Below are 56,129 nucleotides of genomic sequence, written 5' to 3' on the forward strand. Positions count from 1 at the left end.
TGGAAGTCCCGGCATTCCGACGTCGTTCCTGCCCTGCATCCGGCCGACGTGCTGGTGGACGGGATGCGCGGCTCCAGTTCGCTGTGGTACCGGGTAAGGGTGAACCTGCAGCACGTCCCGGAGTCAGAGCGGCCGCCGCAGGAGGAACTCGTTGCCAATTACGATCCCTGGGCAGGCAAGGAATGGTCAGGCCAGCCACCGCAATGAGCGGAGCCTCAGGGAGGGCGCTATCGCCGCTGCCGTGATGCTTCGGAAGCATGCGCGATGCAAAACGGCGTCCAGGGACGGGCTTCGAGGCGGCCCTCGCCGATAGGGCTCCGGCACACCACGCAGAGGCCATAGCTTCCCTCGTCGATCCGGGCGAGTGCGCTTTCGATTTGCTCCAGCCCCGACCGGCTTTGCTCCAGCAGGGCGCCTGCCTGGGACAGTTCAAAAGCGATGGTGCTGCCTTCCGGGTCATGCTCGTCGTCAACGTTCGAGTTCTCCCGGGCAGCACTGACGGAGCTGATGTCCCGGCGCAGCGCCTTCAAAAGGGCATGCTTGCGGTCCCGTTCCTCCTCCAGAAGGATGCGGAATTTCGACTTGTCGTCCATGGCAGGAAGGCTACAGCGAATTCAGCCCTTATTGACAGCGCTTCATGCCGAGAGCAACCTGAGAATACAGTCGCACCTTCGGTGCAGCCCTTCGCGGCACGCCGTCCCGGGCACCGCCGGACCTGCATTCCCGGAGCACAAAAACGCGCCTCCGGAAGAACAGTTGGACCCGCTCCCTGTTGAGGAGAACTGAAAATGCCTGCAGTAACTGTCACAAATCTGGAAACAAAGTCTTTCAGCGAACCGGACGAAAAGCGCCGCCCCCCGAAAACAGAGGTCGACGTCGTCAACATTGGCGGCACCACGCTGGGAAGATTCACCTTCGAGCCGGGCTGGCGTTGGTCCGAGACCGTCAAGACGGTAGTCCACACGGACAGCTGCCAAAACAACCATCTGGGCTTCTGCACCGCCGGCACACTCACAGTCCAGTTGGAAGACGGGACTACCACCACGATCCACCCCGGTGACGCCTACGCGATCCCGCCGGGCCACGATGCGTGGGTTGAAAACGACGAGACCTTCGTGGGGTATGAAATTATGAGCGCGGCCTCCTACGCCAAGCCCGCGTAATGCGCAGTCGCGTTTGTCTTCTTGTAGTGATGCCAGCGCACGTTGCGTTGGTGGCCTTGGCGCCAACTGGAGCGTGAGCAGTCAGGACCTCTGCCGGCTTGGGTCTGCACGCTGAGAAGAGACCTAAGGCGCGCAGAACCTGGCCACCCGAATTGTGCCTCGTACGATCCTGTCATGAGCTGGGCCGGTCACCGGGGGGAGCTGGTTGCCATTCGCGTTCAGTGCGCTCGCACTGAGCCCACGGGCCACCGGGTCAAAGCCGGCGCATCCGGCGTCGGAGAGACGCCACGGCAAGCTCTGTACACACGTTAAAGCAAAAGCCCCCTCTGACGAGGGGGTATGCCGTGCCCGAGGTGGGACTCGAACCCACACACCTTTCGATACCGCATTTTGAGTGCGGCGCGTCTGCCAATTCCGCCACTCGGGCTTTGCACCACCAGCATAACCGTCCGCTCACAGCTTATTGTGGCCGACGCGATCTGCTCCAGTGCGCGGAATTACTCTACATGCAGATAGGCTGAATTCCAGAATCGCGTCAGTGCCGCCGCAATTGACCATCCGATCAAGCAAAGCCGCGGGCACAACTAAGATAGTGATGTTCCCGCCGTACCTTCCAAGGAGATCCCGTGACCGAATCGACGGAGTCCACGTCCACGTCCCAGCCGGCGCGCCGCGTTGTTGTGGCGGAAGATGAAACCCTGATCCGCCTGGACATTATCGAAATCCTCCGGGGCGAGGGCTACGACGTTGTCGGCGAGGCCGACAACGGCGAGAAGGCAGTGCAGTTGGCCGAAGAGCTCAAGCCGGACCTGGTCCTCATGGACGTTAAGATGCCCGTCATGGATGGCATCACCGCGGCCGAAAAAATCGTCAAAGCACGCATTGCCCCCGTGGTCCTGCTGACGGCGTTCAGCCAGAAGGAACTCGTTGAACGCGCCCGGGATGCCGGCGCCATGGCGTATGTGGTCAAGCCGTTCACCCCGGCAGACCTGATTCCGGCGCTGGAGATCGCGCTGTCCCGCCACGAGGAGATCAAGGCACTCGAATCCGAGGTTTCGGATCTTCAGGAACAGTTCGCCACCCGCAAGCTCGTAGAGCGTGCCAAGAGCCTGCTCACCACCAAGATGGGCCTGACCGAGCCGGAAGCGTTCCGTTGGATTCAGAAGACCTCCATGGACCGGCGCCTCAGCATGCGTGAAGTCGCCGAGACGATCATCAACCAGGTCAACTAGGTCTCGACAGGCTCGACCACCGGGTTTCGGCAAGCTCAACCACCGGATTCCGGGTTTCGGCAAGCTGAACCACCAAACACAAGAGAAAGCCCTCCGCGGATATCCCGCGGAGGGCTTTCTCTTGGTGCGCGTCCGGACTAGGAAACCGGTCCGGCAGTTACCTTGCTCTTCTTTTCCGGCCAGGGGCCGAGCTTCTCCCGGTTCACCACGGCTTCGCCCGTGCGGGAGGTGTCAGCGAGATCGCCTACCTTGTGGACCTTCAGCGAGTTGGTGGAACCGGCCTTTCCGGGAGGGGAACCGGCAGCGATAACAACGAGGTCGTTGTCCTCCACCAGGTCCATCTCCAACAGGCTGCGGTCGACCTGAGCCGTCATTTCGTCGGTGTGGCCAACCATCGGGACCAGCACCGGCTGGATGCCCCAGGTAAGAGCCAGCTGGTTCCAGACCTGCTCCACCGGGGTGAAGGCGAACACCGGCTTGATCGGCCGCAGACGGGACAGCCGGCGGGCAGAATCACCGGACTGGGTGAAGGTACAGATGTACTTTGCGTCCAGCTGATCGGCGATCTCGACGGCGGCCCGGGTGATGGCGCCGCCACGGGTCTTGGGCTTGGTGCCCAGCGGAGGGACGCGCTCAAGGCCGTGCTTCTCCGTGGACTCGATGATCCGGCCCATGACCTTGACGGTCTCGATCGGGTATTTGCCGACGCTGGTCTCGCCGGACAGCATAACCGCATCCGCACCGTCGAGCACCGCGTTTGCGCAGTCCGAGGCCTCGGCACGCGTGGGACGCGGGTTATCGATCATGGACTCCAGCACCTGGGTGGCCACGATGACCGGCTTGGCCCAGCGGCGGGCCAGTTCGATGGCGCGCTTCTGGACGATCGGCACCTCTTCGAGCGGGAGCTCAACACCGAGGTCACCACGCGCCACCATGATGGCGTCAAAGGCGTCGATGATTTCGTGCAGCTGCTCAACGGCCTGCGGCTTCTCGATCTTGGCGATCACCGGAACACGGCGGCCTTCTTCGTCCATGATCTCGTGCACGCGGACAATGTCCGATGCATCACGAACGAAGGAAAGTGCCACGAGGTCAACGCCGCGGCGCATGGCCCAGCGGAGATCGTCCTCGTCCTTTTCACTCAGTGCCGGCACGTTGACGGCTACGCCGGGAAGGTTGATGCCTTTGTTGTTGGACACCATGCCGCCAACGGTTACCTCGGCAACCACCTTGACGTCGTCGACCTCGATGGCACGCATGGCCACCTTGCCGTCGTCGATCAGCAGGGCATCTCCCACGTTGACGTCCTGGGTGAGGCTCTTCAGCGTGGTGGAGCAGATCTCCTGCGTGCCGGGAACGTCTTCGGTGGTGATCGTGAAGATGTCGCCAACGCTCAGGGCGTGCGGGCCATCCACGAAGCGGCCCAGCCGGATCTTGGGGCCCTGCAGGTCTGCCATGAGCGCGACGGGGCGGCCCAGCTCGCCGGCGGCACGCCGGACGTTTTCATACGTTGAATCATGGACGGTGTAATCACCGTGGCTCATGTTCATGCGGGCAACGTCTACCCCCGCCTCAAGAACTGCAAGCGTGTTCTCATAGCTGGCAATGGCTGGCCCGAAGGTGGCCACAATCTTTGCGCGTCTCATATACCTACCCTAATGGTCTGGTGCTTTTGTTGAGTTGACTTTGAAGTGAACTTCCGGTCAGCGATCGATGCCTAAAGAACGGCGATCGCACGGTCGGACGGGGCAACCGGTGCGGGCAGAATGGTGCTGCCCATCAGGAACTTATCGACGGCGGAGGCACACGCCCGGCCCTCGGCGATGGCCCACACAATGAGGGACTGTCCGCGTCCGGCATCACCGGCAACGAAGACAGCTTCGGTGTTGGTCATGTAGGAGCGGTCCCGCCACACGTTGCCGCGGCCATCGAATTCTGCGTTGACCTGCTCGGTGATGCCCGAAGGCTCAGCACCGGTGAAGCCCAGCGACAGGAAGACGAGGTCCGCGGGAATGATGCGTTCCGTTCCTGCCTTGGGGAGCCGTTTGCCGTCCACGAACTCCGTCTCGGCCACCTTGACGCCGGTCAGCTTGCCGTTCTCGCCTACGAACTCGACCGTAGACGCCAGGTAGGTGCGTTCGCCGCCTTCCTCGTGTGCGCTGGCCATTTCGAACAGCGTGGGGAACGTCGGCCACGGCTGGTGGGCGGCACGCTCGGCCGGAGGCTGCTGGCCGATAGCCAGCGTGGTGACCGAGGCAGCCTGCTGCCGGTGTGCTGTTCCCAGGCAGTCAGCACCGGTATCGCCGCCGCCGAGGATCACCACGTGCTTGCCGCGGGCATCAATCAGGTCCGGCACGGCCTCCCCGGCAACCATGCGGTTGGCAGGAACCAGGTAATCCATTGCAAAGTGCACACCGTCCAGTTCGCGGCCGGGGATAGGCAAGTCACGCGGAATGGTTGCTCCGGTGGCTACCACCACTGCATCGTAGCGCCGGCGCAGCTGTTCCCAGGTGACGTCGGTGCCTACCGCGACACCCGTACGGAAACGGGTGCCTTCGGCCTTCATCTGCTCGACACGCCGGTCCACCAACTCCTTTTCCATCTTGAAATCGGGAATGCCGTAACGGAGCAGGCCACCGATTTTGTCGTCCCGTTCGTACACGGCGACGGTGTGTCCAACCCGGGTGAGCTGCTGTGCCACTGCCAGCCCTGCCGGGCCGGAGCCGACCACGGCGACGGTCTTGCCGGTAAGCCGCGCGGGCGGCAACGGGTACACCCAGCCGTTGTCGTAAGCCTCGTCAATGATCGAGTTCTCCACCTGCTTGATGGTTACTGCGGGCTGGTTGATCCCCAGCACGCAGGACGCCTCGCAGGGTGCCGGGCAAAGCCGGCCGGTGAACTCAGGGAAGTTGTTGGTGGCATGCAGCCGCTCAATTGCTTCCTGGCCCTTGTCCCGCCACATCAGGTCATTCCACTCGGGAATGAGGTTACCCAGCGGGCACCCCTGGTGGCAGAAGGGAACGCCGCAGTCCATGCAGCGGCCGGCCTGGCTCCTCAGGACACCCTTCTCCTGCGCTTCATACACTTCCTTCCAGTCCATGATGCGGACGGGAACAGGACGCCGCGGCTGGGTTTCGCGCTGACGTACTTTGAGAAATCCGCGTGGATCAGCCACCGGTTACCTCCAGGATTCGAGACCAGACTTCTTCGCCATCGGGGTCCAGGCCCTCTGCGATGGCGTCAAGCCGTGTTTGAAGCACGGCCGCGTAGTCCCGCGGCAATACCTTGGTAAGACGGGCAGCAGTGTCGTCGAAGTTCTCCAACAGCTGCGCCGCCAGGGCGGACTCGGTTTCCTCAACGTGCTTGACCAGCAGGCCGTGCACGATGTCACGGTCCTCGGCGTCAAGTTCGCGGAGCTGTAGTTCGCCGGACTGCAGCGCGTCCTTGTTGACCTTCGTTTCCTGCAGGTCCAGGACATAGGCTGTTCCGCCGGACATACCGGCACCGAAGTTGCGGCCCGTCCGTCCAATGATCAGGGTCTGCCCGCCGGTCATGTATTCGCAACCATGGTCACCAATGCCTTCGACGACGGCAGTGGCGCCGGAGTTGCGCACCAGGAAGCGTTCGCCCACCTGGCCGCGGAGGAACAACTCACCGCTGGTGGCACCGTAGCCGATGACGTTGCCGGCAATAACGTTACGCTCAGCGGCGAAGACGTTGCTACGGTCCGGGCGGACGATAATCCGTCCGCCGGACAAGCCCTTGCCCACGTAATCGTTCGAATCGCCGAAGAGCCGCAGCGTGATGCCTGCGGGCAGGAAGGCGCCCAGCGACTGGCCGGCCGTGCCGTTGAGGGTGATATCGATGGTGTCGGTTGCCAGTACGTCTGTGCCGAACGTCTTGGTCACCACGTGGCCCAGCATGGTACCCACCGAGCGGTCCGTGTTGATCACGTCAACCTGGATCCGCACAGGACTGCGGTCCGTGAGGGCCTCGGTGGACATGCTGATGAGTCGCTGGTCAAAGTGCTTGTCCAGCTCGTGGTTCTGGGTGGTCAGGTTCCGCAAGGGGGCGTCATCATCGAATTCGAGCCCGTGCAGGATCGGATCCAGGTCCAGCCCTTCGGCCTTCCAGTGGTTGATCGCTTCACGGGTATCCAGCACCTCGGCGTGGCCGATTGCCTCTTCGATGCTCCGGAACCCGAGTTCGGCGAGGATCTCGCGGACCTCTTCGGCCAGGAATTCAAAGAAGTTGACCACGAATTCGGGCTTGCCATTGAACCTGGAGCGCAGCTCCGGGTTCTGAGTGGCTACGCCAACAGGGCACGTGTCCAGGTGGCAGACGCGCATCATGATGCAGCCGGAAACCACCAGCGGCGCAGTAGCGAAGCCGAATTCCTCGCCACCCAGGAGGGCAGCGATAACGACATCACGGCCGGTCTTGAGCTGGCCGTCCACCTGCACCACCACGCGGTCGCGCAGGCCGTTGAGCATCAGGGTCTGCTGGGTCTCGGCCAGGCCGAGTTCCCACGGGACGCCGGCGTGCTTGAGCGAGTTCAGCGGTGACGCACCGGTACCGCCGTCGTGGCCGGACACCAGTACGACGTCGGCCTTGGCCTTGGTCACACCGGAGGCCACCGTGCCGATCCCCACTTCGGAGACCAGTTTGACGTGTACCCGGGCCGAGGGGTTGGCGCGCTTGGCATCATAAATGAGCTGCGCGAGGTCCTCGATCGAGTAGATGTCGTGGTGCGGGGGTGGGGAAATCAGACCGACGCCGGGGGTTGAGTGGCGTGTCCGGGCCACCCAGGGGTAGACCTTTTGGGCCATCAGCTGACCGCCCTCGCCGGGCTTGGCACCCTGCGCCATCTTGATCTGGATGTCGTCGGCGTTGCTCAAGTAAAGGCTGGTGACGCCGAAACGCCCGGAAGCGATCTGCTTGACCGCGGAGCGGCGCTCGGGATCGAGAAGCCTGTCCACATCCTCGCCGCCTTCGCCGGTGTTGGACTTACCGCCCAGCCGGTTCATGGCAATCGCCAGGGTTTCGTGCGCTTCCTTGGAGATGGAGCCGTAACTCATGGCACCGGTGGAGAAGCGTTTGACAATGCTGGAGACGGGTTCCACTTCCTCAAGCGGGACTGCCGGACGCTGCCCGGTCTTGAACTTGAGCAGGCCGCGAAGGGTCATCAGGTTCTCGGACTGGTCGTCCACTCCCCTGGTGTACGACTTGAAGATGTCATAGCGGCGTTCGCGGGTGGCATGCTGCAACCGGAAAACCGTCTCCGGGTTGAACAGGTGCGGTTCGCCGTCACGACGCCACTGGTACTCCCCGCCGCTGTTCAGCGGCTGGTGAGGAAGCTCGATGCCGTCTTCCGGGTAAGCCGTCCGGTGCCGGGCAAGCACCTCGGCAGCGATGACATCGAGGCCGACGCCGCCCAGCTGGGAGTGGGTGCCGGAGAAGAACTCGTCCACCAGTTCCTGGCCGAGACCGAGGGCTTCGAAGGTCTGCGCGCCGGTGTAGGAGGCCACGGTGGAGATGCCCATCTTGGACATGATCTTCAGGACGCCCTTGCCGAGGCCCTTGATGAGGTTGTAGACGCCATCCTGCGGCGTGACACCAGTGACGTCACCGCACGCGATCAGCTGTTCCACGGATTCCATGGCCAGGTACGGGTTCACTGCCGAGGCGCCGTAACCGATCAGGACCGCGACATGGTGCGTCTCGCGGACGTCGCCCGCCTCCACGACCAGGGCCGTCTTGGTGCGGTTGGCGCTGCGCAGAAGGTGGTGGTGCACCGCGCTGACCAGCAGCAGCGAAGGGATAGGTGCCCACTGGGCGCTGGAGTCACGGTCCGACAGGACGATGTACTGGACACCGCGGTTGATCGCTCCGGACACCTGCTCGCAGATTTCCGTGAGCCGGGCCCGCAGGGCTGCCTCGCCGCCTTCGGGACGGTAGAGGCCGCGGACCTTCATGGCGACGCGGTCGCCGTCGGCGTTTTCGATATTGGCGATCTTCGCCAGCTGATCGTTATTGATCACCGGGAAGGGCAGCGAAACCTGCGGCTGCCTAACCTGGTTGGTGTCCAGCAGGTTGCCGTTAGGTCCGATGGCACACGTCAGGGACGTGACCAGTTCCTCCCGGATGGCGTCCAGCGGTGGATTGGTGACCTGTGCAAACGACTGCACAAAGTAGTCAAAGAGCAACCGCGGGCGCTTGGAGAGGACGGCAACGGGAGTGTCCGAACCCATGGCGCCCAACGGCTCGGCACCGGTGCGGGCCATCGGACCCAGGAGGATCCGCAGTTCTTCCGTGGTGTAGCCGAAGGTGCGCTGGCGGATGTTGACCGAGGCCGCGGTGTGCACAACGTGCTCGCGTTCCGGCAGGTCCTTGAGGTCAATGAGGTTTTCCGCGACCCACTCGGCCCACGGGTTCGCAGCTGCAACCTCGGCCTTAACCTCGGCGTCGCTGATGATGCGGCCGGCATCGGTGTCGACCAGGAACATCCTGCCCGGCGAAACCCGGCCCTTTTTGACTACCTTGGAGGGTTCGACGTCGATGACGCCAACTTCCGAGGCGAAGACAATCAGGCCGTCTTCGGTGATCCAGTACCGGCCCGGACGGAGCCCGTTGCGGTCCAGTGTGGCGCCCACGAGGTTGCCGTCGGTGAAGGAAACAGCAGCAGGCCCGTCCCACGGCTCCATCAGGAGGGAGTGGTATTCGTAGAAGGCGCGGCGTGCAGGATCCATCGTGGCGTGGTTTTCCCAGGCCTCGGGGATCATCATCATGATGGCGTGCGTGATGGGACGGCCGGACAGCCAGAGCAATTCGGCAACTTCATCGAAGGACGCAGAGTCAGAGGCACCAGGCGTGCAGATCGGGAAGAGCTCCTCGGGAGCGTCCCCCAGCAACGGACTGGCCAGCTGGGACTGGCGGGCGCGCATCCAGTTGCGGTTGCCCTTAACCGTGTTGATCTCGCCATTGTGGGCGATAGTCCGGAACGGCTGCGCCAGCGGCCACGACGGGAAGGTATTGGTGGAGAAGCGGGAGTGCACAATCGCCAGTTTGGTCTTGAACCGCTTGTCCGAAAGGTCCGGGTAAAACGGCTCCAGCTGCGCGGTGGTCAGCATTCCCTTGTAGACGATGGTTCGGGAGGACAGCGACGGGAAGTACACGCCAAACTTATTCTGCGCGCGCTTGCGGATCCGCCAGGCCTTGGCGTCCAGGTCGTTGCGTTCCAGGTGTTCGCCGGTTGCCGAGGCAAGGAACAGCTGGGAAAAATAGGGCATGCAGGCGCGGGCCATGGCGCCCACCAGGTCGGCCACGATCGGTACCTCGCGCCAGCCCAGGACGGTCAGCCCTTCATCTGCGGCAAGGCTTTCGATTCCAGCCTTGGCAGCTTCAGCCTCACGGGCCTCGGCCGGCAGGAATGCTGTGCCCGCGGCGTACTGCCCGGGAGCAGGGAGCTCAAATTCGGTGACAGCGCGGAAAAATTCGTCCGGAATCTGCATCAGGAGGCCGGCGCCGTCGCCCGTGCCCTCGTCGGCGCCAACGGCACCGCGGTGTTCGAGGTTACGGAGGGCCGTCAGGGCGGCATCAACGATGTCGTAGCCGGGTTCACCGCGAAGGGTGGCGATGATGGCCAGGCCGCAGGCGTCCTTCTCATTGTCCGGGTTGTAGAGCCCCGAAGCCTCAGGAAGTGCCGCGAAGCGTTTGAACGGCGACAGGGCAGCCTCAGGCCGGTCTGGTTCAGACCAACTGGGGCTGTGAAGAGTTTGGGTCATGGGAGACGTCCTTCCTCCTGATCGTGCTTATGGAAGGGACAACACTGGCCCCACTCAGAGCGCCTATAGGGGGCACAACAAGTGTTAGTTACTCGAATTGTAGGCCAGGAGGCCCTGCGCAACGAAGAGTTACGTTGGTCTCCTGCCCCAAGGCCCCGCCGTCGACTCCTCTAAGCTTCCGGGTGCGGGCCCTGCTGCCACAACGCTGTGGATCGGGTGCTGGCGAGTGATAACTCCGCTGCCCTTGTGACGGTGCTGGCCTATTTGGTCCGGCCAGCGCCCGGCGTGGTCCCGGCGGCGTCATCACGGGCATCCCCCGGTGCCGGTGCTGCAGGCTTCAGTTCACCTTCCGTTGGTTCGGAAGACACGCCTGTGCCGCTTTGGTTATCTGGGAGGTTATCACGCGGGCCGGTGTCGGAGACACCACCATCCGTATCCCGGACCGGTTCGTCGGTTGTGACCGGTTCATGACCTGGGAGGTAGACCGTATCGGGGTCAGGGCGCTTGCGGTAGCGGAGCACCACGAAAATGACGAGCGCCACCAGGAAAACAACGATGCTGGTCCAGACGTTGAGCCTGGCGGTGATCCCGAAGAGGGCGACCTGTTCAGCGTCGTCTATCCGCATGGCTTCGATCCAGACCCGGCCCAGGGTGTAGTACACCGCATAGAGCCAGAAGAGCCGGCCATGCCGGAAGGCAAAGCGCCGGTCGAGGGCAAGGAGGATGACAACGCCCGCGATGTTCCACAGCGACTCATAGAGGAACGTGGGGTGGAACAGGGTATCCGCCGGCACTCCCGGCGGGAAGTTGGCGTTGTCCGCATCAATCTGCAGGCCCCACGGCAAAGTGGTGGGACCGCCAAAGAGCTCCTGGTTGAAATAATTACCCCAGCGGCCAAGCGCTTGGGCCAGCAGCAGTCCGGGCGCCGCGGCGTCCAGGAAGGCAGGCAGCTTGACGCCTGAGCGCCGGCAGCCGATCCATGCTCCGACAACGCCAAGCACCACCGCGCCCCAGATACCCAGGCCACCCCTCCAGAGCTGCGGAATCAGGGAGAGGTCTCCGGTGCCGTCAAAACCAGGCCCGAAGTAGGCGTCCGGGGAGGACACCACGTGATAAAGCCGGCCGCCGATGATCCCGAACGGGATCGCCCAGATCACGATGTCCCAGATGCTGCCTTCAGGACCGCCACGGCGTGACCAGCGGCGGGAAGTCAACCACAGCCCGGCCACGATCCCGGCCAGGATGCACAAGGCATAGGCATGGATGCGCAGGGTCCCCCACGGCAGCGGAATGTCGAAGCCGGACCAGCCCGGGCTGGGAATGCTTGCCGGCACCATGGCCGCTGCGAGCTGGAGGGTCTCCATGGTGTTAAGCCTCTTCCCGGCTGAGTCCTGTGCTGAGTTCCTTGGTCAGTGTAGCCACCGCGTCCACGCCGCCATCACGGATGGCTGCAACAAGCGCAGTTCCAACGATCACCCCGTCAGCGTACGCTCCGATTTCGCGCACGTGGGCTGCGTTGGAGACTCCCAGGCCGACGCAGACCCGCTCGGCGCCGGCAGCGTGGGTATCCGCCACGAGCTGTTCCGCGCTGCTGCTGACGTCCTGGCGGGTTCCGGTGACCCCCATGATGGAGACCGCATAGACAAAGCCGCGACTGGCTTCCACAGTCTTGGTGAGGCGTTCCGGTGTGGAGGATGGAGCCACCAGGAAGACCCTGTCCAGTCCGTACTTGTCGGAAGCCGCGAACCACTCGGAAGCCTCGTCCGGGATGAGGTCCGGCGTGATGAGCCCGGCACCGCCGGCCTCGGCCAACTGGCGGGAAAACTCTTCGACACCCATCCGCACCACAGGGTTCCAGTAGGTCATGACCAGGACGGCGACGTCGGTGGCAGAAGTGATTCCGCGCACGACGTCGAAGACGCTGGCCACGCGAAAACCGTTCGCAATTGCCTCGGTGGTGGCGGCCTGGATGACCGGGCCGTCCATGACCGGATCCGAATACGGAATACCGATCTCAATGATGTCGGCGCCGTTGTTGGCCATGGCGATCCCGGCGTCGATGGTTGCCTGTACATCCGGGTAGCCGGCGGGCAGGTAGCACACCAGTGCCGAGCGCCCGGCCGTGCGTGCACGGTCGATGGCAGCGGCGGACTTGCTCACAGGCTGTTCGGTCATCAGTTGCGGTCCTTGCTGCTGGTGTTGGCCGGGGTGGTCGCCGGTACGGCTTCGGTTTCGGCGCGGTCGGTGGGGCCCTTGGGCTTGCGGGTGGAAAGGTTGGTGCCCTTCACCTTGCCTTCATCATCGAGCATGTCGAACCACTCGGCTGCGGTCTCCACATCCTTGTCACCACGGCCGGAGAGGTTGACGATGATCACGACCTCGGACGGGTCCGCCTTGCCCTCGGTCAGGCGCTGCCCCACCTTGATGGCGCCCGCCAGGGCATGGGAGGACTCGATGGCGGGGATGATTCCCTCCGTCTGGCACAGCAGTTTGAAAGCGTCCATGGCTTCTGCATCGGTGATGGGCTCGTAACTGACCCGCCCGATGTCGGCGAGATAGGCATGTTCCGGACCAACGCCCGGGTAGTCCAGGCCTGCCGAAATGGAGTGCGATTCGATGGTCTGCCCGTCGTCGTCCTGCATCAGATAGGAGCGCGCGCCATGCAGGACGCCGGGCTTGCCCAGCGTGATGGTGGCCGCGTGCCGGCCGGTGTCCACGCCGTCGCCTCCTGCCTCGAAGCCGTATATCTTGACTTCGGGATCATCGAGGAAGCCATGGAAGATGCCAATGGCGTTGGAGCCGCCGCCAATACAGGCGCAGACAGCATCCGGCAGCTTGCCGGTCTGGTCCAGGATCTGGGCGCGGGCTTCCTCGCCGATCACCTCGTGGAAGAAGCGCACCATGGCCGGGAAGGGATGCGCTCCGGCGGCGGTACCCAGCAGGTAGTGCGTGGTGTCCACGTTGCTGACCCAGTCCCTGAGGGCATCGTTGATGGCGTCTTTGAGGGTCTGGGAACCATTGGTGACAGGAACCACGGTGGCGCCGAGCAGCTGCATGCGGGCAACGTTCAATGCCTGCCGGCGGCAGTCCTCGGCACCCATGTACACAACGCATTCAAGTCCCAGCAGCGCGGCGGCAGTGGCGCTGGCAACGCCGTGCTGCCCGGCGCCGGTCTCGGCGATAATCCGGGTCTTGCCCATGCGCTTGGCCAACAGGGCCTGGCCCAGCACGTTATTGATCTTGTGCGACCCGGTATGGTTCAGGTCCTCCCGCTTGAGGAAAATCCGGGCGCCGCCGGCATGCCCCGAGAAGCGCTTGGCCTCGGTGAGCAGGGAGGGCCTTCCGGAGTAGTTCTTGTTCAACTCGGCGATTTGGGCGAGGAATTCGGGGTCTGCCTTCGCCTTGTCGAAGGTGTCTTCCAGCTCATCCAGTGCGGCAATGAGTGATTCAGGCATCCAACGGCCGCCGTAGCTGCCGAAATAGGGGCCCGGCGCACTCTTAAGGGAGGCCCGTCCCTGCAGAAAATCTTCCGCTGCATCGTTGCCAGCGCTGCCAGCGTTGCCTGTTGGTGCATCAACCATCAGTCTCACCGTCCTGTTCCAGTTGATCGTCAGTATGTTGTGGCAGCGTGCCGCGATACGGACCGGCTGCCGGAGGAAAGCAGCTACGCTGCAGCTCCCGGGGCTTGTTCAGGCGCGGGAAGCGATAGCAGCCGCGCCGGCACTGGCAAACTCGGCAATGCGCGCACGCGGTGTTGCGTCGCTGACCAGGGCCTCCCCCACCAGGATGGCGTTGGCGCCGTTGCCGGCGTAGTGCCGCACGTCATCAACGTCGCGGACGCCGGACTCGGCGACCACCACTGCCTCCGCCGGAATGGCCCCGGCGAGGGTGGCGAAAACGGAACGGTCGACGTCGAGGGTTTTGAGGTTACGCACGTTGACGCCGATGATCCGGGCCTCAGCAGCAATGGCGCGCTCAATTTCCCCGGCGGTATGGGTCTCCACCAGGACATTCATGCCCAGCTCATGGCTCAGCGCGCTGAATTCCTGCAGCTGGGCGTCAGACAACGAGGCCACGATGAGCAGAATAAGGTCCGCTCCGTGGGCCCGAGCTTCCCAGATCTGGTATTCGTCCAGCGTGAAGTCCTTGCGCAGCAAGGGAACGTCCACCCGGGAGCGAACGGCGTCCAGATCAGCCAGGGAGCCGTGGAAGCGGCGCTGTTCCGTCAGGACGCTGATAACTGCAGCGCCGCCGTCGGCGTACTGGGCAGCAAGCGACGCCGGATCTGAGATCGCGGCAAGCGCACCTTTTGACGGGCTGCTCCGCTTGATCTCCGCGATGACCCGGAGCTCGTTGCGGGGCTGCAGGGGACCTCCCAAGGCCGCCCAGGCATCCCGGGCAGGAGCAGCTGCGGCTGCCCTGTCCTTGAGTTCAGCCAGCGATACCAACCGCTGCCTGGCCTCCATATCCTCCCTGACACCGGCGTTGATGTCATCGAGAACAGTTGCCATCAGTGGCCGGAGTTTTTCAGCTTGCTGCCGCCGACGCCGTAGCCCACCTTGCGAAGGATGTAGCCGACGATCAGGCCGATGAACATCACGGCAATTCCGGCAACGAAGATCGGGGTGCTGGCGATCACGAAGGCGATCGAGGCAATCAAACCGCCCGCCAGCATGATGAACACACAAGTCCAGGCTGCCGGGCTGTTACCGTGGCCGATTTCAACACTGTGATCGACGCCGTGCTCGGTCTTCGCCGACTGGTTGGTGGTGGACGCGGAAACAGGGGCTTTGCTCATGGGAATCTCCTCAGGATGAATACTGCTTACATTCTGCCATTTTTTGTACCGTGCTTGGTGACGGTCGGTGCTGCATGACCGGCTGCGCAAAGGGCGCCCCGCCTGCCGCAGGGGGATCAGGTGGGATCGTCGCCCCGCGACAACCGGTCCCAGGTGTCAATGTCGTCCACCGGCCCGCTGGGCGCTGCTCCACCCGTAGCGGGTTTCGCATCGAAGCGGGTGCGCGTCTTCCAGTACCGGCCGGCCGGCACCAGTGCGAGGGCAACACAACCGAGAAGGACGCCTGCCGCAATAGCCAGGACCGGGAAGGCGGACACACTGACCTCGGCGGTGCCGCCGGAAACTCCTGTGGCTTCCGCAATGGCGCCCTGGGCGGCCGCCAGCGGATCAGCCATCACAGTACCCGCGGCAGCGACGATGCCCGCGGCAGCGAGGCCTATCAATACGGCAATAACCCAGCGGCCCACGCGCCCCGCTATGGAAGCCGCGATGCCTCCGGCCAAGGCAACGAGTGCCAGCGCTGTCACCGCGGTGGCCGCTTTATTTCCCGCCACCTCGAGTTCGGAGCCGAGCCCCTGGCCCAACTGCCCGGGATCAAGCTGTACGGTCAGCCAGGTCTGGGTTGTTGTGCCAAAAGCTGCCAGCGCCAGGAGCGTGACCGCCAGGACCAGGAACGGCCGGCGGGCCCAGCGTGGCGGAGCCGCATTCTTGGCCTGGACGGCGCCGGACACTATTGTGCCGCCCGCGGGTCTGATGCCCCGGCAGGATCCCGGATCAGGACGGACTCCGCCGTGATGTCATGCAGGGAACCGGCAGTGTGTACGGCGCGCAGGGGTGCGGCTGCCTTGTTGACTGTTTCAAGGGCCTCTGCCGGATTGCTGGAATCAGCGACGATGCCGCCGCCTGCCTGGACGTAGGCGCGGCCTTCACGCAGCAGCGCGGAGCGGATGGCGATGGCCATGTCCATATTTCCTGCGAAGTCCAGATATCCGACGACGCCGCCATAGATCCCACGGCGGTGCGGCTCCAGCTCATCCAGGAGCCGCAGCGCGCGGGGCTTGGGTGCCCCGGAGAGCGTACCTGCAGGGAAGGTCGCCTTCAGGACGTCGTAGGCACTGGCTCCCGGGGCAAGCTTGCCCACGACAGTGGAGACGAGGTGCATGATGTGGCTGAAGCGTTCCACCTCCATGAACTGCGAAACGTCGACGGTGCCGGCCACGCACACCTTGGACAGATCATTGCGGGACAGATCCACCAGCATCAGGTGCTCTGCCCGTTCCTTCTGATCCGCCAGGAGTTCCTCGGCCATTGCCTTGTCTGCCTCGACAGTCTTGCCACGCGGCCTGGACCCCGCGATGGGGTGGGTAATGACGTCGTCGCCGGTCACCGTGACCAGTGCCTCCGGTGAGGACCCAACAATGGAATACTCCCGGCCATCGGCGTCGGCCAGGCTGAAGATGTACATATAGGGGCTCGGGTTGGTATTTCGCAGCACGCGGTAGACATCCAGCGCAGAGCCACCGCACTCCATCTCGAAGCGCCGGGAGATGACAACCTGGAACACCTCGCCGTCAACGATGGCTTCCTTACCCCGGTCCAGCGCTGCAAGGTACTCCGATTCCTCCCAGCGTTCCTGCACGCTGGAAGCGAAATCCGCACCCTGGGGATCCAGCACGGACACCGGCTGCCGGATGGGCGTGGCCACCCGCTCAAGCAGGGATTTGATGCGCGCGACGGCGTCATGCCAGGCGTCGTCGACGCGTTCCGAAGTGTCGTCAAAGTTGATGGCATTGGCGATCAACATGACGGTTCCGTCCACGTTGTCATGCACAGCCATGTCAGTGACGAGGTTGAGCGCCAGCTCCGGCAGGTTGAGGTCGTCTTCAGGAGGGCTGGTGAGCTTCTCCCAGTGCCGTACGGACTCCCACCCCAGGAAGCCGACCAACCCCGAGGTGAAGGGAGGGAGGCCCTCAAAGCGTTCTGTCTGCAGGGCCGCGATGGTGTTCCGGACAGCATCCACGGGGTTTCCCTCCAGGGGCACGCCTGCAGGCGGCTCGCCGAGCCAGTGCGCCGCTCCATCCTTGGTGGTGAGCGTGGCCCGGGACCTGGCACCGATGAATGAGTAACGCGACCAGGCTCCGCCCACCGCAGCTGATTCCATCAGGAACGTACCCGGCTGGCCCTGCGCCAGCTTGCGGTACAGGCCGATGGGGGTCTCAGCGTCCGCCAACACCTTCAAGTGGACAGGGATGACCCGCCGGGTCGCGGCCAGTTCACGAAACTCCGCCAGCCCGGGGCTGATGATTCCAAGGTCCTGCATAGCTGTGCTTCCGCCTGTTCTTGTCATGCTGTCTAAAGTGCCGCTCAGGGGTGCCTTGCGGGCAGTCAGTCCTGCTGGCTGGCCGTGGCGCCGAGGTCCCGGCCGTCGAAGCAGGTCCGCGTGCCCGTGTGGCAGGCAGCACCTACCTGGTCCACGCGTACCAGGAGGGCGTCGCCGTCGCAGTCAAGGGCAACGGACTTGACCCACTGCACGTGGCCGGAGGTGTCGCCCTTGCGCCAGTACTCCTGACGGGAACGCGAATAGAACGTAACGCGGCCGCTGCTCAGGGTCCGGCTCAGGGCTTCGTCGTCCATCCAGCCCAACATCAAAACCTCGTTGGTGTCGAACTGCTGGACGATCGCAGCGACGAGCCCTGCGGCGTCGCGCTTCAGGGCACCGGAAATGGCATCCGGAAGGGCACCGGACAGGGTGCCGCCGGGAGAATTGATAGGGGCGGGTTGCTCTGACATCAGCTCAAGTCTAGTGCCTTGCCCGGCGGCGCCCGCCGCTGCACATCTGCGGCCTTCTCGTGCTAGTTTCACAAGTGATGCATTTCGTCGACCCGTCCCGAGAAGTCCTGGCCGAAACCCTCCTTGCGGCCGGACCTGACTCCCCCACGCTCTGCGCCGGGTGGCAGACCCGCGATCTTGCTTCCCACCTTTACCTTCGCGAACGCAAAATCGCCGTCGGACTGGGCCTTGTCTTCAAGAGTCTTGCAAAGGCTTCCGAGGCCGCCACCAACAAGCTGGCCGATCAATCAGCCTCTGTTGAGGAGTACACGCGGCTGGTCAACAGCTTCCGCGCCGGGCCTCCTGCGTTGTCGCCCATGAACATCAAGGCCCTCGACGAAAGCTCCAACCTCATCGAGTATTTCGTGCATACCGAGGACGTCCGGCGCGCCGGCGACAGGTGGGCGCCCCGCGCCCTCGACGAGGCCTACTCCGATGCGTTATGGGCGGAATTGATCAAGCGCGCAGCCATCCTGTACCGCGGCGTGGACCTTGGCATCGTCCTGGTCCGGCCCTCCGGTCCCCGTCACGTCGCCAAGCGGGCGCCGGTATCAGTGGCGATCGTTGGCGAACCCGGCGAACTCCTCATGCATGCCCATGGCCGGACGCAGCACGCCCTGGTGACCTTCGAAGGCCAGCCGGACGCCGTCGCGCTGTTGCAGTCAGCCGAAGTCGGCCTGTAGGTTTCGACAAGCTCAACCACCGGTGATCGAGCTTGTCGACATCCGGTTTCGACAAGCTCGCCGCCGGGGATCGAGCTTGCGAGGAGAGGGCGCGGGTGGGGCCTTAGCGGACCTCGAAGCCTGCGGCCCTGATGGCATCTTTGACCTGGGACATCATGTTGTCCGGTCCCCAGTGGAAGATCGACGCCGCAAGCACCGCATCTGCGCCGGCGTCCACCGCGGGCGGAAAGTGTGCCGGTTCCCCGGCGCCGCCGGAAGCAATGATGGGCACCTTGACGGCCGCCCGCACAAGGCGGATCAGTTCAAGGTCGAAGCCGTCCTTGGTGCCGTCGGCATCGATGGAGTTCAGCAGGATCTCGCCCACCCCCCGGTCAGCGGCCTCGCGGGCCCAGGCAACGGCGTCGATCCCGGTCCCCTGCCGGCCACCGTGGGTGGTGACTTCGAATCCGGATGGCGTGGGCGCAGAGCCGGGCCTGGTTCGGCGGGCGTCTACGGAGAGCACCAGGACCTGGGAACCGAAGTGCCGGCTGATCTCGTCGATGACGTCGGGGCGTGCGACCGCTGCGGTATTGATGGAGGCCTTGTCTGCGCCGAAACGCAGGAGCTTGTCCACTTCCGCCACTCCCCTGACCCCGCCGCCCACGGTCAATGGGATGAAGACTTCCTCCGCGGTGCGGCGGACGACGTCGAAGGTGGTTTCGCGGTTGCCCGAGGACGCCGTAACGTCCAGGAAGGTCAGTTCGTCCGCACCGGCGTTGTCGTAGCGGTGCGCCAGCTCCACCGGATCGCCGGCGTCGCGGAGGCCCTCAAAGTTAATGCCTTTCACAACCCGGCCCGCGTCAACGTCCAGGCAGGGAATGACGCGTACGGCTACAGCCATGTGCTTCTCCTTGAAGTCAGCAGGATTTCAGTGCTCAGATCCGGCAGGCGTGGATGCTGCTGACCAGGATGGCGCGGGCACCAAGATCGTAGAGTTCGTCCATGATGCGGTTGGTCTCCTTTTTGGGGACCATGGAGCGCACGGCTACCCATTCAGAATCACGCAACGGCGAGACGGTAGGCGATTCCAGTCCGGGAGTCAGCGCTGCCGCCTGCTCCACGAGTTCCTTGCGGATGTCGTAATCCATCAGCACATATTGGCGGGCCACCAGCACGCCCTGCAGGCGGCGGATCAGGACCTCGATCTCCTTTGCGGTGCCGTTGGCGGCTCCGCCCTGGCCGGTGCGCCTGATCAGCACGGCCTCGGACTTGAGGATGGGCTCCCCGAAAATTTCCATCCCGGCGGCTTTGAGCGTGTTCCCGGTTTCCACGACGTCGGCAATCGCGTCCGCGACACCCAGCCGCACCGATGACTCAACGGCGCCATCGAGCCGGACCACCTGCGCGTTGATGCCCCGTTCTTGGAGGTAGCCGCGGAGCAGGCCGTCATAGCTGGTCGCCAGGCGTTTGCCTTCAAGCTGTTCGACGCCGGCAAAGTCACCGATGGGGCCGGCGAACCGGAAGGTGGAGGCAGCAAAGCCCAGGGGGAGCAGTTCCTCTGCTTCGACCTCGGCGTCGAGGAGGAGATCACGGCCGGTGATGCCGACGTCGAGCGTTCCTCGCCCCACGTATACGGCGATGTCGCGCGGGCGCAGGAAGAAGAATTCGATCTCATTGTCCGGATCAACCATGACAAGTTCACGGGTATCACGGCGCTGGCGGTAGCCGGCCTCGGACAGCATGGCGGAGGCGGCTTCGGACAGTGAACCTTTATTGGGAACTGCTACACGCAGCATGGGTGCTCTTTTCGTTCAGGCGTTTCTTGGGGCAAAAGTGGCCACTCGATGGCAGCGCAGGACATGGCCGTGCGGCTGCCGGGGTGGCTACAGATGCTTGTAAACGTCTTCCAGGGTGAGGCCCTTGGCGATCATCAGAACCTGCAGGTGGTACAGGAGCTGGGAGATTTCCTCGGCTGCGGCGTCATCGGATTCGTACTCGGCAGCCATCCACACCTCGGCCGCTTCCTCGACAACTTTCTTGCCGATGCCGTGCACGCCGGAATCCAATTCAGCGACGGTGCGGGAACCCTCCGGACGGGAGGCTGCCTTCTCACTCAGTTCAGCGAACAGCGACTCGAAATTCTTCACGCCCTCAAGACTACTTGCTATGGAGCCGGGCATGCCCGTTCGGCCCCAGCATGACGCCCTACTTGTGACGGACGGCACACTGGGATACCGGCGCTGGCAGCGAGCGGCTATCCGAAGGGCCGAAGCAGGACAGCAGTGGCCAGCGCCGCGGTTACCGCCTCATGGCCCTTGTCCTCGGAGGAACCGGGCAGTCCGGAACGGTCCAGCCCCTGCTGTTCGTTGTCGCAGGTGAGCACCCCGAAGCCGACCGGGACGCCAGTGTTGACACTGACGTCGGTGAGTCCCGCCGTCGCCGCCTGGCACACATACTCAAAGTGCGGGGTACCGCCACGGATGACGACACCGAGGGCCACCACGGCGTCAAAATGTGGTGCCAGCCGTGCTGCGGCGACCGGAAGTTCAAAAGCCCCCGGTACCCGAAACACTGATGGCTCCGTAATTCCAGCTTCGCCGGCAGCGCGCAGGGCGCCGTCCAGCAGCCCGTCCATGATTTCTTTGTGCCAACTCGCCGCGATGATGGCGAGCCGCAGCTGTGACGTTGAATCGCGGTCGAAAGTGGTGAGGTCGATGGTGGGTGCGCCGTGGCCGCTCATGCTGGATCCTTGTTTGTCGTTTCAGGTCAGTGGTCAGGGGGTGTACTGGTGCCGCAGCGGACGATGCCGGGCAGTCAGTCCTGTTCGTGCTGGTAAACGGCTGCGGCAGGCCCGGCAACGGCCTGTGCCCCGCCCAGGGTGAGCCGATGGTCCATCCGGTCCTTCTTGGTCTGCAGGTAACGGATGTTCTGCTCACGGGACGGGACCTCTGTGGGAACCATCTCCACCACGGCTACGCCGGCCTGTGCCAGCCGGTGTTTCTTATCCGGGTTGTTGCTGAGCAGCCTGACCTCGGTCAGGCCCATTTCCGCAAGGATCCGGGCAGCGGCGGCATACCGCCGTGCATCCACCGGCAGGCCCAGCTGCTCATTGGCTTCCACGGTGTCAAAACCCGCTTCCTGCAGGGCGTAGGCCTTGATCTTGTTGGCCAGCCCGATGCCGCGGCCTTCCTGTCCACGCAGGTAAACCAGGGTGCCGCCGTGCTTCTGGATCAGTTCCAGGGCGTAAGCCAGTTGCTCACCGCAATCGCAGCGGTAGGAGCCGAAAACGTCTCCGGTGAGGCACTCGGAATGGAGTCGCACGAGCGGCGCCTTGCCGTCCACCGGCGGGCGCGGGGAGCTCACCGTAAGGTGCTCGACGCCGGTTTCAAGGTCTGTCCAGGCCTGAGCCACAAACGTGCCGAACTCCGAAGGCAGTTGCACCACCGGTCCGCCGAGCACTGGATGCAAGCCACCGCTGGCCTCCTCGGGAGCCGGGTACATTGCTCTGGTCTCGTTACCTTCGGCGGCTTTGCCTTTGGTACCAAATACCGTCATTTCTTCTCCTCTTCCTCCACCGGAGATCCTTCCCCGGATCCTTGCGGTGGTCTGCCTGCTGCGCCTGCCGGGTAGGTACCTTCAAGATAGTCTGCCAAAGCCTCGATCGAAATTAAGGGACAGCCGTGTTCATCGGCGAATGCCCGTAATCCGTCCAGGCGCATCATTTCGCCGTCGTCGTAAACTACCTCGGCGATGACGCCCACCGGTTCCAGGCCGGCAAGCCGGCACAGGTCCACGGCCGCCTCTGTATGGCCCGGACGTTCGCGCACTCCCCCGTCAACCGCCCGAAGCGGAAATATATGCCCGGGTCGGGTCACGTCCCCGGGTGAGCTGCTGGAATCAGCAAGCACGCGGGCCGTGAGCGCACGGTCGGTAGCTGATATTCCGGTGCTCACGCCGCTCGCTGCATCGCAGGACACGGTGTAGGCGGTGCCCTTGGCATCCTCGTTCACGGCGACCATGGGCGGCAGTGCCAATGCGTCGGCGCGCTCTCCACTCAGCGGCACACAGATAACGCCTGAGGAGTGCCGGATGGTCCAGCCCATCAGCACCGGGGTGGCGTGCCGGGCGGCGAAGATGATGTCACCTTCGTTTTCCCGGTCTTCGTTGTCCACCACCAGCACGGGCAATCCTGCCGCGATGGCTCGTACAGCGTCGGCAACTGAGTCCAGGCGGGGCGCGGACGCAGCCTGGCTTTCCTGGTTTACTGTCTGTGCCGGCACGACGGTACTCACTTGCTGCCCGCGGAGGCCGGGCCGAACGCTAGGAGACGCTCGGTGTACTTCGCCAGCACGTCCACCTCAAGGTTGACCCGGCTGCCCGGCGTTTTCCGCCCCAACCCCGTCTCAGCCAGGGTGATGGGAATGAGTCCCACTTCAAACCACGGTTCGGGCGCTGGCGGTTCGCTGACCGCGGTCACCGTCAAAGAGACACCGTCAATCGCTATAGAGCCTTTTTCGGCAATGTAGCGGGCCAGGCTGGCTGGAACGCTGAACCTGAGGCGGTCCCAGTTGCCTTGTGCTTCCCGCTCCACAAGATGACCGACGCCGTCAACGTGGCCCTGTACAACATGGCCGTCCAGACGGCCTCCAGCAGGGACGCAACGCTCCAGGTTGACCGCGTCTCCGGCTGCCAACTCGCCAATGGTGCTGCGCACCAGGGTTTCCCCCATCACATCGACGCTGAATTCCTTGCCGTCAATGGTTGTGGCAGAGAGGCAAACGCCGTTAACGGCGATGGAACCGCCCGGCTCGAGTCCATCCGTCAGTCCGGGGGCGCGCAACCTGACGACGGCGCTGTCCCCGCCGTTGCGCTCGACCGCCAGGACCTCGCCCTGTTCAGCAATAATTCCTGTAAACATCATTTGCCTCCAAAGGCTTTTCCCGCGGCGGCGGGCTGTTGTGCTGTGTTTAGTGTCTGTTGTAGTGACTCGAGGGCTGCGGGCCCACCGGCCACGGTGGGCCGCAAATGGAGTTTCAGGTCCCTGCCCAGATGCTGGACAGCACCACCGTGGGCGGGATCCCAGTCCCATTGCTGCGCGTCGGTCAGGGTGGCAATGCCAAGTCCGGTAAGCGAGGACGTGCCGGAGCCCAGGAGCGTCGGTGCCAGATACACAATCAACTCGTCCACCAGGCCAGCGGACAGGAACGAACTGAGAATCGCGGAACCGCCCTCGACCATCACGTGCCGGGCGCCGGCCTGGTACAACTGCGCCAGCGCCTGGTGGGGATCGCGGGTGGCCAATTGAATAAACAATCCGTCGCGTCCACGGATTGCTGCGTTGGCGGGCACCTCCCGCAATCCCATGACTGCCCGCAGCGGCTGTTTTCGGCTGGGATTTCCGTCGGCGCCACGCGCAGTGAGCCGGGGATTGTCCACCAGTACTGTCCCGGTACCAACCAGGATGGCGTCGATCCTGCCGCGAAGTGCGTGATTGTCCGCCAGGGATTCCGGGCTGGAAATCCACTGGCTGGTCCCATCCTCGGCGGCGATCCGCGCGTCGAGGGTTTGCGCTATGTGTAGGGTTACGAACGGCCGGTGGTCAGCGACCGCCTGAAACCACTGGCGGTTGAGCTCCAGAGCCGCTCCGGCCGCCAATCCGCTGCGGACCTGAACTCCTGCCGCGCGCAAAGTTGCCGCACCACCGGCTGCAGGGTCGTGGGGATCATCAACGGCATAAACAACGTCCCTGATCCCGGCGTCGATGATGGCCTGGGCGCAGGGGCCGGTACGTCCCCAGTGGTTGCAAGGCTCAAGCGTGACCACCATGGTGGTGCCTTGCAGGTCCACGCCCTCCGCCAGTGCCAGGGCAATGGCGTCGGCCTCAGCGTGGGGGGTGCCTGCGCCGCGGTGGAAGCCTGCGGGCAGCAACCGGCCGTCCCGGCCGATGACTACGGCGCCCACCAGGGGGTTGGCTCCACGTGGACCTTGTGCCGCCGCCTGAAGTGCTGCCTCCATCGCTGCTTCTTCTACGGGCGTGAAAGCCGATACTACTGGAGCGGTACTCATTTAGCCACCATTTTCAACGCCGGGATGCCTGCCACGGTTCCGGTGGTACCTGCAGGCGCCGCCTTGGACGCCCGACGCCAGACGAAGAAACCGGCTAGTGTGAAGAACCCGTAGAAGAGGTACATGAGGGCGCTGGCGTAGTACCCCGCGCTGAACAGCAGGGGCACGCCTACTATGTCCACCGCCACCCAGATCAGCCAGAACTCCGTCCAGCCCCTGGCCATTCCGTAGGTGGCCAGCAGTGATCCCGTAAAGGTCCAGGCATCTGCCCAGACCGGCGGGTAGGAACCGAGCGCATCGAACAAGGGGGTCAGAGCGGCGGTGCCGGCAACCATGGCGAGCACCAGGATGATACGGGTGCGGGTGCCTGCCCAGACGGGAGTGATAGCCGCAGCAGCTGTTGCCGCCGGTGCCTGCCGCCGGCTCTCCTGCCAGCGATGCCAGCCATAGGCCGCGACTGCAATGAACATCACCTGACGGGACGCCTGACCCCACAAGGTGGCCGGCGTTGCTGATCCGAAAACGTTGCCCAGGAACACCGTCAGCAGGAGAAGATTGCCGGCGATGCCCACCGGCCAGGCCCAGACTTTGCGGCGCATGCCGCCAAGGGCACTGGCCAGTCCAAAAACATTTCCCAGCACTTCACGAAGAATCAGGGCAGATCCGCCAACAGGGATCTGAGCTTCGAAGAGCCACCGCAAAAGGTCCACGTGTGTGTCGTTCCTTCCCTCTAGAACCGCGATGGCTCCGGGGGTATACGACAGCGAAATAACCCGACGCAGGTTGCGCGCCGGAAAATACAGCTGTACGTGCTTCTCTCATCCAGACTTTAACTGTCGGTACCGGAGTTTCACCAGTTCAACCGTCCGCCACACCCTCCACTGGAGGATGCGGCTCGCGGGTCGCGGACTATCACCGCCGGTTCGGACTTACACCGACCCCGGAGCACGTATGTGTCTTGTCATTGTGCCACAACAGGGCAGGCCTGCTGGCTATTCCCGCACCCGCAGCGTAACAAGCCGGTGTACTAGTGGCCCGCCCTCAACCCGGCGCTGAGACCAGCTTTGCGCAGGCGGGTAATCGCGGCGGCAGGATCGTCGGCACCATAAACCGATGATCCTGCGACAAACACATTTGCCCCGGCTTCCGCGGCGCGAAGGATGGTCTCCTCCGTAATGCCGCCATCCACCTGCAGCGCAACAGAGGCTCCGGAGCCGTCGATTGCAGCGCGCGCCCTCCGGATCTTGGGCAGTGTCAGGTCCAGGAATGCCTGGCCGCCGAAGCCGGGCTCAACGGTCATGATCAGCAGCATGTCCAACTCCGTCAACATGTCCAGATACGGCTCGACGGCGGTAGCCGGGCGCAGTGCCATGCCCGCCTTCGAACCCCGGGAACGGAGCTCGCGGGCCAGTTTCACCGGCGCCAGCGCCGCCTCCGCGTGGAAAGTCACTGACGCCACGCCGGCGTCCGCATATTCGGGAGCCCAGCGGTCGGCGTCGGAAATCATCAGGTGCACATCCAGCGGGACCGGGCTGACGGCCTGGATCCGCTTCACCACGGGAAGCCCCAGGGTCAGGTTGGGCACAAAGTGATTGTCCATGACGTCCACATGGACGGAATCGGCGTTGCTGATGCGGGCCAGCTCGGATTCAAGGTTGACGAAGTCAGCGGAGAGGATGCTCGGGTTGATGCAGCATTCGGTCATGTGGCGGCCTTTCGGTCAGGGCTGGGCGTCAGGACTTCAGAGTTTCTTCCGGATGAGGGCAAGGAACATGGCGTCGGTCTGGTGGACGTGCGGCCACAACTGCGCTGTCTGCTCATGCCCGGCATCAAGGGAACCCGGCAGACTGACGGAATCCAGAACGGCGCCTGCATCCAGCAGTTCCAGGTCCTCACGCTTGCGCAGGGCATCGCTGACCACCGCAGTGGTCTCCGCGGGGTGCGGCGAGCATGTCACGTAGGCCACCACTCCGCCCGGGCGGACAGCGTCAATGGCAGAGTTCAGCAGTTCGCGCTGCAGGGGGCCAAGGTCCGCCAGGTCCTTGGGAGTACGGCGCCACCGCGATTCCGGGCGCCGGCGCAGGGCGCCGAGGCCGCTGCACGGAACATCCACCAACACCCGGTCAAAGGTCTCTGCATAAGCAGTCCCGACATCGCGCCCGTCCCCCGTGCGCACGCTCCAGGTTTCCGCGGGGACGGCGGCCAGGGCCTGGCTGACCAGCTTGGCTCGATGGGGCGCGGGTTCGTTGGCCAGCAACGTGGCTCCTGAGCGACGCGCCAGGGCAGCGAGCAACGCCGCCTTTCCGCCAGGTCCGGCACAGAGGTCGAGCCAGGCTTCGGCCTTGTTGTCAGAACCCGGCTCCGTGCCCGCCTTCGGCTCGATGTCCGCTGCTGCCAGCGCACGGGCCACCAGCTGGGATCCGACGTCCTGGACCCTGGTGCTTCCTTCGCGGATGGAAGCAAGCCGGCCGAGGTCGCCGCCGCTGCTGAGTGCGGAGCCTTCCACCAGCTCTCCGGGAATGGCGCCGCCTTCGAGGGCCTCGTCAAGGCTGCCGAGTCCCGGCAGGGCCACCAGGTTCACCACGGGAGCGGCGTTGTCCGCCTCCAGGAGCCGGTCGATATCGGAGGCCGGCCGGCCATGGGCCACCAGGGACTGCCGCATGGCGCGGACAATCCACTCCGGGTGGGCAAATCTGAGGGACGCAATCCGAGTCGGATCGGTCTCCCCACTGACCAGTTCCCCAAGCCACTCCTCCATGGTCCGGGCTGCCACCTTCCGGAGCACGGCGTTGACCAGCGCACCCGGACCGGCGCCAATCACTGCACGGGCAAGCCCCACCGTCTGGTCAAGGGCGGCATGCGCCGGGACGCGCATGGCCAGCAACTGGTGGACACCGATCCGCAAAGCGTCAAGAATCGCGGGATCCAGCTGGTCCAGCGGACGGTCCACACAGCGGGCCAGGATGGCGTCATACGTCCCCTGGCCACGCAGCGCGCCGTAGGTCAGTTCGGTGGCGAAGCCTGCATCCCGGCGGTCAAGGTGGTGGTGGCGGATCCGGGACGGCAGCACCAGGTTGGCATACGCGTCCTCGGTAGCCACAGCGCGGAGGACCTCAAAGGCCACCAGCCGGGCAGGATCGGCACGCCGGGTGCGCTGCGACGGAGCGTTCTCGGTGAAACTGCGCTGGGTGCTGCGGTTCCGCTCCCGTCCCTGGGCACTGCGCCGAACTCCACCACCCTTGCCGTTGCTGCGCTCCTGGCCACCGTTACCCCGATTGCCGCCGCTGTTGCGGCCTGAGTCTGCAGATCCGCTCATTCGAACACCACGCTTTCATTGGAGGCCATTCCACGGGCCCAATCAGCCGCGGCCATCATCTTCTTGCCGGCAGGCTGGACCCTGGTTAATTCCACCGGATGGGAGCCTGTGCCCACCAGGACGGCTTTACCGCGGAGTTCAACCCGGCCCGGGGGCAGGTCCCCTGCACCGGGGTCCGGCCTGACTGGTTCGAGTTTGACCCGCTGGCCCGCCAGCGAGGTCCAGCCGCCCGGCTCAGGAGTCACCCCGCGGATCTGCCGGTCGATGGCCAGGGCCGGCTGCTGCCAGTCAACCCGGCCATCTTCGAGGGAAAGCTTGGGTGCGAGGGTCACATCGCCCTGCTGCGGCACCGGGCTGGCCTGCCCGGCGTCGATGGCTGACAGGGTCTGGGCCAACAAAACAGCACCGCTGCGGGATAACCGATCCAGCAGCTCACCGGAGGTGTCCCTGGGCCCGACTGCTTCGGTGAGCGTACCGAAGACTGGCCCGGTGTCCAGCCCTTCTTCGAGCCTGAACGTGACGGCGCCCGTGACATCATCACCGGCCATGATGGAGCGCTGGACCGGGCCCGCGCCCCGCCAGGCGGGAAGGAGTGAAAAGTGGAGGTTGACCCAGCCGTGCTGCGGGACAGCCAGCGCAGGCCGTGGAATTAAGCCTCCGTAGGCCACGATTGCAGCAACATCAGGCGCGGCCCCGGCAATTTGTGCCGTGACGTCGGCGTCGACCTTCGCGGCCCTGATGACCGGGATCCCAAGTTCTTCTGCCCGCGCGGCAACCGGCGACGGCGTCATCACCCGTTTGCGTCCCAGCGGCGCGTCCGGCCGGGTCAATACAGCGACAACATCGAATCCCGCTTGGATCAGGGCGTCCAGGGAGGGAACGGCCACCGCCGGTGTTCCGGCAAAAAGTACCCTCATGAACCGGCGCCGAATGAGCCGCCGCCGAAGCTGCCGGCGGCCGGCCCGGAGGCTCCGAAACTTGAACCGACAGTCTTGGCGCGTTGTGACGTCGTGCGTTCTGCAACATTGGCATAGTTGGCGTTGCGGATGGACCGCAGGGCTGCCGTCCGGTCCTCGCCCTCAAGGCGATCGGTGAAGAGGATGCCATCGAGGTGATCGGTTTCATGCTGGAAGCAGCGTGCCAGCATTCCCTCCCCTTCCAGTGACACCGGGTTGCCGTGAATGTCGACTCCGGTGACCTTGGTGCTGCGGAAACGCCGGACCGGGAAGCCCAGGCCGGGGATAGACAGACACCCCTCCACCTGGTCCGGCTGGAAATCGTCGCTGTTTTCAAGGACTGGATTAACGATATGGCCCTCGACACCGTCGATCCGGTAGGTGAAGACCCGCTGGCTGATTCCTACCTGCGGCGCTGCCAGACCTGCGCCATCAACGTCTTCCATGGTTTCCGTCATATCGGCAACCAGTTTGGCCAGCTCGGGCCCAAACTCCGTCACGGGATCGGCTACCGTGCGGAGCACAGGATCGCCGATGATGCGAATAGTAAGAATGGCCATGAAAAGTTAATCCTTAGGGGTGGCGGAATACAGGAGCCAATCCAGTTTAGTTCCTGGCGGATACAGCGGGAGCCCCGCTAGGCCCGGGGACTTCCTGCCGGCACGAAGGCCGGTGGCGCAACGGGCAGCAGGGGGTTGCCCGCGTTAAGCGCATCCGCGGACAGTTCCCAGACGCGGCGCAGGGCGCAGAACTTCCACCAGTAATGCTTCAGGACCTCGGGATTGGCCCGGACCGGGCGGACCTCCGTTTCTCCGATGGCGACGGCCAGCAGCAGGGGGGCCTCGCCGTACTTCCAAGGCTCCCACTCCCCGGCGACGCCATCTACCAGGCTCTCTTCCGCCTTCATGCCTGCCACCAGCTGCATCACCACCTTTGCATCGAGTGGTTTAACAGTGCCGTCCCTGCTGGTGCCCTTGGTCTTATAGTCGATCAGGCAGATCCTGCCGTTGATCCTGGCCACGAGGTCCAGGGTGCCCGCGTAGCCTACAGTCTGGTTCCAGACGGTGATCTCCGGCGCCAAGGGCTCCACCTGGTACAGATCCCACCATTCATCGAACCGCGCCGCAAAACCTTCTTCGCCATTGGCGGCCAGTGCGGCCCGGGCTTCCTTCATGGTGTGCGGACGCCCGAGGGCGCGCAGGGCGACCTGTTCGCAGTACCCGTGCACCCGGTCCCCACGTTTCGCGGCACCATCGCGGTAAGTCTCCGCCGCTTTCGCAGCTCTGTTCACGGCCTGCTTCAGCTTGGCCGGACTGCCCAGCGACTCGGCCAGGAGGGGATCCTGCGCCAGGCCGTTAGCGGCCATGTAGCCGAACCACCCATCAAGGCCGTGAGGCTGCTGGCCAATAACGGTAGTGATGGACGGGACGGTATAGGGCGCGGTGGTGGAGCGCGCGTACATGCGGCCATATTCAGTAGCGTGGGCCAATAACGGAGCGGTCATGCAATGACTCTTTCACAAGGGACTGACAAAAACCCGGGCACAAAAAAGTCCGCCCGATACTGCAAACAGTAAAAGGCGGACTCTTTGATCGGTGGGCGATACTGGGTTCGAACCAGTGACCTCTTCGGTGTGAACGAAGCGCGCTACCACTGCGCCAATCGCCCTGATGCCTTTGAATGCTAGCTGACCCGGAACTGATTTGGAAATCGGGCCGGAATCACCGCGGCGCCCAGGGTCCAGCACGCCCAAATTACATGGATGTAATTCGTCTCAGCCGCGGAATTTCAAGGATTTTGAGCCCTTCCGCGACGTGAGAGACGGCTTGATTTGGAGAATCCGTGAACCTCCTATAGAGTTCTTACTCGTTGGAAAGCGAGGGAATGCCGGCTGCGGCAGTGATCCCGGACTCCAAAATGCGGACGTAGCTCAGCTGGTAGAGCACCACCTTGCCAAGGTGGATGTCGCGAGTTCGAATCTCGTCGTCCGCTCGTAGGACACTGTCACGGCAAAGGTTCTTCGGGACCAATGCCTACATGGTGGGTTGGCCGAGAGGCGAGGCAGCGGCCTGCAAAGCCGTTTACACGGGTTCGAATCCCGTACCCACCTCGGTGAAAACCATGGTTTCCGGATTACTCCGGTGAGCATTGGGCGATTGGCGCAGCGGTAGCGCGCTTCCCTGACACGGAAGAGGTCACTGGTTCGATCCCAGTATCGCCCACCAGGCAAGGAAACTTGCTTCTTTTGCGGACGTAGCTCAGCTGGTAGAGCACCACCTTGCCAAGGTGGATGTCGCGAGTTCGAATCTCGTCGTCCGCTCTCTGCTGGGGAAAGCAACTGGTTTACGACCGGAACTCCGGGCGATTGGCGCAGCGGTAGCGCGCTTCCCTGACACGGAAGAGGTCACTGGTTCGATCCCAGTATCGCCCACTCCCACTGAACGCCTCCACCTGATGACGAGAGTCAACAGGATGGAGGCTTTTTTGTGCCTTTCACTTGCCGGTTCGCCGGCAATCCCCTGGTCCCTTCCTGTTCGCCCTTGGCGCATCCTCGTGGCAGTGCACGGAATTCCTTGGCTCCCTGCTGCCCCGGAGCTAGGATCGATAGTGGAGGAGCGAACTGGCTCCGCAACTGAAGGGAGGTGCTCGTGGGACTAATTGACAGTCTTAAGGGCAAGGCTCAGGGTCTCATCCACGGCAACGAACAGGCCATCAAGGATGGAATCACAAAGGCCGGTGACTTCGTCGATTCCAGGACCGGCGGCAAGTACTCCGGCCACATCGACTCCGTCCAGAATGGCGCCTCTAACTTGGTTGACAAGTCAGACGGCAAGCCTGGTGAGGCTCCGGCTACCGAGCAGACTCCGTAACGGCAGTTACACGGTAATCCTGGGATTGCCCTAGAACGTCAACAGGGTGCAGATCCCGCCGGGAGGCGGCGTCTGCACCCTCGTCGTTTAACTTCCCGTGCAGCTAACCAGTTCGTTCGGCAGGGCAAGCTACGGAATCCACCGTCCGGGTACCGGAGGGTAATCTTGCCAATTATGCCGAAGTTTCCAACCGCCGGTTCACCGGCCGCGCGTTCAGCCACAGCTACCCCTTCCGGCCCGCGGACGCCGCTGTATCAGGCAATCATCGCCGGGATCGTGACCGCGCTCGTTGGGTTTACGTCGTCTTTCGCCGTGGTGCTTGCCGGGCTCCGTTCCGTGGGCGCAGATGCCGGGCAGGCAGCGTCAGGCTTACTCGCCCTCACCGTGGTCTTCGGGGTCGCCGTCCTGTGGCTGGCCTGGCGGTCGCGGGTGCCCGTCACCCTCGCATGGTCAACTCCCGGCGCTGCCTTGCTTGCGGCGGGAGGGATGGTCGACGGCGGCTGGCCGGCTGCCGTGGGGGCTTTCATGCTCACCGGGGTTCTCATAGCGTTGACGGGTCTCGTCCCGGCACTTGGCAGGCTGCTGGCGAGAATCCCCGCAGCCCTGGCGCAGGCCATGCTCGCCGGTGTCCTGCTCCCCCTGTGCCTTGCGCCATTCCAGGCCGTCGGAACTGTCCCTGCCCTGGTGTTGCCGGTGATCCTGTGCTGGCTTTTGATGATGCGGTTTGCCCCGCGCTGGTCTGTCCCGGCGGCCCTGGTGGTGGCCCTGGCCGGCATCACCGTCCACCTCGTCTCCAAGGGAACGGCCGTCAGCACTGACACAGTCCTTCCTGCCCTGGTCTGGACAACGCCGTCGTTCACGCTTCAGGCAGCCGTTGGCATTGCCCTCCCGCTGTACATCGTGACCATGGCCTCCCAGAACATCCCGGGCGTGGCCGTACTGAAGTCCTTTGGCTATGAAACCCCGTGGCGCCCGGCCATGCTGTTCACCGGATTCGGAACAGTCCTCGGCGCCCCGTTCGGCGCCCATGCAATTAACCTCGCCGCCCTGAGCGCGGCCCTGGCCGCAGGCGAGGAGGCCGGCCCGGATCGGAGCAAGCGTTGGGTGGCCGGTTTCACGTCCGGCCTGGCGTATCTGGTGCTCGCTGCCTTCTCGGCAGCACTGGTGACCCTGGTCAGCGCGGCCCCCGGCGGCCTGCTGGAAGCCGTTGCGGGACTGGCCCTGCTGGGCACCCTCGCAGCAGCAGTTTCTGCGGCGCTGCAGGAAGCTGCGGACAGGATTCCCGCCGTCGTCACTTTCCTGATGGCGGCATCCGGACTTTCCGTAGCTGGCATTGGTGCGGCGTTTTGGGCGCTGGCTGCAGGGCTGCTGGTCCGCGCCGTGCTGCGTAAAAGCTCACCCTGACGACGGCGCCACGCCCGGAGCCCGAAGGGCGTCAGGACGGTTCGTGGTTCTGGCCTTCGCGCGCCAGTGCCGTCAGCCGGGAAACGGCGCGGAAGTACTTCTTCATGTAACCGCCGTTCATCATCTCCTCGGTGAAGAGCTTGTCGAAAGGCACGCCGCTGGCCAGGATCGGCACGTCCTTGTCATACAGACGGTCGGCCAAAACCACAAAGCGCAGCGCCACCGACTGTTCTGTGATGGTTTCGACATTGCGCCATACCACCCCGTCGATTCCGTCGATCAGCTTCCGGTAGCGGCTGGGGTGCACGCCGGCGAGGTGGTCGATGAGGGTATTGAACTCATCCTGGGCCACGGTCTTGCCATCAAACTCCGCCTTCATCCGTGAAGCCAGTTCGCTGTTCTTCAGGGGCGGCGGGGCGGCCGCCAGGCCGCGGTGACGGAAGTCCTCCCCATCAATCCGCAACACATCGAACTGGTCAGCAAGCACCTGGATTTCGCGCTGGAAGTCCACTGCAGCAAAGCGGCCGTCACCCAGGGAACCGGGGAGCGTGTTGGAGGTGGCAGCAAGCTTGACGCCGGCGTCGGCCAGTTCCCGCATCAGCCGTGACATCAGGACGGTGTCGCCGGGATCATCAAGTTCGAATTCATCGATGCACACCAGTTTGTAGTGGCTCAGGGCATCAACAGTCTTCCGGAAGGACAGCGCTCCTACCAGGTTGGTGTATTCGACGAACGTTCCGAACGCCTTGGGGCCGGGGGAAGCATGCCAGAGCGAGGCCAGCAGGTGGGTCTTGCCGACGCCGAAGCCGCCGTCCAGGTAGATCCCGGCGCGCGACGGGTCCTTCTTGGCGAACAGTTTCTTCAGGAACCCCGCGTCATCGCCGGCGCCAACGCCGTCGGCGAAGGATTCCAGGGCACGCACTGCGGCCGACTGACTCGGCTGTGCGGGATCAGGCCGGTAGCTGGCGAATGAGACCTTCCCAAACCTTGGCGACGGATAAAAACCCTTGAGGAGCTCGTCCACCGAGACCGCAGGAGTGCGGGCGGCGAGCTGTTCAATCTGTACCAAGGCGGTCCATTCTCTGTATGTCGTTACCCCAGCCAGAATACCGGCAACAGCACTGTGTGCCGGAACAAAACCGGCCCGGGTGGGCGGCGGCACCTTTGGCAGCCTTCAGCAGGGCATGTTTCCCAGTGTTAACGGAGTGCAGCAATGCGCGGGCCTCAAAGTTAAGGTGGAACGGTGGAACCTTATCCGCAGCCCGTCAGTGAAAGGCATGCAATGACCTACCCGGTTGAACAGAACGAAAAATTCGCCGCCTACGCCCAGCCAGAGAAGCTCGTTTCCACTCAATGGCTGGCAGCGGCCCTTGCCGATGGAGCCACCCTGGACGGGAAACTGGTAGTGGTGGAATCCGATGAAGACGTCCTGTTGTATGAGACCGGCCACATTCCGGGGGCCGTCAAGATCGACTGGCACACGGACCTCAACGATGAAGTCACCCGCGACTATGTCAACGGCGAACAGTTTGCAAGGCTCGCAGCAGCCAAGGGGATCTCCCGGGACAGCACCGTGGTGATCTACGGGGACAAGTCCAACTGGTGGGCTGCCTACGCGCTGTGGGTATTCACACTCTTCGGCCACGAGGACGTCCGGTTGCTCGACGGCGGCAGGGACAAGTGGATTGCCGAAGGTCGTGAACTGACCACCGATACCCCCACACCGGCGCCCGGCGACTACCCTGTAGTGGAACGCAACGACACCCCGATCCGTGCCTTCAAGGAAGACGTGCTGGCGCACCTGGGCAAACCGCTCATCGACGTCCGCTCCCCCGAGGAATACTCCGGCCAGCGTACCCACATGCCTGCCTACCCAGAAGAAGGTGCCCTCCGCGGCGGCCACATCCCCACAGCGGCCTCGGTGCCCTGGGCCCGCGCTGCCGCAGAGGATGGTACCTACCGGAGCCGCAAGGAACTCGAAGTGCTGTATCTCGACGAGGCCGGCCTGAAGGCCGGTGACGACGTCGTGGCGTATTGCCGGATTGGCGAGCGGTCCAGCCACACCTGGTTTGCCCTGAAGTACCTGCTCGGTTTTGAGAACGTCCGTAATTACGACGGTTCCTGGACGGAATGGGGCAACGCGGTCCGCGTTCCCATCGTTAAGGGGACGGAACCCGGCACAGTTCCCGGCACCGAATAGCAGGTCCGGAACAGCAATCGGCAATCAGGAACAACACTCGTAAGAGCAGGCAATAACAGCGCAGTCCGGGCATGCGGAAATCCCTGTCCGGACTGCGTAAACTTGAACTGATGACTACCACTGAGCTTCCTCCCGCCCTCGCGGAGATCGTTGACGACTTCCAGGCCATGACCGAGCCCGAACGGCTGCAGCTGCTGTTGGAGTTCTCCCGCGGCCTGCCGGAACTTCCGGAGCGTCTTGGCAACCACCCTGAGCTCCTGGAGCAGGTGGTCGAATGCCAGTCGCCGTTGTTCCTGACTATCGAGACGGAGCCGGCCGATTCAGGGGACCGCATCAGGCTCTATTTCAAGGCTCCCCCCGAGGCTCCCACCACCCGCGGCTTTGCCGCTGTCCTGCATGAAGGACTGGACGGGCTGACCGCCCCGGAAATCCTGGCCGTTCCGGACGACATGCCCGAGCTCCTTGGCCTCACTCGCGCCATCACGCCCCTGCGCATGCGGGGAATGACGGCCATGCTGGGCCGCATCAAGCGCAAAACAGCCGCTGTGGCAAAGCTGCGGGCCAGCAACGGCGCCTGAGCAGGACGCCGGATGGCACGCAAGTCCCCTGCCTCCGGAACGCCCGCCACCGTCGCTTTGACGGCCGCGGGCGTCTCCTTTGTACTCCATCCTTATGCCCATGACCCGGGTGCAGAAAGCTACGGACTCGAGGCCGCCGAGGCCTTGGGGATGGATCCGGCGAAAGTCTTCAAGACCCTGCTCGTTGACGTCGATGGAAGCCTCGCGGTGGGTGTGGTTCCTGTCAGCGGAAACCTGGACCTGAAGTCCATCGCCGCCGCTTTAGGTGGCAAAAAGGCCGCCATGGCAGACCCCGCGACGGCCCAGCGGCGCACCGGCTATGTCCTGGGTGGCATTTCTCCGTTGGGGCAGCGGCAGGCTTCCCCCACCGTTATTGACGCCAGCGCCCTGCACCTTGAGTCCATGCTGGTCTCCGGCGGCCGGAGGGGTCTTGACATCGAACTTGCCCCCGCAGACCTCATCCGGCTGACCCGCGCTGTAACAGCGCCCATAGCAGCACAGCGTCGGCCGGGCCGCTGACCGCCCTGCGCTGCTGGTTGCGCGCAAAGTGGAGGCTCCGCCGAAGTCAGGCGGGCAGGCCCTGGCCCGGGTCGGTCCGCGGTGCCAGCTGCGCCTTCAGCCATGCGCTGACCACGCCTTCCCACCGCTCAGGGTCAACGTTCCATTCCTTCGTGTGGCCGGCCCGGTGGAACATCTCGAAGGTGACCATTTCCGGATTGCGTTCGGCGAGTTCTGCGGATGGACCATAGGGCACATATTCATCGTCGACGCTGTGCACAATGAGGGTCGGCGTGCGCAGCTCAACAGCCCTGGAAACCCAGTCCATGGCCTTCAGGTCCACCGGCGCAGCGAGCCCGGTCAACCGCTTGCCCAACGGATGCCCCAGCATCATCTGGCCGTAACGTCCCACCAGCGAGGGAATCCTGTTCAACTGCGCATGGTGGGCCAGGACATCAACCCAGTTGATCACGGGGCCGTCCAGCACCATGGCGCGGATCAGGTGGCGGTGCCGTGAGAGGTCAGCGGTCTGGAGGCAGATGGCGCCGCCCATTGACCAGCCAAACAGCACCACTTCCCTTGCCCCGTTGGACAGCGCGTAATCGATCGCAGCGTCAACATCCCGCCACTCCGTGGAGCCGAGCCCGTACCTGCCGTCGTCCGCCGAGGGCGCCAGCCCGTCGTTACGGTAGGACACCAGCAAGCTGGTGAGTCCCAGGCTCCGGGCCGTCGTCACAGCCCTGAGGGCTTCCTGCCGGGTGGCGCCCCGGCCGTGGACCATAATCGCCCAGATACCCGCTCCGGTGTGCCCGGTTCCGGAACCCTGGCCAGTGGCCGGTTCCGCCGCTGGACGTGCCAGCCAAGCCGGCGCCTGGCCGCCCTCGACGTCCACCATTATCTCTTCTGAGGCAATCCCGGCTGTTTCCAGGTCAGGGTAGGTGACACCACTCCAGTAGCCCCGCGCAGCCTTGGCCAGGTCTCCCGCGTACACCTGCTCGACGTCGCGCTGCACTGTGCGTTCCGCCGGCGAGTAGGACACAATCCGGCCGATCCTGGCGTGGCCCCTGCCGCCGTCGAAAAACAGTCCGTAAGTACCCTCAACAGTGGTGTCCGCGTTCGCCGCAAGAATTACCTGGAGGGAGTCGCCTTCGCGGGTGACAGCGAGGATTTCCTGGTCTTCCATCCGCTGCCTGACAGGCGTAATCACCCGTCGGGCAAAGTAGACGGCCAACGCCGATGACCCCGTGGCCACGGCAGCGCCGAGCGCACCGCCCGCGATGAGTCCGCCAATCCCCCACTTGGTGGAGGTGGACAAGCCGGTCTCGGTCGTCGCCGGATCGGGGTGGTGGGAAGATGCCATGCATCTATTCTTACCGGCACTGAGGCCGGCTTCGCGCATCGAGGCGCTGCCACGCCGATGCCCTCCGCCGGAGGAACCGCGCAGGTCGGTGCGGCAGCGCGTGTGCGGTACTAGGCTGTGGGCATGAGTGATCCCATTGTCATCCTGACCGAAGAGCCGCTGGTTGCCGAAGACCGACAGAACATTGAAAGCCTGGTGGATGGACGCGATGCGCAGCTTGTAGTCCTGGTGCCGGCCAACACAGAACGCCACCTCCTCGTCGATTTCCTTGAAAACCTCTCCATGCTGGAAGTTGCCAAGGCATTCCGTGAACTTGTGCCGAAGGCGCCGGACCCGGCGGCCGAACGGACGGCTGCTGCAGAGACGCTCGCCGCTTCGCTGCGGACCCTCCAAGGTGTAGGCATGGGTGTCAGCGGCGAGATCGTCGAAGGCCGGGCGGTGGACGGCCTGGTCGCCAAGGTCAAGGAACTATCGGCTACGCAGGCTGTAGTCGTGACGCGCCCGCATGCCATCGCCGACACCTTCCACACGGACTGGGCGAACAAGGCACAGGATGTTTTGGGCCTGCCGGTGCTGCACCTGTACGCAGGCTCGGGATTTATTGGCGACTCCTGAGCGTTCAACCAGCATGAACCTGTTTGAGAAAAAATTCGACAAAAGCTTCGACAAGACTTTCGACGACAAAGGTGCAGCATCCGTGCCGGACCCAGCCGAAAAGACTGATGACCAGTGGCGCCAGGAACTGACGCCGGAGGAATTCCAGGTGCTCCGGCAGGCCGGCACCGAGCGCCCCTACACGGGTGAGTACTGGGACACCCACACGGCTGGGGTCTATCACTGCCGCGCCTGCGGGGCCGAGCTTTTCACCAGCAACGAAAAGTTCGATTCGCACTGCGGTTGGCCGTCCTTTTGGGCGCCGTTGGCCGAAGGGCGGGTCCGCTACATTCACGACCGCACTCTCGGCATGGACCGGGTGGAAGTAAGGTGCGCCAACTGCGATTCGCACCTGGGGCATGTTTTTGAAGGCGAAGGATATGGCACTCCCACGGACCAGAGGTACTGCATCAACTCCGTCTCGTTGAAGCTCGTCCCCAAGGAAGAGTCCTAAGCTCAACGGTCCTCAGGGCTGGACCCCGTGCCCGTTGCTTTGAGCAAAAGTCTTTCTGATGCTCAAGCTAATTATGGATTAGTGGAGCTGGTTGCTTGCTAGGCTCGCCTCAACATGGCAAGCAACCAGAAAGGCCCGCGAAAATGATGACTGCAACGTCCGCAGCAACCCGGATTTCCCCCACCAACCCGGAGTGGCTGACGCTTAAGGAGGCTGCCTCCGCTTTGCAGGCGTTGCAGGTCCAGGACGGGTCCATTCCCGAGGAGGCCAGCCACCGCACAGCCTCCTCGCACCTGGACATCCTGTTGGCTTCAATAGCCTCGCTGGCACCCGCTTTTCCGCACGACGCTGCCTATCTGGCCGCCGTACAGGAGGACTTCATCCGCTGGCGGGATGCCGGTTTCGGGGTACCCGACTTTTTGAACTCCCTCCTGGCCTTCCAGCCGCAGGAACAGCGCATCGACGGCCTTCAGCACCTGGTCATCTTCCCCATGTACACCCAGAACGGGAGCACCAGCAGGCTGGTCGAAGCCGTGCTGATCGAGGTCATCTGGCCTGAATTTATTGACGGACTCGAAGCCGGGGAGTACTCCAACAAGCTCTTTGTGCCTATCCGCTTCCGCGACTTCACGGCTGGTTATGACACCAATTCGGCCGTCCTGTTTCCGGAGACTGTGGCGGTCCGCGAAACGCCGTCCTTCACCTGGGGCGCCATCTTCGCCGACCGCGAAGCCGCCCGCTTCCGCCGCGTCCTGCGCGCGGCCGCGGATATCACCTCTCTGGAACTTCCGGCCGACGCCGTCGAACTGCTGGATAACCAGCAGCTCGCCGAGGAAACCTTCGTGATGTGGGACCTCATCCACGACCGCACCCACATGCGCGGCGACCTGCCGTTTGACCCGTTCATGATCAAGCAGCGCATGCCCTACTTCCTGTACTCACTGGAGGAACTGCGCTGCGACCTGACCGCCTTCCGCGAATCGGTGCGGATTGAAAAGGATGACGACGCCGACCCCCAGGCCCGCAAGCACGCCCGCCTGGTGCAGTACGCAGTCATTTTTGACCGGATCTTCCGCTTTGCCATCACCGGCTCCCGGGTGCGCAACTATGACGGACTGGGCGGCCAGCTGCTGTTCGCATGGATGCACCAGCACCACGTGCTGCACTGGACCGACACCCGCCTGAGCATCGACTGGGATGAAGCCGCAGACGTTGTGATTGCCCTTGGTGCCCGCATCGACGAGCTCTACTGGCGCTCCATTGACCGGCCCAAGACCGCCCACTGGCTCGCCGCGTACCAGCTGGTCTCGGAGACCGTGACGCCCAACCCGGCCTCGGTCTGGGCCAAGGGACCAGACGCGCTTCCGCTGGACGGTCCGCCGCGCGGCCTGACTGACCAGGTCCTTGCTGACGAGTTCCCGTTGTCCATGTTCTACGAAGCCCTGGAGAAGAAGATGCGTCCCGTCATCGACTCAACGGCCGGAATTACCGGACTCTCCGGCACCGGAGACGGCCAGCCGTGAGCCGTTCCCCGGAAACCTCCGACCGCACCGTCCTGGTGACGGGCGGCAGTGGCTCCTCCGGTATCGCCGTGGGTCGCGCCCTCCTGGCCGCAGGATGCCAGGTGCTGATGGTCGGATCCGACGCGGGCCGGATTGCTGCCGCCGCGGCCGAAGCAGGCGAGGGCGCCACGCCCCTGGTCTGTAACCTTGCCGATGCCACAGACGTCCAAAGCCTGCATAAGGAAGTCACTGCGCTGGCGGGTCCGGTGGGCGGAGTAATCCACCTCGTGGGCGGCTGGCGGGGTGCCGCCGGCATTGCGGAGCAGACGGATACGGATTGGGATTTCCTCTCGACGGCGGCCATCACCACGCTGCGCAACGTGACCCGGGAGTTCTACGCCGAGCTCGAGGCTGCCCCCGGCGGCAGGTTCGCCATGGTCTCCTCGACGGCGGTTGAGGCTCCAGCTGCAGCCACCGCAAGCTACGTGGCTGCCAAAGCCGCGGCGGAAGCTTGGACCATGGCCGTGGCAGACGGCTTCACCCGCTCCGGCAGCTCCGCCGCCGCCGTCGTCCTGGTTGTTAAATCACTTGTTGACAGCGCGATGCGGGCACGGCACCCCGAGCGCCGCTTTCCCGGTGCCACCGACGTCGATGACCTGGCTGCCGCCGTCGTACGCCTGTTCAGCACCCCCGCAGCAACGATCAACGGCCATAGACTGAAAGTGTGACCCTTCCTTTGAACACCAATACCAAAACCTCTTCCGTAGCCGACGGCGTGTTGCCTGCCGGCCGGATCCACGACGTATCCGTGCGGGGCTTTGCCTCGGACAACTATTCCGGCATCCACCCTGAGGTGCTGGCGGCACTGGCCGGTGCCAATGATGGCCACCAGGTGGCCTACGGCGACGACGAATACACGGCGCGGCTCCAGGAAGTCCTGGAAGGCCACTTCGGGGCCGGTATTGAGGCGTTCCCCGTTTTCAACGGCACCGGCGCAAACGTCCTGTCGCTGCAGTCACTCCTGCCCCGCTGGGGTGCTGTGATCTGTGCTTCTACGGCACACATCAATGTCGACGAGAACGGTGCCCCGGAGCGGATTGGCGGCATCAAACTGCTGGCAGTCCCGACTGTCGACGGCAAGTTGACCCCGGAGCTGATCGACCGGGAAGCCTGGGGCTGGGGCGACGAGCACCGCGCCCAGCCGCTGGCGGTCTCCATCACCCAAACCACGGAGGTGGGCACGTGCTACACACCGGAGGAGGTCAGGGCACTGGCGGACCACGTCCACGCGAAGGGCATGTCACTGCATATGGATGGGGCCCGGCTGGCCAACGCCGCCGCCCACCTGGGCGTGCCGCTGCGGGCCTTCACGCGGGACGCCGGCGTGGACATCCTCTCCCTGGGCGGCACCAAGAACGGTCTCCTCTACGGTGAAGTGGTGGTATCCCTCAACCCGTCAGTGTCATCGGGGCTTAAGTACCTGCGCAAGATGAACATGCAGCTTGCCTCCAAAATGAGGTTCCTGTCTGCCCAGTTCATCGCCCTGATGGAAGATGACTTGTGGCTGCGGTCCGCGTCGCATGCCAATGCAATGGCCACCCGACTGCGGTCGGCCGTGGAAGGCATCGACGGCGTCCGGCTTACCCAGGCCACCGAATCCAACGGCGTGTTCGCCATTCTTCCTCCAGGTGTGGCGGACCGGTTGCGCAGGTCCTTCCGGTTCTATGACTGGAATGAAGCCACTGGCGAGGTCCGATGGATGTGCTCGTTCGATACCACGGCTGAAGACGTTGACGATTTCGCGGCCGCCATCCGGAACGAATTGGCTGGCCATGGCGGCAGCACCGGCTAGCGGACGCCGCCGGGTGTTGGTACCCCGCGGCGTGCCTGCGGCGAATGCCGCAAGGGGTTGAGTACTCTGCGATGGTGAACGATCTCGCCCATGTTCCCGCAGATTTCCTGCACGCGCTGGGAACGCTCCGGAAGGCAAAGAGCCGCAGTGAACTGCGGCTCGCTGAAATCCCTGCGCCGTCGCGGCTGGCACCGTATGCTGTAGCGCTGGGTGCGGAGGTCATGTCACCGGCTTCAGGCAGCACAACGCCGGTCCATGGCCCGGCCGCAATGGCCCTGGCCGCTGCTTCGCCGGAGGACGAAGAAGAACTGGCAACGGGGCGCTTCATCCTGCTTCACGATCCCGACGGCTCGGCGGTCTGGGACGGCGATTTCCGCATCGTTACCTACATCCGGGCTCAACTGGAGCCTGAAATGGGTAATGACGAGATGCTCGGCTCCGTCGCGTGGACCTGGCTGGTCGAAGCCCTGGAGAACCGCAAAGCGGCGTATCGCGCAGCCGGCGGGACAGCCACCCGGGTGCTTTCGGAGAGCTTCGGCACTCTCGCCGGACGCCCGGGAACCATCGACATCGAACTGCGTGCTTCCTGGACTCCTTCCGGGCCCGACGTGGGTGCGCACTTGGAGGCCTGGTCCGACATGGTGTGCACTTTCGCCGGCCTGCCACCGCTTCCCGACGGCGTCTCCGGACTGCCCGGCCGACGCCGGAACTAACGGACCAAGGCACAATGCCCGCCGTTTTCCCGGTTATCGACGCCATTGTCGGTAAACTGGGGGCACCATGACCCCTCACATCTCGGACGACACCACCGCCGGCGCCCCGGCGGATGAGTCCAAAACCCACATCCAGGTTGACGGCTTCGAGGCTGTCCCGCAGATCATCGACCTAGACGCTCCCCGCGAGGGAGTGCCGTTGGTCATCGAAAGCCAGGCCGGCCTGGAGCGCTGTGCCGCCGCCCTGGCAGCAGGAACCGGCCCGGCCGGAGTTGACGCCGAGCGTGCTTCCGGATTCCGCTATGGCCAGCGCGCCTTCCTTGTCCAGATCCGCCGTGAAGGTGCCGGTACCTGGCTCATCGACCCGGAACCCTTTGAGGACCTTAAAATTGTCAACGAGGCCCTTGACGGCGTCGAGTGGATTCTCCACGCCGCCAGCCAGGACCTCCCCTGTTTGTCCGAACTCGGCATGTGGCCGGCAAAGCTGTTTGATACCGAACTCGCCGCCCGGCTGGCCGGGCTTCCCCGGGTTGGCCTCGCCGCCGTGATCGAACAACTGCTGGGCTTCGGCCTGGCGAAGGAGCACTCAGCGGCTGACTGGTCAACGCGCCCGCTGCCCGAACCCTGGCTGCGTTATGCGGCACTTGACGTCGAAGTCCTGGCCGAGCTTCGTGAAGAGCTGATTGAACTGCTGGCGGCAGGTGGAAAGCTGGAATACGCGGAACAGGAATTCGCGGCGATCCTCGCGGCCGGAGTGGCGCCCCCACGGGTGGATCCCTGGCGTAAGACTTCGGGCCTGCATCAGATTCGGGACCGGCGCCAGCTTGCCGCAGTGAGGGAACTCTGGTTCGAGCGCGACTCCCTGGCCCGCAAGCGCGACGTCGCTCCCGGCCGTCTGATTCCCGATGCCGCTCTGGTGGCTGCGGCCAAGGCCATGCCCGCCACGGTTCCGCAACTGCTGGCAACCAAAGGTTTCCATGGCCGCGCCGCGCAGCGGGAAGCGCCACGCTGGCTGCGCTGCATAAGCATTGCCCGCGACCTCGAAGAACTTCCGCCGCTGCACCTGCCCACCAATGCGCCGCCCCCGCCGAGGGTCTGGGCGGACCGGGATCCGGAAGCCGCAGCGCGGCTGGCCACTGCCCGGCCCCTCCTCCAGGAACTCGCGAATGAACTGGACCTGCCGCTGGAGAACCTGCTGACTCCGGACTTCCTGCGTCGCCTTGCCTGGCGGCCGCCGTCGGAAATCTCCGAATCCACCGTGGCGGAACAGTTGGCCGGCCTTGGTGCACGGCCGTGGCAGGTGCAGCTGACGGCGCCGGTCATCGCCGCGGCCTTCCTGGACCCGGAACCGCTGCCGGTAAAGGAAAACAAGCCTGCGGAGTAGTGCCGCGTCTCAACCTCCGGCCTGGCTTGTGCATGCTCTCGCACCTGCAATTTGCCCAGCAGCGAGCCCATCTGACTCTCTCAGCGTCTGGGGCATAGCGCCCTCCTGACCCGTCAACACAGGCTGGGCGTATACCCTTGCACGCCAAGTTACTGGCGAGTAACATTGCTGGAAATGCCACGAGGGCGCAGCCGCCCATCGTCCGGCACCAAAATCTCGATGAGGAGTATCAGTGAGCCAACACCGGAGCGCCGGGACCCCCCGAAACGTACGCGATGTCGTCTTTGTCGATGGTGTGCGCACCCCCTTCGGCCGCGCCGGGGAGAAGGGCATCTATGCCGGCACCAGGGCTGACGATCTCATGGTCAAGTGCATCCGGGAGCTGATGCGCCGCAATTCATCGCTTCCAGCCGATCGCATTGACGAGGTCGCCGTGGCCGCAACCACGCAGACGGGAGATCAAGGCCTGACTCTTGGCCGTACCGCAGCACTGCTGGCAGGCCTCCCCCGCACTGTTCCAGGGTTCGCGATCGACCGCATGTGCGCTGGCGCCATGACAGCTGTCACGACCACCGCAAGCGGGATTGGCTTCGGCGCGTACGACGTCGTCATTGCCGGCGGCGTAGAGCACATGGGCAACCATCCCATGGGCTCCGGGGCTGACCCCAACCCGCGCTTCATGTCCGAACGGCTCGTGGACCCCGCGGCCTTGAATATGGGGAACACGGCGGAAAACCTGCACGACCGTTTTCCTGCCATCACCAAGGAACGCACCGACGCCTACGCCGTTGCTTCACAGGACAAGCTGGCAGCAGCTTATGCCAACGGGCAGATCCAGCCGGACCTGGTTCCGGTGGCCACCATGAAACCGGGCCAGGGCTGGACCGTGAACAGCGTGGACGAGCCGCCGCGGCCAGGAACCACCGTGGAGGATCTTGCGGCACTGCGCACGCCGTTCCGCGCCCACGGAAGGGTTACCGCCGGCAATGCTGCGGGGCTGAACGACGGCGCCACGGCAGCCATCCTGGCCTCAGCGGGTGCCGCAGAGGAGCTGGGACTGCCCGTCAAAATGCGGCTGGTCAGCTACGCCTATGCAGGCGTCGAGCCTGACGTCATGGGCATCGGCCCGGTCCCGGCCACGGAGAAAGCGCTGAAGATCGCCGGCCTGGACATCGAGGACATTGGCCTGTTCGAAATCAACGAAGCGTTTGCAGTCCAGGTCCTGAGCTTCCTGGACCACTTCGGAATTCCCGACGACGATCCCCGGGTCAACCGGTATGGCGGCGCTATCGCCGTGGGCCACCCCCTGGCCTCCTCAGGCGTCCGGCTGATGAACCAGCTGGCCCGGCAGTTCGAGGAAGATCCCACGGTGCGCTATGGCATCACCACCATGTGCATCGGCCTCGGCATGGGTGCCACCGTCATCTGGGAGAACCCGCACCATGCTGACTACAGTGGCAATCAAACCGCCAGCGACGACGCTGCGATCACCGAAGGAGCCGCCGCATGAGCGCCGCAGACTTTACGAAACTGGCTGAGCTGTTCCCCGACGAAACAGTGACGCACTCATACGTGCAGGACATCGATCTCCCTGCCGTTAACGGCACCAGCCCCGGCGTCTTCGCCCTGGTGACTCTCGACAACGGCCTGGACCACAGCAAGCCCACCACTTTGGGACCCAATACCCTTGTCGAACTCGGGACAGTCCTCGAAGGGCTGAAGGAACGCGCCACCCGGGGCGAGATCGTCGGCGTCGGCGTTACCGGCAAACCATACTTCCTCGTCGCCGGCGCGGACCTCTCTTCGGTGAAGGCGCTCAACGAGCCTGAACATGGATTATGGATGGCCCAACTCGGCCATGACGTCTACGGCACCCTGGGCAACCTCGGCATCCCCAGCTTCGCCTTCATCAATGGCCTCGCCCTCGGCGGCGGACTCGAAGTGGCCCTGCAGTCCACCTACCGGACGGTTTCCACCGGAGCCGGTGCGCTGGCGTTACCGGAAGCCTTCCTCGGACTTATCCCGGGATGGGGCGGCGTCTACATCCTGCCGCGCCTGATCGGACCGGAAAACGCTGTAAAGGTCATGATCGAAAATCCACTCAGCAACAACAAGACCTTGAGTGGCCCCGAAGCCTTCAGCCTTGGCATAGCCGATGCGTTGTTCGAGCCTGCAGACTTCGTTGAACAGTCCGTCGCCTGGGCTTCCCGCGTCATTGCTGGTGACGTGGTTCCCGAACGGCCGAACGCCGTCGATCCAACCGATCCCGCAGTTGCCGAACGCTGGTCAGCGGCCGTGGCATCAGGCCGGGCCTTCATTGACGCTAAAACATCCAACGCGTCGCCTGCTCCCGGGAAGGCACTTGACGTCATGGAGGCCAACCGCACACTCGCACAGCCGGAGGCAGCGGCGCTGGAAGCGGATACCCTTGCGTTCCTCATGCAGAGCGAAGAGTTCCGTGCCACCGTCTACGCCTTCCTGGACCTCGTCCAGAAACGTGCCAAACGTCCGGCCGGCGCCCCGGACCGTTCGTTGGCGCGTCCCGTCACCAAAGTGGGCGTGGTCGGCGCTGGCTTGATGGCAAGCCAGCTGGCATTGTTGTTTGCCCGCCAGCTGAAGGTCCCGGTGGTGATGACGGATATCGACCAGTCACGTGTGGATAAGGGCGTGGGATACGTGCACGCCGAAGTGGACAAGCTTATGGCGAAGAAGCGCATCAGCCAGGATGCCGCAAACCGTACGAAGTCCCTGGTCACGGGTTCAGTTTCCAAGGAGGCCTTCGCTGACGCCGACTTCGTCATTGAAGCCGTCTTCGAGGAACTCAGCGTCAAGAAACAGGTTTTTGCCGAAGTGGAGGCGATTGTCCGGGAGGACTGCATCCTGGCAACCAACACATCATCACTGTCCGTCACGGCCATGGCAGCGGACCTGGCCCACCCGGAGCGGTTGGTGGGCTTCCACTTCTTCAACCCCGTTGCCGTGATGCCGCTGCTGGAGATTGTGCGGGCACCAAAAACCGACGACGCCGTACTGGCCACCGCCTTCGAACTGGCCAAGGGCCTCAAGAAGTCGGCCGTCCTGGTCAAGGACGCAGCAGCCTTCGTGGTGAACCGCATCCTGTTGCGGCTGATGGGCGAGGTGACCGCGGCGTTTGACGAAGGCACCCCGGCAGAGGTGGCCGACAACGCACTGCGGCCCATGGGGCTGCCCATGACGCCATTCACCCTCGGCGCCATGGTGGGGCTCCCGGTGGCCCAGCACGTCCAGGAATCACTCCATGCTGCGTTCGGTCACCGCTTCACGGTATCGCAGAACCTGCAGAAGCTCATTGATAACGGAATCAAGTCCCTGTGGGTCCCCGGGGAGGATGGCAAGCCGGAGATTCCGGCTGCCACCCTTGCCCTGATGTCCTTTGGTTCGACACCATCCACGGCAGAGGAAGTGCTTCGGCGCACCCAGGACGCCTTGGCCGAAGAAATCGGCCTGATGCTCCAGGAAGGCGTGGTTGCAGGACCCCAGGATGTTGACCTGTGCATGATCCTCGGCGCCGGCTGGCCAATGTTCCTCGGCGGAATCACGCCGTACCTGGACCGGGTTGGTGCTTCCGAGCGTGTGAACGGCAAGCGGTTCCTGGAACCGGGAGTTGCGTCGAAGGCATCGTAGGCCGCGCGAGCCCGTCACCAGCTCCAGGTGGCGGGCGCGGCAACGCCGTAGGCAACCCCTGAGCTGAAATGTTCTTCCAGCACCTCGTTGAACAGGCCCTCGGCCACGACCTTTCCCTCGCTAAGCACCACCAGCCGGTTGCAGGTCCGGTGGGCGAAATCTAGATCATGCGTGACCATCACGATGGCCGCCCCCCGTTCAGCTTCCGCCGCCATGGCGCCGGCCAGTAGCTCCAGGCCCGGCCCGTCCAGGGAAACGGTCGGTTCGTCCAGGGCAATGAACCCTGGCGACTGGACGAGCAGGGCTGCCAATGCCGTCAGTCGTTGCCCGGACGCCGGCAATTCATAGGGGTGGTGTCCGCCGAAGTCCAGCAGAGCGCACCGTCGCAGGGCCCCGCTGACGAGATCCCCGCGGGCTGCTTCGTCGAGGGGGCGGCGAAGACCTGCACCAACTTCGCGGCGGACGGTGCGCTCGAAAAGCTGTTCGCGGGGATGCTGGAGCAGGGCGCCCAGGACTGTGCTGCCCGGGGCGGATCCCCTTCCATTGGGTGGGCCGGCAGGCAAGTTCACCGTCCCGGTTTGCGGGATGGACAACCCGGTCAGGAGCCGCAGCAGGGTGGACTTCCCGGACCCGTTGGCTCCGGTCACCGCCACGCACTCCCCCGCAGCTATCGAAAGACTCACGCCGTCGACGACGGGTGCGGCCTGGCGGCTCCGCCGCCAGGGACGAGGCGGGCGCCAACCGTAAGCGAAGCTGAGCCCGTCGGCTGCCACGATTGGAACTGACGCTCCATGGCGTAGCCCGCCACCGGACGCTGCCGGTTCTCTACGCTCGGCGGGAGCCTTAATCGAATCCACGTGCCCGCCGGGGAACGGCAGGTGCAGGACCGGCAAGTGAAGGACAGCGGCCTTTTGTGCTGCCTGGTCCACGGTGCCGGCGAAGACAGCATGGCCCCGGTCGAGCAGGATTACCTTCTCCGGTGCCAGGCCGGCGGCGGCGAGATCCTGGGACAGCAGGACGATCCCCATCCCATCCGCCACCAGGGTCCTGAGCGCTGCCTGGACCGCGGTTCGGGCAGCGAAATCCAGCCCCGCCAACGGTTCATCCAGTACAAGGCAACCCGGGCGCCGGGCCACTGCCGCAGCAATGGAGACGAGTTTCTGCTGGCCTCCTGACAACTCGGCGGGATTGCGGTCCAGCAGCCCGGACAGCCCCAGGGCAGCCGCCGTTTCCCGGACGCGGTCCTGCATCTGGTGGCGTGGCATCCCGGCGTTCTCCAGCGGAAAGGCGATTTCCTCAGCCACGGTGGGAGCGATGGTGGAGAGCTGGGCAGCCGGGTCCTGGCCTGCGTAACCTACCAGGCCGCTCCACCGTTCATGATCAATCCTGGACTCCTGGCTTTCTGGAAACCGCAGCAAATCCCCGCCAAGGCCGATACTGCCACTCATGTGGCCCCGTTGCTGGCCGGGAAGCACCCCGGCGAGAACAAGCCCCAAGGTAGTCTTTCCGCTGCCCGAGCCGCCCGCCACGAGGACACATCCGCCGGGCCGCACCGCGAAGTCAATGCCGGACAGGACGGGTTCCCTGCTGTCCGGATAGCTGAAGGACTCAAGACGGATCCGCAAAGCCACCCCCTCCCGGGCCGAACCACAGGATGAGGAAGGCCACCAGGACGGCAAGGACAGCCCATCGGAAGACGGATTGGCCCCTTGAGTCGGGCACCTCCCGCAGGCTCGAGCGCGGAGTCGCCCCGCCGAAACCCCTGGTTTCCAGTGCGGCGGCGCGCTCTCCCGCTTCATGAAGGAGGGAAAGCAGCAGCGGAACCGCCAGCACGCGAAAGGAAGCCAACCGGGCAGGGAACGACTTTCCCGAGGACAGACCCCGGAGCTGCTGTGCTTCCCGGATACGCCGGGCGCGCTGCGTGACGGCCGGAGCGATGGTGAGCGTGGAACACAGCACAAAGCCGAGCTGCGCCGGGAGACGGTAGTTACTGCAAAGGGCCATGATGTCGGCCGGCCGGATGCTGAAGGAAAGCGCCAGCAGCAGGACGACGAGCACTGTTGTCCGCAAGACGAGGTTCCCGGCCAGGGCGAGCCCTTCAACTGTCAATCTGGCCGGACCCCAGGTCCACAGCACCGTATGCCCCTCCGGGAAGAACAATCCGTGGGTCAGCAGCAGCGAAGCGGCAAGGGGCAACAGGATAATGCCGGCCGCGGGCCAGACGCGGTGCGCCGTGCCGGCAATGACTGTTCCCACCGCTGCCGCCAGCAGAACCGTCAGCGAGAATGCCCAGTCACTTACCGCCGTCGTGACCACCACTGCCGCGACCACGGTGATGACCAGCGTCAGTGGACTGATCCGGGCCAGGTTAGGAGCCTTTCGTTCCGGCGAGGACCCGGTGCCGCCGCAAGAACGGGAACTGGAGGGTGATTCTGCCTGGCAGCGCATACACAAGGACCGCGACGATCGTGAAGACAATCGCCTTGTCCATGGGGTCCGAGATCAGTGCCTGCTTGGTGATTGCGCCGAGAAGAGTGTCCCCCATGGCACGGAAGGCACTGACAATGGCTCCAGTGGCTACTCCCGAGGTACCGCCAAAGACAAACGCCGCTACCGGTGCGGACACCACGCCGGCAAGGATGCCCGTGATGAAGCCGGCCACGGGAACGAGGTAGAAGCGGCGGAAGAGGCCGTGACGCGCGGCGAGGCCGGCAAGGAATCCGATCAGGGCGGCACCGGCAGCAAACGGCAGGACTGTGGGGTTGAAGAAGGACCAGACAATGCTGCTCAGGGCGCCGGTGGCCGCGCCGGCAGCGGGACCCGCCAGGACAGCTATCAGCACAGTTCCGATGGCGTCGAGGTAGAAGGGCACCAGGGTGCTTCCCACAAACTGCCCCATCACGATGTTCAGGACGAGTGCCACCGGAATCAAGACCACTGTGCTGGTGGGAAGGGTGGGCAGGACCGCGATCACCAGCAGGATGGCGCCCGCCAGGAAGCCTGACAGCGCAACGAGGGCAGCTGCGCTGCCCGGCCCGGAAGCGATGTCCGCGGGCTGGTTCAAGACCAGGTAAATATAGGTCGCAGCAATAGCGGCGCCGCCGAGAATCTCCAGGGTGCGGCGTTTCCGCACGGCTGCAGGGCTGGCTGAGGGGAGCGTCAGGGATGACATGGTGTTCCTTCGAGGGTTCAGGCTGTGCAACCCTGATGGGTTCGGGGATGGGACGACAACTGCCTATGTCACCTCGGCAGCAACCGGCGTTCGCTACCGCTGCGCCGGACCGTTCACCAGTTTAGCGTCCGGCTGACGCGGGATTGCCGGGCAGCTCCCCGGCCGCCAGCCGTCGGGCCAGGGCGCCAAGCGATGCAACCAGCTCCTCGAACGCAGCAGCGGGTTTATTGTCCGAGACGATCCGCGCGTTCGGGGCGTGTCCCCACAGGCTTCGGTAGTCCGCCACCGTGGTCCCCATCAGCAGCCTTGACTCCGTTTCCACATCCACTGTGGCCAACCGGGTGGAGTATTCGAGGGTCCCGGCGGCGACTCCGGCGGCGAAGAAATCGTGGATATGGGCCACATAGCCCTGGTCATAGCGGCGGTGGAATTCGAAGTAAAAGCGAATCGCATCAGAGAGGTGACGTACCAGCGGATTGTCTGACGTGCTTTGGAGGCCCTCCGGCTGTTCCGGCAGCACAAGTTCCTCCACTGCGCAGCCCGCCGCCAGGGCCAGCAGGCGAACGTGTTCGGGGTGGAGTTCGATCCGTTCGGTGGTGTCCAGGGAGCAAATGATCGGCAGGTGATTTTCCGGGAGGCCTCTGAAGGCCTCATAGACTTTCCTGGCGGCATGCGGGTCCACGTGTGTGTTCCATTCCGCCGTGGGCGTGGTGTTGCCCTGGTAGTAGAAGCAGCCCCCCATAATGACCACTTTCCGCAGCAGCAGGGGCAGCCGCGGTTCGCGACGGAGCGCGAGGGCGAAGTTGGTCAGCGGGGCCGTGATCAGTGCCGTGAGCTCCCCCGGCCGCGCACGGGCCGCTTCCACCCAGAGATCCACAGCGTCCCTCGCCGAGAGACTTCCCGACGGCGGCGGCAGTACCGCATGCCCCAAGCCCTGCGGCCCGTGGGTCTCAGGGGTGGTCACCAGCGGAATCTCCAGAGGCGTCCGGGCACCAACGGCCACTTCGACGTCGCGGTGTCCGCAAAGCTCAAGAATGGCCAGGGTGTTCCGCGCCACCTGGTCAACACCGGCGTTGCCTGCGGAGGCAGTGACGGCCACGAATTCGACATTCGGCAGGGACGCCAGGTACGCCAGCGCCAGGGCGTCGTCGATTCCGGTGTCGACGTCCAAGAGGAGACTTATCATGTCCGTCATCCCTAGAACAGCGCTACTTTGGGGACTTTCGGAAAGATGTCATCCAACTCAGCGAGGTCTTCCGCAGTAGGGTTCCAAGAGGCGGCTTCCGCGTTCTGCCACACCTGCTCCGGCTTGGTGGCGCCGGCGATCACACTGCCCACGGAGGGCTGTGCGGCCAGCCAGGAGAATGCCACCTGGACTTCACTCAGGCCGCGCGTGGCGGCGAAGTTGCTGAACCTTCCCAACTGCTCCCAGTCAGCGTCATCCACCAGGTTTTTGCGGGTGTGACTCAGCCGCGTGCCGGCCGGGGCTTTGTGCGGGGCATACTTTCCGGTCAGCAGGCCATTGGCCAGCGGGAAGTAGGGCAGCACCCCGAGCCCGAATGCTTCGGCGGCCGGAGTCACTTCCAGTTCCGCGCGCCGGTCCAGGAGGTTGTAGTGGTTCTGGGTGGAGATGAACCGTGCCCCGCCGCCGGCGCGGGCCACGTACTCGGCTTCGGCGATCTGCCAGCCGGCACGGTTGGAATGGCCGATGTACCGGACCTTTCCGCTGGTCACCAGGTCGTCAAGGGCGGCCAGGGTTTCGTCAATAGGCGTTATGGGATCCGGCGTGTGGAACTGGTAGAGGTCGATCCACTCCGTATCCAGCCGCCGCAAAGAGGCTTCTACCGCCTGGATGATGTAGCGGCGGGAACCCCGGGCGCCGAAATCGTTGCCGTTCGCTCCGCGCATGTCCATGCCGTACTTGGTTGCCACCACCACATCATGCCGTCGGCTCCCCAGAGCTTTCCCGAGGATGGACTCACTCAGGCCGGGCTCCCGACCATAAGTATCAGCGACGTCGAAGAAAGTGATCCCCGCGTCCAGGGCGGCACTAACGACGGCGTCACTACCCTCTTGTGATTCGGTCGCCGTGTGCGGCCGGCCGAGGTTGTTACAGCCTAGGCCGACGACGGAGACGGTCAGTCCGGACTTGCCCAAACGGCGGTATTCAGTCATGAAGCAACCCTATATCGCGCTAAGGGCCGTTGCGGGAATGCGTGTTCCTAGAGCTTGAACACAGCACCGGCGCGCGGCGCGTGCTTGAGTCGCATGGCCTTGGGATCCTTGAAGGGCGCGGCACCGATGCTGAGCTTGGTAAAGTCGAGGTCTTCGCCGCGGATACAGACCTTGATGGCGTTGACGGCCTTGTTCACGTCCGGGCACAAGCAGAAAATGTTGAGCTTGAAATCGCTGAACTCGGACCGATCAACCACTCCCAGGCCACGCCAGGCAAGATGGCTGATCAGGGCGTCCTTGGCCTTCTCCTCCAGGTAGCGGTCCCTGTCCGTCCCCTCGCGGGTCTTCAGCGCATACTGTGCCACTACCCAGAACTGCTCCTCTTCGGGGATTTCGGCATAACCGTCCTCCTCGCATTGGACTGCGAAAGCAGCCATGAGGCTTTCTGCGGCCGTGGCATCATCGACGTCGGTTTCCTCGGTCTTGCTCTGGTGCCCTACTACGCCGTAGTTCATCACGAACTGCGAATAGTCCTCGTCGAACCAAGCCTCCCGGAAGTTCAGCACACCCTCGTCGTCACGTTTGTAAACCCGGATAATCCCGCTCATTGCCGTCCTCTTTTAAACCAGCTTGTTTCCGTTCCATCGAACGGTGATTCTTGTCCTTTGACGGCCAGGAAGAGCCTGTCCGCTGTTTCCCTGATCCCGTCCACTACCGGCTGCGGGTACCCCATGGCCAGCTGGTGTTCTGCGAATTCGTCTTCATCATCGATGTACGTACCGTGCTTCACGGACCGGATCACGTCCAGGTCCATGTCTATCAAGTGGAATTCGGTCAGCCCCGGCCTGATGGTGCGCCACTCATGGGACAGCGCGAGGTCAATGTACAACCGGAAGTCGCCAGGATAACTGTCGTCGTAGAAGGTGGCTACATAGTCGCCCTCGTAGGGCACCAGCAGTACGGCATCCGAAGCGGCGTAGAAGGCCGCCCCCGGCCGGGAGCAAAACGAGCCGGCCGGCTGGAAAATCCACCATCCGTATTGATCCTCGCCCAGGAACCGACCCGGCACTACCCAGTGTGCTTTCCCATCCCACTTGCGGTTCCGGGCGACCACGAGGTCCCCGACCGCCGGCACCTCCGCAGTGCGGTCGGGTGGGCTGAACGTCACAGGATCGGCAGGCTTCCCGTGCTCGGATGCTGCTGGCCGGGCAGGGGACGCGCAAAAGGTACTTTGGTGCCCAAAACCTGCGCTACGACGTCGTGCGTTATTTGCTGCGCGGTAAGCCCGACGCGCTCCATGACCTGGCCACGCGTGCCATGGTCCAGGAAGTCGACGGGCAGGCCGACCTCATTCAAAGCGGTGTCCACGCCGGCAGCGCGCATCTCCTGGCGGATCCGCGAACCCACGCCACCTGCCCGTACGCCATCCTCGATGCAGATCACCAAACGGTGCCTCGAGGCGAGGGCAATGATGGATCGCCGGACCGGAAGCACCCAGCGCGGATCAACCACTGTGGTACTGATTCCCTGCGAACCCAGGCGGTTGGATACGTCCAAGGCCAATTCGGACATGGCACCCACGCTAACGATCAGGACGTCATTATCTGTGGAGCCGGCCGGCCGGCGGGCCAGGACGTCCACGCCGTCGGAGAGCCGCTCGATGGCTTCCACCTCTGCGCCGACAGTGCCCTTGGAGAAGCGGACCACGCTTGGGGCATCCGAGATCGCCACGGCCTCGCGAAGTTCTTCCCGCAGCCGTGCCGCGTCCCGCGGAGCGGCCAGATGCAGCCCGGGCACAATCTGCACCATGGCCATGTCCCACATGCCGTGGTGGCTCGCGCCATCAGGCCCGGTGACACCCGCCCGGTCCAGGACGATCGTCACGCCGGCCTTGTGCAGCGCGACGTCCATCAACAGTTGGTCGAAGGCACGGTTAAGGAACGTCGCGTAGATAGCCACAACAGGATGGAGCCCGCCAAAAGCCATCCCCGCAGCCGAAGTGAGGGCATGCTGTTCGGCAATTCCGACGTCGATCACACGGGCCGGGTGCCGGGCCGCCAGCTTGTGCAGGCCCACCGGGATCAGCATGGCGCCGGTGATGCCGACGATGTCGGGACGTTCATCCGCGATGTCAGCAATTTCCGTGGCGAAGACCGAGGTCCAGGACGGTGCGCCCGCCGGGTCAGTGGGCTCACCGGTTTCGGGATCGATAATTCCGACGGCGTGGAACTGGTCCGCTTCGTGGGCCCGGGCCGGAGCGTAACCATGGCCCTTTTCTGTCATGCAGTGCACGATCACCGGGCCGGCGTAGTTCCGCGCCGTGGACAGGGCATGTTCAAGCGCATGGAGGTCGTGGCCGTCCACCGGCCCGATGTACTTCATGCCGAGGTCCTCGAACATGCCCTGCGGAGCCCACCAGTCCTTGATGCCCTTTTTCATGGCGTGCAGGCTCTTATAGGTGAACTGGCCCACGGGGCCGCCGCTTTGAAGCTTCTTTTTCCACCAGTCCAGGGTGCCCTCGTAGGCGGGAGCGACGCGCAGCGAATCAATCGTCGGTCTCAGGGAGGCGAGGTAGTCAGCCAACCCGCCCACCGTAGGTGCATAGGACCTGCCGTTGTCGTTGACCACTATGACAACGCGACGGCGTTTGTCCGCAGCGATATTGTTGAGGGCTTCCCACGTCATGCCGCCGGTCAGGGCGCCATCGCCCACAACGGCAACGACGTAGCGCTCACCCTCCCCCGTCAGTTGCCGTGCACGCGAAATGCCGTCTGCCCAGGACAGCGACGAGGAGGCGTGCGAACTCTCAACGATGTCGTGTTCGGATTCGGCGCGGGAGGGGTA

Annotated in this window: 54 protein-coding genes, 7 tRNA genes and 1 riboswitch (2 of these 62 cut by a window edge); of the genes, 23 read left to right on the plus strand and 38 right to left on the minus strand. The window is 64.2% G+C overall.

Annotated features, from left to right (window positions below; genetic code table 11):
* Positions 1–207 carry the 3' end of a non-homologous end-joining DNA ligase gene (gene ligD, locus AC50X5_RS11465; RefSeq protein ID WP_494976231.1) on the plus strand. 1,038 nt of this gene lie to the left of the window's left edge, so only the last 207 of its 1,245 coding nucleotides appear in the window; the start codon falls outside the window, past its left edge; its stop codon occupies positions 205–207.
* A 20-nt stretch (positions 208–227) separates the two neighbouring features.
* On the opposite strand, the gene AC50X5_RS11470 is transcribed toward ligD, so the two are convergent.
* A complete protein-coding gene (locus AC50X5_RS11470) occupies positions 228–593 on the minus strand; it encodes a TraR/DksA family transcriptional regulator (RefSeq protein WP_494976232.1) in 366 nt (121 codons plus the stop codon).
* A gap of 195 nt (positions 594–788) precedes the next feature.
* Between AC50X5_RS11470 and AC50X5_RS11475 the strand changes: the two genes are divergently transcribed.
* A complete protein-coding gene (locus AC50X5_RS11475; RefSeq protein WP_493985606.1) occupies positions 789–1,163 on the plus strand; it encodes a cupin domain-containing protein in 375 nt (124 codons plus the stop codon).
* A 345-nt stretch (positions 1,164–1,508) separates the two neighbouring features.
* Here the strand turns inward: AC50X5_RS11475 and AC50X5_RS11480 are convergent.
* A tRNA-Leu gene (locus AC50X5_RS11480) sits at positions 1,509–1,590 on the minus strand.
* 199 nt (positions 1,591–1,789) lie between these two features.
* Between AC50X5_RS11480 and AC50X5_RS11485 the strand changes: the two genes are divergently transcribed.
* Entirely contained in the window at positions 1,790–2,395 is a 606-nt protein-coding gene (locus tag AC50X5_RS11485) for an ANTAR domain-containing response regulator (RefSeq protein WP_463937685.1), read from the plus strand.
* A gap of 137 nt (positions 2,396–2,532) precedes the next feature.
* Here AC50X5_RS11485 and pyk read toward each other — a convergent pair whose 3' ends face one another.
* The 11 genes from pyk to hisI form a co-directional block, all read right to left on the minus strand.
* Positions 2,533–4,041: a pyruvate kinase gene (gene pyk, locus AC50X5_RS11490; RefSeq protein WP_494976233.1), complete on the minus strand. Its 1,509-nt coding sequence runs from the start codon at positions 4,039–4,041 to the stop codon at positions 2,533–2,535.
* A 71-nt stretch (positions 4,042–4,112) separates the two neighbouring features.
* Complete coding sequence (locus tag AC50X5_RS11495) at positions 4,113–5,570, minus strand: glutamate synthase subunit beta (RefSeq protein ID WP_494976234.1); 1,458 nt, start codon at positions 5,568–5,570, stop codon at positions 4,113–4,115.
* Entirely contained in the window at positions 5,563–10,179 is a 4,617-nt protein-coding gene (gltB, locus tag AC50X5_RS11500; protein WP_494976235.1) for a glutamate synthase large subunit, read from the minus strand. The genes AC50X5_RS11495 and gltB overlap by 8 nt, the downstream gene beginning before the upstream one ends.
* Positions 10,180–10,439: 260 nt before the next feature.
* Complete coding sequence (gene lgt, locus AC50X5_RS11505; RefSeq protein ID WP_494976236.1) at positions 10,440–11,543, minus strand: prolipoprotein diacylglyceryl transferase; 1,104 nt, start codon at positions 11,541–11,543, stop codon at positions 10,440–10,442.
* A 4-nt stretch (positions 11,544–11,547) separates the two neighbouring features.
* Positions 11,548–12,354 carry a tryptophan synthase subunit alpha gene (trpA, locus tag AC50X5_RS11510; protein WP_494976237.1) on the minus strand — a complete coding sequence of 269 codons (807 nt, stop codon included), beginning with the start codon at positions 12,352–12,354 and terminating at the stop codon, positions 11,548–11,550.
* A complete protein-coding gene (gene trpB, locus AC50X5_RS11515; protein ID WP_494976238.1) occupies positions 12,354–13,760 on the minus strand; it encodes a tryptophan synthase subunit beta in 1,407 nt (468 codons plus the stop codon). The genes trpA and trpB overlap by 1 nt, the downstream gene beginning before the upstream one ends.
* A gap of 108 nt (positions 13,761–13,868) precedes the next feature.
* On the minus strand, positions 13,869–14,690 hold the full coding sequence (trpC, locus tag AC50X5_RS11520) for an indole-3-glycerol phosphate synthase TrpC (protein WP_494976239.1): 822 nt from the start codon (positions 14,688–14,690) through the stop codon (positions 13,869–13,871).
* A complete protein-coding gene (locus AC50X5_RS11525; RefSeq protein WP_494976240.1) occupies positions 14,690–14,977 on the minus strand; it encodes an HGxxPAAW family protein in 288 nt (95 codons plus the stop codon). Before AC50X5_RS11525 ends, trpC begins: the two co-directional genes overlap by 1 nt.
* Before the next feature lie 116 nt (positions 14,978–15,093).
* Complete coding sequence (locus AC50X5_RS11530; RefSeq protein WP_494976397.1) at positions 15,094–15,711, minus strand: Trp biosynthesis-associated membrane protein; 618 nt, start codon at positions 15,709–15,711, stop codon at positions 15,094–15,096.
* On the minus strand, positions 15,708–17,297 hold the full coding sequence (locus AC50X5_RS11535; RefSeq protein ID WP_494976241.1) for an anthranilate synthase component I: 1,590 nt from the start codon (positions 17,295–17,297) through the stop codon (positions 15,708–15,710). Before AC50X5_RS11535 ends, AC50X5_RS11530 begins: the two co-directional genes overlap by 4 nt.
* A gap of 65 nt (positions 17,298–17,362) precedes the next feature.
* Positions 17,363–17,767: a phosphoribosyl-AMP cyclohydrolase gene (gene hisI / locus AC50X5_RS11540; RefSeq protein WP_494976242.1), complete on the minus strand. Its 405-nt coding sequence runs from the start codon at positions 17,765–17,767 to the stop codon at positions 17,363–17,365.
* A gap of 77 nt (positions 17,768–17,844) precedes the next feature.
* Between hisI and AC50X5_RS11545 the strand changes: the two genes are divergently transcribed.
* Positions 17,845–18,489: a TIGR03085 family metal-binding protein gene (locus tag AC50X5_RS11545; RefSeq protein ID WP_494976243.1), complete on the plus strand. Its 645-nt coding sequence runs from the start codon at positions 17,845–17,847 to the stop codon at positions 18,487–18,489.
* A 103-nt stretch (positions 18,490–18,592) separates the two neighbouring features.
* Here the strand turns inward: AC50X5_RS11545 and hisF are convergent, their stop codons facing one another.
* The 15 genes from hisF to AC50X5_RS11620 all read right to left on the minus strand — a co-directional run bounded on the left by hisF (position 18,593) and on the right by AC50X5_RS11620 (position 30,474).
* Positions 18,593–19,369: an imidazole glycerol phosphate synthase subunit HisF gene (hisF, locus tag AC50X5_RS11550; RefSeq protein ID WP_494976244.1), complete on the minus strand. Its 777-nt coding sequence runs from the start codon at positions 19,367–19,369 to the stop codon at positions 18,593–18,595.
* Between the two features lie 34 nt (positions 19,370–19,403).
* The gene (gene hisG, locus AC50X5_RS11555) at positions 19,404–20,264 is read right to left on the minus strand and encodes an ATP phosphoribosyltransferase (protein WP_493985621.1); all 861 of its coding nucleotides are present in this window, start codon (positions 20,262–20,264) and stop codon (positions 19,404–19,406) included.
* A gap of 87 nt (positions 20,265–20,351) precedes the next feature.
* Positions 20,352–20,615: a phosphoribosyl-ATP diphosphatase gene (locus tag AC50X5_RS11560; RefSeq protein WP_463937672.1), complete on the minus strand. Its 264-nt coding sequence runs from the start codon at positions 20,613–20,615 to the stop codon at positions 20,352–20,354.
* Between the two features lie 107 nt (positions 20,616–20,722).
* Positions 20,723–21,208 (minus strand): 6,7-dimethyl-8-ribityllumazine synthase, encoded by a 486-nt coding sequence (gene ribH, locus AC50X5_RS11565; RefSeq protein ID WP_494976245.1) that lies wholly within the window; start codon positions 21,206–21,208, stop codon positions 20,723–20,725.
* 74 nt (positions 21,209–21,282) lie between these two features.
* Complete coding sequence (ribA, locus tag AC50X5_RS11570; protein ID WP_494976398.1) at positions 21,283–21,969, minus strand: GTP cyclohydrolase II; 687 nt, start codon at positions 21,967–21,969, stop codon at positions 21,283–21,285.
* Positions 21,970–22,019: 50 nt separating this feature from the next.
* Complete coding sequence (gene ribB, locus AC50X5_RS11575; protein WP_494976246.1) at positions 22,020–22,748, minus strand: 3,4-dihydroxy-2-butanone-4-phosphate synthase; 729 nt, start codon at positions 22,746–22,748, stop codon at positions 22,020–22,022.
* Between the two features lie 8 nt (positions 22,749–22,756).
* Positions 22,757–23,386 carry a riboflavin synthase gene (locus tag AC50X5_RS11580; RefSeq protein ID WP_494976399.1) on the minus strand — a complete coding sequence of 210 codons (630 nt, stop codon included), beginning with the start codon at positions 23,384–23,386 and terminating at the stop codon, positions 22,757–22,759.
* Positions 23,386–24,534, minus strand: a complete 1,149-nt coding sequence (gene ribD, locus AC50X5_RS11585) for a bifunctional diaminohydroxyphosphoribosylaminopyrimidine deaminase/5-amino-6-(5-phosphoribosylamino)uracil reductase RibD (RefSeq protein WP_494976247.1) — start codon at positions 24,532–24,534, stop codon at positions 23,386–23,388. Before ribD ends, AC50X5_RS11580 begins: the two co-directional genes overlap by 1 nt.
* Positions 24,531–25,244, minus strand: a complete 714-nt coding sequence (gene pnuC, locus AC50X5_RS11590; RefSeq protein ID WP_494976248.1) for a nicotinamide riboside transporter PnuC — start codon at positions 25,242–25,244, stop codon at positions 24,531–24,533. Before pnuC ends, ribD begins: the two co-directional genes overlap by 4 nt.
* A 95-nt stretch (positions 25,245–25,339) precedes the next feature.
* A riboswitch (FMN riboswitch) is annotated at positions 25,340–25,487 on the minus strand.
* 74 nt (positions 25,488–25,561) lie between these two features.
* Positions 25,562–26,239 carry a ribulose-phosphate 3-epimerase gene (gene rpe / locus AC50X5_RS11595; RefSeq protein WP_494976249.1) on the minus strand — a complete coding sequence of 226 codons (678 nt, stop codon included), beginning with the start codon at positions 26,237–26,239 and terminating at the stop codon, positions 25,562–25,564.
* Positions 26,240–26,275: 36 nt separating this feature from the next.
* Entirely contained in the window at positions 26,276–27,850 is a 1,575-nt protein-coding gene (locus AC50X5_RS11600; protein WP_494976250.1) for an RsmB/NOP family class I SAM-dependent RNA methyltransferase, read from the minus strand.
* Entirely contained in the window at positions 27,847–28,767 is a 921-nt protein-coding gene (fmt, locus tag AC50X5_RS11605) for a methionyl-tRNA formyltransferase (RefSeq protein WP_494976251.1), read from the minus strand. Before fmt ends, AC50X5_RS11600 begins: the two co-directional genes overlap by 4 nt.
* The gene (gene def / locus AC50X5_RS11610) at positions 28,764–29,366 is read right to left on the minus strand and encodes a peptide deformylase (RefSeq protein WP_494976252.1); all 603 of its coding nucleotides are present in this window, start codon (positions 29,364–29,366) and stop codon (positions 28,764–28,766) included. The genes fmt and def overlap by 4 nt, the downstream gene beginning before the upstream one ends.
* Before the next feature lie 77 nt (positions 29,367–29,443).
* A complete protein-coding gene (locus AC50X5_RS11615) occupies positions 29,444–30,310 on the minus strand; it encodes a cytochrome (protein ID WP_494976253.1) in 867 nt (288 codons plus the stop codon).
* Between the two features lie 92 nt (positions 30,311–30,402).
* A tRNA-Val gene (locus AC50X5_RS11620) sits at positions 30,403–30,474 on the minus strand.
* Positions 30,475–30,725: 251 nt separating this feature from the next.
* On the opposite strand from AC50X5_RS11620, the gene AC50X5_RS11625 reads away from it, so the two are divergent.
* The 7 genes from AC50X5_RS11625 (at position 30,726) to AC50X5_RS11655 (ending at position 33,080) form a co-directional block, all read left to right on the plus strand.
* Positions 30,726–30,798, plus strand: a tRNA-Gly gene (locus AC50X5_RS11625).
* 47 nt (positions 30,799–30,845) lie between these two features.
* A tRNA-Cys gene (locus AC50X5_RS11630) sits at positions 30,846–30,916 on the plus strand.
* A 40-nt stretch (positions 30,917–30,956) separates the two neighbouring features.
* Positions 30,957–31,031, plus strand: a tRNA-Val gene (locus AC50X5_RS11635).
* A gap of 22 nt (positions 31,032–31,053) precedes the next feature.
* Positions 31,054–31,126 (plus strand) — tRNA-Gly (locus AC50X5_RS11640).
* Positions 31,127–31,165: 39 nt separating this feature from the next.
* Positions 31,166–31,237: transfer RNA gene (locus tag AC50X5_RS11645), tRNA-Val, on the plus strand.
* A 217-nt stretch (positions 31,238–31,454) separates the two neighbouring features.
* On the plus strand, positions 31,455–31,676 hold the full coding sequence (locus AC50X5_RS11650) for an antitoxin (protein ID WP_494976254.1): 222 nt from the start codon (positions 31,455–31,457) through the stop codon (positions 31,674–31,676).
* A gap of 174 nt (positions 31,677–31,850) precedes the next feature.
* The gene (locus AC50X5_RS11655; protein WP_494976255.1) at positions 31,851–33,080 is read left to right on the plus strand and encodes a benzoate/H(+) symporter BenE family transporter; all 1,230 of its coding nucleotides are present in this window, start codon (positions 31,851–31,853) and stop codon (positions 33,078–33,080) included.
* Positions 33,081–33,111: 31 nt separating this feature from the next.
* Here AC50X5_RS11655 and zapE read toward each other — a convergent pair whose 3' ends face one another.
* Positions 33,112–34,149, minus strand: a complete 1,038-nt coding sequence (zapE, locus tag AC50X5_RS11660; protein ID WP_494976256.1) for a cell division protein ZapE — start codon at positions 34,147–34,149, stop codon at positions 33,112–33,114.
* A gap of 213 nt (positions 34,150–34,362) precedes the next feature.
* Between zapE and AC50X5_RS11665 the strand changes: the two genes are divergently transcribed.
* The 3 genes from AC50X5_RS11665 to ybaK all read left to right on the plus strand — a co-directional run bounded on the left by AC50X5_RS11665 (position 34,363) and on the right by ybaK (position 36,377).
* Entirely contained in the window at positions 34,363–35,280 is a 918-nt protein-coding gene (locus AC50X5_RS11665) for a sulfurtransferase (protein WP_494976257.1), read from the plus strand.
* A 110-nt stretch (positions 35,281–35,390) separates the two neighbouring features.
* Positions 35,391–35,858, plus strand: coding sequence for a SufE family protein (locus tag AC50X5_RS11670; RefSeq protein WP_494976258.1), 468 nt, complete (start codon positions 35,391–35,393; stop codon positions 35,856–35,858).
* Positions 35,859–35,870: 12 nt separating this feature from the next.
* Positions 35,871–36,377 carry a Cys-tRNA(Pro) deacylase gene (gene ybaK / locus AC50X5_RS11675; protein WP_494976259.1) on the plus strand — a complete coding sequence of 169 codons (507 nt, stop codon included), beginning with the start codon at positions 35,871–35,873 and terminating at the stop codon, positions 36,375–36,377.
* Positions 36,378–36,423: 46 nt separating this feature from the next.
* Here the strand turns inward: ybaK and AC50X5_RS11680 are convergent, their stop codons facing one another.
* Positions 36,424–37,716: an alpha/beta hydrolase family protein gene (locus AC50X5_RS11680; protein WP_494976260.1), complete on the minus strand. Its 1,293-nt coding sequence runs from the start codon at positions 37,714–37,716 to the stop codon at positions 36,424–36,426.
* Between the two features lie 123 nt (positions 37,717–37,839).
* On the opposite strand from AC50X5_RS11680, the gene AC50X5_RS11685 reads away from it, so the two are divergent.
* From AC50X5_RS11685 to AC50X5_RS11725, 9 genes are all read left to right on the plus strand, one after another.
* Positions 37,840–38,331, plus strand: coding sequence for a hypothetical protein (locus tag AC50X5_RS11685; RefSeq protein WP_494976261.1), 492 nt, complete (start codon positions 37,840–37,842; stop codon positions 38,329–38,331).
* 13 nt (positions 38,332–38,344) lie between these two features.
* Positions 38,345–38,824, plus strand: coding sequence for a peptide-methionine (R)-S-oxide reductase MsrB (gene msrB, locus AC50X5_RS11690; protein WP_494976262.1), 480 nt, complete (start codon positions 38,345–38,347; stop codon positions 38,822–38,824).
* A 146-nt stretch (positions 38,825–38,970) separates the two neighbouring features.
* Positions 38,971–40,347: a DUF6421 family protein gene (locus AC50X5_RS11695; RefSeq protein WP_494976400.1), complete on the plus strand. Its 1,377-nt coding sequence runs from the start codon at positions 38,971–38,973 to the stop codon at positions 40,345–40,347.
* Complete coding sequence (locus AC50X5_RS11700; RefSeq protein WP_494976263.1) at positions 40,344–41,054, plus strand: SDR family NAD(P)-dependent oxidoreductase; 711 nt, start codon at positions 40,344–40,346, stop codon at positions 41,052–41,054. Before AC50X5_RS11695 ends, AC50X5_RS11700 begins: the two co-directional genes overlap by 4 nt.
* Positions 41,055–41,101: 47 nt before the next feature.
* A complete protein-coding gene (locus tag AC50X5_RS11705) occupies positions 41,102–42,178 on the plus strand; it encodes a threonine aldolase family protein (protein WP_494976401.1) in 1,077 nt (358 codons plus the stop codon).
* Positions 42,179–42,249: 71 nt separating this feature from the next.
* The gene (locus AC50X5_RS11710; protein WP_493985640.1) at positions 42,250–42,891 is read left to right on the plus strand and encodes a DUF3000 domain-containing protein; all 642 of its coding nucleotides are present in this window, start codon (positions 42,250–42,252) and stop codon (positions 42,889–42,891) included.
* A 67-nt stretch (positions 42,892–42,958) separates the two neighbouring features.
* Entirely contained in the window at positions 42,959–44,275 is a 1,317-nt protein-coding gene (locus tag AC50X5_RS11715) for an HRDC domain-containing protein (protein ID WP_494976264.1), read from the plus strand.
* A 232-nt stretch (positions 44,276–44,507) separates the two neighbouring features.
* Positions 44,508–45,785 (plus strand): thiolase family protein, encoded by a 1,278-nt coding sequence (locus tag AC50X5_RS11720; RefSeq protein WP_494976265.1) that lies wholly within the window; start codon positions 44,508–44,510, stop codon positions 45,783–45,785.
* Positions 45,782–47,938, plus strand: a complete 2,157-nt coding sequence (locus AC50X5_RS11725; protein ID WP_494976266.1) for a 3-hydroxyacyl-CoA dehydrogenase NAD-binding domain-containing protein — start codon at positions 45,782–45,784, stop codon at positions 47,936–47,938. The genes AC50X5_RS11720 and AC50X5_RS11725 overlap by 4 nt, the downstream gene beginning before the upstream one ends.
* Before the next feature lie 14 nt (positions 47,939–47,952).
* Here the strand turns inward: AC50X5_RS11725 and AC50X5_RS11730 are convergent, their stop codons facing one another.
* The 8 genes from AC50X5_RS11730 to dxs all read right to left on the minus strand — a co-directional run.
* Positions 47,953–49,563: an ABC transporter ATP-binding protein gene (locus AC50X5_RS11730; protein ID WP_494976267.1), complete on the minus strand. Its 1,611-nt coding sequence runs from the start codon at positions 49,561–49,563 to the stop codon at positions 47,953–47,955.
* The gene (locus AC50X5_RS11735; RefSeq protein WP_494976268.1) at positions 49,547–50,386 is read right to left on the minus strand and encodes an energy-coupling factor transporter transmembrane component T family protein; all 840 of its coding nucleotides are present in this window, start codon (positions 50,384–50,386) and stop codon (positions 49,547–49,549) included. Before AC50X5_RS11735 ends, AC50X5_RS11730 begins: the two co-directional genes overlap by 17 nt.
* The gene (locus tag AC50X5_RS11740; protein WP_494976269.1) at positions 50,307–51,110 is read right to left on the minus strand and encodes an ECF transporter S component; all 804 of its coding nucleotides are present in this window, start codon (positions 51,108–51,110) and stop codon (positions 50,307–50,309) included. The genes AC50X5_RS11735 and AC50X5_RS11740 overlap by 80 nt, the downstream gene beginning before the upstream one ends.
* A gap of 121 nt (positions 51,111–51,231) precedes the next feature.
* Positions 51,232–52,296, minus strand: a complete 1,065-nt coding sequence (locus tag AC50X5_RS11745) for a nucleoside hydrolase (RefSeq protein WP_494976270.1) — start codon at positions 52,294–52,296, stop codon at positions 51,232–51,234.
* Between the two features lie 11 nt (positions 52,297–52,307).
* The gene (locus AC50X5_RS11750; protein WP_494976271.1) at positions 52,308–53,285 is read right to left on the minus strand and encodes an aldo/keto reductase; all 978 of its coding nucleotides are present in this window, start codon (positions 53,283–53,285) and stop codon (positions 52,308–52,310) included.
* Positions 53,286–53,332: 47 nt separating this feature from the next.
* Positions 53,333–53,893: a hypothetical protein gene (locus tag AC50X5_RS11755; protein ID WP_494976272.1), complete on the minus strand. Its 561-nt coding sequence runs from the start codon at positions 53,891–53,893 to the stop codon at positions 53,333–53,335.
* On the minus strand, positions 53,890–54,453 hold the full coding sequence (locus tag AC50X5_RS11760; RefSeq protein ID WP_494976273.1) for a DUF402 domain-containing protein: 564 nt from the start codon (positions 54,451–54,453) through the stop codon (positions 53,890–53,892). Before AC50X5_RS11760 ends, AC50X5_RS11755 begins: the two co-directional genes overlap by 4 nt.
* A protein-coding gene (dxs, locus tag AC50X5_RS11765) for a 1-deoxy-D-xylulose-5-phosphate synthase (RefSeq protein WP_494976274.1) crosses the window boundary here: on the minus strand, positions 54,450–56,129 show its 3' portion. Its footprint extends 294 nt past the window's final position; the window shows 1,680 of its 1,974 coding nt (coding positions 295–1,974); its start codon lies beyond the right edge, outside the window — the gene reads right to left on this strand; the stop codon is at positions 54,450–54,452. The genes AC50X5_RS11760 and dxs overlap by 4 nt, the downstream gene beginning before the upstream one ends.

Source organism: Pseudarthrobacter sp. MDT1-40-2, assembly GCF_059383595.1.

What these genes read in the sequence shown, in the direction of transcription:
- AC50X5_RS11615 (WP_494976253.1), bottom strand. Translation starts at nt 30,310, where the DNA reads ATGACCGCTCCGTTATTGGCCCACGCTACTGAATATGGCCGCATGTAC.
- ribA (WP_494976398.1), bottom strand. Translation starts at nt 21,969, where the DNA reads ATGTACCCGGCTCCCGAGGAGGCCAGCGGTGGCTTGCATCCAGTGCTC.
- rpe (WP_494976249.1), bottom strand. Translation starts at nt 26,239, where the DNA reads ATGACCGAATGCTGCATCAACCCGAGCATCCTCTCCGCTGACTTCGTC.
- AC50X5_RS11710 (WP_493985640.1), top strand. Translation starts at nt 42,250, where the DNA reads ATGGTGAACGATCTCGCCCATGTTCCCGCAGATTTCCTGCACGCGCTG.
- hisF (WP_494976244.1), bottom strand. Translation starts at nt 19,369, where the DNA reads ATGGCTGTAGCCGTACGCGTCATTCCCTGCCTGGACGTTGACGCGGGC.
- AC50X5_RS11750 (WP_494976271.1), bottom strand. Translation starts at nt 53,285, where the DNA reads ATGACTGAATACCGCCGTTTGGGCAAGTCCGGACTGACCGTCTCCGTC.
- AC50X5_RS11670 (WP_494976258.1), top strand. Translation starts at nt 35,391, where the DNA reads ATGACTACCACTGAGCTTCCTCCCGCCCTCGCGGAGATCGTTGACGAC.
- fmt (WP_494976251.1), bottom strand. Translation starts at nt 28,767, where the DNA reads ATGAGGGTACTTTTTGCCGGAACACCGGCGGTGGCCGTTCCCTCCCTG.
- lgt (WP_494976236.1), bottom strand. Translation starts at nt 11,543, where the DNA reads ATGGAGACCCTCCAGCTCGCAGCGGCCATGGTGCCGGCAAGCATTCCC.
- AC50X5_RS11725 (WP_494976266.1), top strand. Translation starts at nt 45,782, where the DNA reads ATGAGCGCCGCAGACTTTACGAAACTGGCTGAGCTGTTCCCCGACGAA.
- AC50X5_RS11665 (WP_494976257.1), top strand. Translation starts at nt 34,363, where the DNA reads ATGACCTACCCGGTTGAACAGAACGAAAAATTCGCCGCCTACGCCCAG.
- msrB (WP_494976262.1), top strand. Translation starts at nt 38,345, where the DNA reads ATGAACCTGTTTGAGAAAAAATTCGACAAAAGCTTCGACAAGACTTTC.
- ribH (WP_494976245.1), bottom strand. Translation starts at nt 21,208, where the DNA reads ATGAGCGGCCACGGCGCACCCACCATCGACCTCACCACTTTCGACCGC.
- AC50X5_RS11685 (WP_494976261.1), top strand. Translation starts at nt 37,840, where the DNA reads ATGAGTGATCCCATTGTCATCCTGACCGAAGAGCCGCTGGTTGCCGAA.
- hisG (WP_493985621.1), bottom strand. Translation starts at nt 20,264, where the DNA reads ATGCTGCGTGTAGCAGTTCCCAATAAAGGTTCACTGTCCGAAGCCGCC.
- ybaK (WP_494976259.1), top strand. Translation starts at nt 35,871, where the DNA reads ATGGCACGCAAGTCCCCTGCCTCCGGAACGCCCGCCACCGTCGCTTTG.
- AC50X5_RS11715 (WP_494976264.1), top strand. Translation starts at nt 42,959, where the DNA reads ATGACCCCTCACATCTCGGACGACACCACCGCCGGCGCCCCGGCGGAT.
- ribD (WP_494976247.1), bottom strand. Translation starts at nt 24,534, where the DNA reads ATGAGTACCGCTCCAGTAGTATCGGCTTTCACGCCCGTAGAAGAAGCA.
- def (WP_494976252.1), bottom strand. Translation starts at nt 29,366, where the DNA reads ATGGCCATTCTTACTATTCGCATCATCGGCGATCCTGTGCTCCGCACG.
- pyk (WP_494976233.1), bottom strand. Translation starts at nt 4,041, where the DNA reads ATGAGACGCGCAAAGATTGTGGCCACCTTCGGGCCAGCCATTGCCAGC.
- AC50X5_RS11755 (WP_494976272.1), bottom strand. Translation starts at nt 53,893, where the DNA reads ATGAGCGGGATTATCCGGGTTTACAAACGTGACGACGAGGGTGTGCTG.
- trpB (WP_494976238.1), bottom strand. Translation starts at nt 13,760, where the DNA reads ATGGTTGATGCACCAACAGGCAACGCTGGCAGCGCTGGCAACGATGCA.
- AC50X5_RS11745 (WP_494976270.1), bottom strand. Translation starts at nt 52,296, where the DNA reads ATGATAAGTCTCCTCTTGGACGTCGACACCGGAATCGACGACGCCCTG.
- AC50X5_RS11680 (WP_494976260.1), bottom strand. Translation starts at nt 37,716, where the DNA reads ATGGCATCTTCCCACCACCCCGATCCGGCGACGACCGAGACCGGCTTG.
- hisI (WP_494976242.1), bottom strand. Translation starts at nt 17,767, where the DNA reads ATGTCAGAGCAACCCGCCCCTATCAATTCTCCCGGCGGCACCCTGTCC.
- AC50X5_RS11535 (WP_494976241.1), bottom strand. Translation starts at nt 17,297, where the DNA reads ATGCAGGACCTTGGAATCATCAGCCCCGGGCTGGCGGAGTTTCGTGAA.
- AC50X5_RS11655 (WP_494976255.1), top strand. Translation starts at nt 31,851, where the DNA reads ATGCCGAAGTTTCCAACCGCCGGTTCACCGGCCGCGCGTTCAGCCACA.
- AC50X5_RS11545 (WP_494976243.1), top strand. Translation starts at nt 17,845, where the DNA reads ATGCATTTCGTCGACCCGTCCCGAGAAGTCCTGGCCGAAACCCTCCTT.
- AC50X5_RS11525 (WP_494976240.1), bottom strand. Translation starts at nt 14,977, where the DNA reads ATGAGCAAAGCCCCTGTTTCCGCGTCCACCACCAACCAGTCGGCGAAG.
- AC50X5_RS11580 (WP_494976399.1), bottom strand. Translation starts at nt 23,386, where the DNA reads ATGTTTACAGGAATTATTGCTGAACAGGGCGAGGTCCTGGCGGTCGAG.
- AC50X5_RS11740 (WP_494976269.1), bottom strand. Translation starts at nt 51,110, where the DNA reads ATGTCATCCCTGACGCTCCCCTCAGCCAGCCCTGCAGCCGTGCGGAAA.
- AC50X5_RS11600 (WP_494976250.1), bottom strand. Translation starts at nt 27,850, where the DNA reads ATGAGCGGATCTGCAGACTCAGGCCGCAACAGCGGCGGCAATCGGGGT.
- trpA (WP_494976237.1), bottom strand. Translation starts at nt 12,354, where the DNA reads ATGACCGAACAGCCTGTGAGCAAGTCCGCCGCTGCCATCGACCGTGCA.
- AC50X5_RS11695 (WP_494976400.1), top strand. Translation starts at nt 38,971, where the DNA reads ATGACTGCAACGTCCGCAGCAACCCGGATTTCCCCCACCAACCCGGAG.
- AC50X5_RS11475 (WP_493985606.1), top strand. Translation starts at nt 789, where the DNA reads ATGCCTGCAGTAACTGTCACAAATCTGGAAACAAAGTCTTTCAGCGAA.
- AC50X5_RS11735 (WP_494976268.1), bottom strand. Translation starts at nt 50,386, where the DNA reads ATGCGCTGCCAGGCAGAATCACCCTCCAGTTCCCGTTCTTGCGGCGGC.
- trpC (WP_494976239.1), bottom strand. Translation starts at nt 14,690, where the DNA reads ATGGCAACTGTTCTCGATGACATCAACGCCGGTGTCAGGGAGGATATG.
- AC50X5_RS11470 (WP_494976232.1), bottom strand. Translation starts at nt 593, where the DNA reads ATGGACGACAAGTCGAAATTCCGCATCCTTCTGGAGGAGGAACGGGAC.
- gltB (WP_494976235.1), bottom strand. Translation starts at nt 10,179, where the DNA reads ATGACCCAAACTCTTCACAGCCCCAGTTGGTCTGAACCAGACCGGCCT.